Here is a 57671-nt window from a genome sequence, read left to right on the forward strand (position 1 = left end):
CATCGAATCGCTGCTGGGCACGCGGGTGTTTCTGGAGCTGTTCGTGAAGGTGCAGGAGGACTGGCGGTCCAAGCCCGGGTTCATCGAGGATCTGGACTGGCGGCGTCAGCTCGAACAGCTTGCCGAAAAGCAGGCGAACGAGGAAGAGTAGTGGCGAGGAAAGGTCAGATGGAGCAACACTGCGTCCAAGCTTTTATTCAGCGGATCGACGCACTGTTTATGGCTACGCTTAGGGGTGGCCATGATGACGATGCTCCGTGGAAGGCGATCTGCAGCCTTCGCTTATCGGGAAGCGCTTTTGTCTTCCATAAAGCGAAGACGTGGTGCAACTCGATAAATCCTCTCAAACGTGCGAGAGCCGCAAGTATCCTGGGGCAGCTCCAGATTACCCACAGACATCCTTGGAAGAGCGAAAAGGTATTTGTCGCGGAGAGCTTTGCGATTCTTTCTGCGTTGATCCCCAAAGAGACAGACGTCTACGCGCTGAACTCTGAGCTGTCTGCGTTAGGAACCTTGGACGACCCAAATGCGCTGCCGATTCTGACCTCCTTCGCGCAACATTCCGATTCAACCACCCGATACGCGGTTGCGGTCGCACTTGGCAGCTTTGCCGATGACCCGGGTTCTGTGAAGGCTCTGTTAGAGCTTATGGAAGATCGGGACCACGAAGTGCGCGACTGGGCTATCTTCGGCCTGGGAACACTGGGGCACGCTGACTCAGAGGAGATTCGTCAGGCCTTCTTTGCACACCTGAAAGATCCATTCATCAATGCACGAGAGGAGGCTACAGTTGCGCTTGCCCACAGGCGTGACCAGCGAGTAATTCGCCCCCTTATCAATCTTCTCAAGAGGGATCACGACCGGCTACTGCTGCTTGAGGCCGCGCGCATCTTTCTTGACATGGAGGATGACCCGCCGGATTGGTTCGAGGCGGAATATATAGCCGCTCTTGAAGCTAAGTTTTCGGAGACGCTGACCGTCTCAGCGTAGCTAAGCGTCTTGCTTCTTGCGCCTCGTCCTTCATCCGGAGCTTTTGGGCTTGTTCACAGATCGGCTTCGTCAAATCGATCCTTGAATCGATGTCCAGCGGCGGTAGGCCGGTTGGAGGAAATGGATCGGAGCCTTTCACGATCAGAATCCGTCTCAGCTTCTTTGTCGGTTTTTCGTTGCTCGCGACAGGCATGGGTCCACTCCTGCACAAAACTGTAAGACAATAACGAATGACGAAGCGTTATTAACCCCCCGGATTCCGCCTTTCTCCTCCCCCACCCGGCAAAAATCCCCCATCGCCCCGGCAGAAATCTCCCGATTCCGCTCGGCCATAATTAACGTTGCGAGGCGAACGCGGCCAACGCTGCGGGCTGCCGTCGAGCCAGCCAAACGGCGCCTCGCTTGCATTCACCTGGAAAGACTTACCGGTTTTTAGAACCAGATCGGAACCCGCCATGCATCTGTGGAGCGACTACGAAGGCAAGACCATCGCCGAGGCCTACCCGCTGGGCCAGCTCATCCGTCCCGAGGGCCGCACCGCCTTCTTCGCCACCGCGAACGGCACCGGCACGCCCGCCGTCATCCGCCTCACCGAGTCGCTGAACGACGAGCACGAGATGCTTTCGCGCTGGCAGCAGGTCGCGGACCTGGGCGAGGAGCATCTCGTCACCATCAAGAAGTTCGGCCAGACCAGCTTCGACGGCACGCCGCTCGCCTACGCCCTGCTGGAGCTGACCGACGCCAGCCTCGCCGACATTCTGCGCGAGCGCCCGCTCACCCCCGCCGAGACGGTCGAGGTCGGCCACAGCCTCGTCGCCGCGCTGAAGGCGCTGCATGCGAAGGATCTCGTCCATGAGCACCTGACGCCCGAGAGCGTGCTGGCCGTCGGCGAGGTCATCAAGCTGCGCAGCGACTGCGTCCGCGAGGCGACCAACGATCTCGACCACACGCCCGAGGCGCTGAAGCAGCGCGACGTCCACGCCCTCGCCGAACTGCTGCTGCGTTGCCTGACCCTCGACGCGAATCTGACTCCCGCGACGCGGCTGGCGGCGCCCTTCGACCGCATCGTTCCGCGCGGGCTGGACGGCGCCTGGGGGCTCGACGAGATCGACGCCGCGCTAACCCCGCCGCCCACGCCGGAGGTGAAGCCGCTCGTGCCCGAAGGCGTCATCGCCGCCGCGCACGCCGCCGCCGAGACGCACCGGCTGGAACTGGCCGATGCGGCCCAGGCCGAGCCCTACGAGCCCGTGCAGGCGGAGCTGCCGCTTCAATCCGCGCGGGTCTCGCGTATTTATAGCCCGGTGAAAGCTGCGCCGAAGCCGCCGCTCTTCTGGGGCGGAGTCGCGGCGGCAGCTCTGCTGGCGCTCTTCGTCGTCTGGCATCTCGTTCAAGGCAGGCCGGTTACCAGCGCGACAGCAACCGCTCCGGCGGCGCCCGCAACCGTCGCTCCGTCGCCGATCAAGACGATCGACGACGCGCCCAACCCGCCCGCAGCGAAGGCCGGCGTCGCGACCGTGGCGACGCAGCCCGGCTGGCACGTCGTCGCCTACACCTATAACCATGAAGATCAGGCGTGGCAGAAGGTCGCAAGCCTGCGCGCCGAGCATTCGTCGCTGCGCCCGGAGGTCTTCTCGCCTTCGGGCCGCGCGCCGTTCCTCGTGACGCTGGGCGGCGGCATGAGCCGCGCGGAGGCCGAGGCGCTGCGCCGGCAGGCTCGCAAAGACGGTCTGCCGCGCGATGTCTTCACCCGCGACTATCGCGCCCGGTAACTCGACACTCCACAAATCTGTCATCCTGAGCGAAGCGAAGGATCTGCATTTTTTCGGGCGGATATGTTGCTCCGGACAAGAGCAGATCCTTCACTCCGTTCAGGATGACAAGTTTTCGGCTGTCTGAATTTGGCCGTCTGAAGTGAAAAGCTGGCCGGTCGCAACCTGTATCCACGCAACCTAGCTACACTGGCTGCATGACTTGGCTGGCGCGCCTCGAACGCTTCTCCCGTACGCTGCACTGGCGGCGAGGCGTGCGAGCAGGCCTGGCAGTGGGGTCGGCGATGATCACCTGCCGGATGCTGGGGCAGCCCATGGGCTGGGCGGCGCTCGGCGGCTTCGAGGCTGTGCTGGTCGATAACGGCGGGCCTTATCGCACGCGCCTGGTCACCATGTTGACGGTGCTGGCCGGCGGCGCGCTGGGCGTCTTCGTCGGCGCAGCCGCGCCCGGGTGGGGAAGCGGCGCGGCGCTCGCGGCAACGATGCTTCTTACCGCCGCCTTCTGCTTCGCGGTCACCTTCGCGCGCGTCGTGGCGCAGCCGATCGCATCCACCTCGGTCGTCATCCTTGTTATCTACTTCGCCGGCCTCGGCAGCGAAGATCACAGCCTGCACGGCGCGTCGCTCGCGGCGGGCATGCTCTGCGCGGGCGGCCTGTGGGCGGCGGCGCTCAGTCTGGTGCTCTGGCCGGTCGACCCGTTTCGTCCCGCGCGCCTCGGCGTCGCCGGCTGCTACCTCGCGCTCAGCGAAGAGACGGCGCGGCTGGGCTGGGGGCCGGGCGAACGCGTCGACCGGCGTCCGCCGCACGTATGGCACCGCGAACTGCGGGTAAAGCTGGAGGCCGCACGCGCCGCGCTGGCCGCCACCCCGGCCCGAGCGCCCGCACGCACCGTGACGGCGCGCAGTCTGTCGGTCCTGCTCGAGACCGCGGACATGCTCTTCGCACGCACGCTGCGTCTGGCCGAGATGATCGACGTCACACCGGCGGGCGAGTTGCGCGAGTCGCTGGCCGAGGTCACCGCCTGGCTGGCCGGCGCCGAGCGCGTCATCGCGGAACAACTGGAGCAGCGCCCGATGGACGGCGGCGCCTCCTTCGCCCCGCATGGCTCGCACCGCTGGCAGCACGTGGAGCGACGGTTGGGGATGCTGGCGGCGGACGAAGCCATATCGCCGCATCGCGACATCGAGCGCTCGCCGATGTCGCCCGTCCCGCATACGCTGCGCGATCATCTGGAGCAGGAGGAGCGGCAGGCCGCGCAGGAGATCGAGATCGGCTTCGAGGCCACGCACGCGCTCTGGACCGGCATGGATTCGAGCCGGCTGCGCGGCGCGCGGCATGGGACGCCGGAGTTCCCCGAAGCAGACGCCGGCACGGACTCCGATGCCGAACCCGATTCGAACGCCTGGCTCGACGCCCTTCGCTCGGACTTCACGCTCGACTCCGTCATGATGCGGCACGCCATCCGCATGGCCGTGGTGGGCGCGGCGGATGTGGCGTTGATGCGCATCGTCCACGTCAGCCACGGCTTCTGGCTGGCGATGACCTCGATCATCGTGCTGCAGCCCTACGGCTCGGCGACGCTGCGACGCAGCGCCCAGCGCGTTGGCGGCACGATCGCCGGCGGCGTGCTGGCGGCGGTGCTCGCGGTCGGCATCCGCTCGCCGGTCGGAATGATGCTGACGATCGCGCTCTTCGCGACGCTCACACTTGCGACCTACGCGGTGGATTACGGGCTGTACAGCTTCTTCCTGACCCCGACCTTCGTGCTGATGAGTCTGCCGCATCCGCGCGACTGGGCCTACGCGGGCGTCCGTATGGGCACGACCGTGCTCGGCGCGGCCACGGCCATCATCGCCATGCGGCTGATCTGGCCGGAGAAGCCGGGCATCGAGCTGGGCCGCAAACTCGCGCGCTGCGCCGCCGCCGACGCCGCCTACCTGCGCGTCATCCTCATCTTCTGGACCCTGCCCGACCGCCGCCGGGCCGAGCGCAACGTGCTCGCGCCCGCGCGGCGCGCCTGCGGTCTGGCCAGCAACGACGCCGAGGAGGCAGTCGACCGCATGATGCAGGAGCCGGGCTTCGGCGCGCTGGGCCTGGCCGCCGAGGACGTCGAAAAGGAGCAAGCCCTCACCTTCACCACCTACACCCGCCGCCTGACCCAGACCGTGACCACGCTGGCCGCCACCGGCCGCGCGACCACCAGCTCGATCGACCGGATCGAAGGGCTGGCTTGCCGTCTGGAGCGGCTCTCCGCGCGGCTGGCCGCCGGATCCTGTGCCGCGCACGAGCTCTGGCCGCCCGAGACCGGCCGCATCGCGCTCGTCAGCGTCGCCGAAGAGCAGATGCAGCGCATGGAGCGGCAGCTCGCGGTGCTCGAACGAACGGCCGAACTGCTGGGCGATGGCCTGAAGGCGGCGCCATGATATTCTCGCGCCAGAGATGCCGATAAACACGCCTTCCCGCCTGCTGACCCTCGCCGCAACGTTGCTCGCAACCCCGGTCTTTGCCCAGAATGCGCCGAAGGTTCTCGCCACAAACCCGGCCGAAACGGCCATCGTCAAGTCGGTCGAGGCGGAGAATCCCGTCGCCGTGGCGCTGCTCGAAAAGCTGGTGAACATCAACAGCGGCACCATGAATCTGCCCGGCGTGCTGAAAGTAAAGGACATCCTGCAGCCGGAGATCGAGGCGCTGGGCTTCAAAACCCGCTGGAACCCCATGGACCGGGAGGTCGGCCGCGCGGGCGATCTGGTCGCCGAGCACCCGTGTCCCAAGGGAACCGGCAAGTGCGGCAAGCGCATCCTGCTGATCGGCCACATGGACACGGTCTTCGAACCAAGCTCCACCTTCCAGCGCTACGCCATCGTGCCCGACACCGGCGGCAAGGTCGCCACCGGCCCCGGCGTCGCCGACATGAAGGGCGGCCTCGTCATCATGCTCAGCGCGCTGAAGGCCATGAAGGCCGCCGGCGTGCTCGACCGCAGCGAGATCACCATCGTTCTGGCGGGCGACGAGGAGCGCTTCGGCAAGCCCAGCAGCATCAGCCGCAAAGACCTGATCGACGCCGGCAAGCGCAGCGACGTCGCGCTGGAGTTCGAAAATAGTGGCCGCGACGGCGGACTGGACGGCGTCGACACCGTCCGCATCGGCCGGCGCAGCTCGATCGCCTGGCATCTGGAGACGACCGGCAGAACCGGCCACTCGTCGCAGGTCTGCAACGAGACCATGGGCTGCGGCGCGATCTACGAGCTGGTCCGCATCCTCGACCAGTTCCGCACCGAGCTGCCCGAGAACGGCCTGACCTTCAACGTCGGCCTCGTCCTCGGCGGCGCAACCGCGAAGCTGAACGCTGAAAACACCGGCGGCGTCGCGACCGGCAAGGTGAACGTCGTTGCCCCGGCCGCCCTCGCCAACGGAGACATCCGTACCCTGAACGAGGAACAGACCGTCCGCGTGAAGAAGAAGATGGAGGCCATCGTGCGCGACCACCTGGCAAAGACCGGCGCGACGCTCGACTTCGAGGACGGCTACCCCGCCATGGGCGCGACACCCGCCTCCGAGGCTCTGCTGGCCAAGCTGCAGGCCGTCAACGACACCCTCGGCTTCCCGAGAATGAACGTCACCGACCCGATCCAGGGCGGCGCGGGCGACATCGCCTTCGTCGCGCCGTACGTCGCGGGGCTGGTCGGGACAGGCGCCTTTGGAGCCGGCGCGCACGCCGAGGGCGAGACGATCTACCTCGACTCGCTGGAGACGCAGGCCAAGCGGTATGCGGTGCTGATGTACCGGCTGGGGCTGGAAAAGTAGCTGTTTTTGCGACTCTCCGTCCCACCCCAACCGTTTGGGGTAGCTTTACCAGACCCAAACCCACCTGTAAACCACCCAGCACACCGCACACAGCATCATCAGCCATGCCCCCAGCGGGCCCGTCTTCTTCTTCCGCCAATCCACCAGCACACGGCCAGCAACGATCGCAACCAGCAGAATCCCCGCTACATGATGTTTCATCACAGTGTTTTTGTTGAGGGTGAACTCGAAGCACAATAACATCGCCATCGTGAGAGCCCATTCACCCGAAGCAGGCTTCTTGCGTGCAATCACGGCTTTGGCAGGCAACCGTTCCACACCCAGCGCCTTGATCTCCGCGATACAATCCCGATAACCGTCGAGGCTGCGCGGAATCACCATCCGTTGCTGGCCGGAGTGGTCGACGAGGTCGACGCCGCCGCTCCGCCGAACGATCATTCCGGCGATCTCTGCGCGCGGCAGAAAGTTCTCGCGCCCCGGCTCCAGGATGCGGCGGACGCCAGTCTCCGAAACCTCCACATCGCCGCGCTCCTCGCGCGACATCCCGATCGATCCGTAGGCTGCAAACGCCATCAGCGCCGCGAAGCCGCCGCCGACCCACTGCGCCATGAATGCGACCATCTGGTCCGACGCCGGCAGATTCGCCGCCAGATACCCATGCGTGAACACATAGCCCGCGAGAGCCGCCGCCCCGGCGACCGCGCCCGCGAACGCGAACCACCGGCCAGTCGAATGCCAGCCCGCGTAGCTATCCCCGTCCGAGAGGTAGAGGCTCATGCGCACCAGTCTAGCGCGGCTGCTTCGGCTTTTCTACTGAAAGCTGAGCGTACGCGCCATCCTCCGCCAAAGATAAATCAGCGTCAGGCCCGAGACGATGAGGCTGGCGCACAGCCCCAGCCACAGGCCCGGCGCGCCCATCCGCCGCGTGAAGCACAGGTACAGCCCGATCGGCATGCCGAAGAGCCAGTAGCTGCACAGGTGCGTGATCAGGCCGGAGTGCGTGTTGCCCGCGCCACGCAGCGCGCCAATCGCCGTCACCTGCAGGCCGTCGCAGAACTGGAAGATCGACGCGATGTACAGCAGCGGCACGGTCGCAGCGATGACTGTGGCGCTGGTCGTGAAGGCTCCGGCGAGCGCATACGGGATTGTGACGTACAGCACCGACACGGCCAGCATGAACGCCGCGCCCAGCAGAATCGCCGCCCATCCGGCTGCGCGTGCGCCGGCCGCATCGCGACGCCCAACCGCCTGCCCCACCCGGATGCTCGCCGCGGCCGAGATGCCGAGCGGCACCATGAACGTGAAGCTGATGCAGTTCAGCGCGATCTCGTGCCCCGAGAGCGGCGCCGGACCCAGCGTCGAGATGATCGCCGTGACCGCCGCGAAGATCGCGATCTCGACCAGAATCGTCGCGCCCGAGGGCACGCCCAGCGCCAGCAGCCGCCTGAGCGACGCCCAGTGCGGCCGCCACGAGGTCTTCAGCAGCCCATAGCCATGCCTGCGATTGACATACAGGATCGACGCGATCATGAAGACCGCCTGGTACGTCCGCGCCAGGCTGGTCGCGATGCCCGACCCGACGACCCCTCCCGCCGGAATCGCAAGCACGTGCCCGCCAACGGTCCAACGATGGCCGTAGATCAGCAGCCAGTCGAAGAGCAGGTTGATGAGGTTCGACGAGACCAGCGCCGCGGCCACCAGACGCACATGGTTGAAGGCCTGCAGATACCGCCGCAGCGTGAAGTAGAGCATCAGCGGCAGCGTGCCGAGGCTGAGCGCGCCCAGCGTCCCGACCGCACCCGCGACCACCACCGGATCGGTCGGCAGACGGTGAAAACCAATCGGCGCAAGCGCGTAGCAGGTCATCAACAGCGCCGAGATGCCCGCGGCGAGGATGACTCCCTGCACCAGCCAGCGATTCGCCGCCGGCACATCGCCCGCGCCATGCGCCTGCGCGATGGTCGTGTCGAGCCCCAGCAGAATGCCGCCGATCCCGAAGGCCAGCGTGTTGTAGATCACCTGCGCCAGCGCCGCGGAGCCGATCGCGGTCGCGGCGTTCGGCAGATGGCCGACCATGATCGTGTCGACGACGCCCATCGACATCCAACCGATCTCGGCAAGGACGAGCGGCAGGGCGATGTGCAGCATGGGCCGGATTTCAAGACGGATGGACACGGTCTGTTTAGGTTACACGCGCTGACGTCGCCTTCTGGTCATTGCGTGAGGCGGGTCTGTCGCGACCTCGGCATTAAGGACTACCAGGTCAGTTGCCGTTCGTCTTCGAAGACAAGCCCGGTCGGCCCGTCTCGGTCCACCTGCGCCAGCCGGATCGCCACCTCTGCCCCCTGTTCCGGCGTGCGTGTGCCGCGAAAGGCATTGAAGCCCGTAGCGACATGGCCCGGCGCGGCGCCGTTTACCTTGATGTTCGTTGTCGCAAGACTGCGAGCATAGTGAACCGTGATTGCGTTCAGTGCGGTCTTCGAGCTGGAGTACGTCATATTTGGCCGGCCTACCCACGCGCCCTCTTCTCCGATCGATCCTCTCTTGCTGGTCACATTGACGATGCGGCCCGCATCGGAAAGGAGAAGCAAAGGGATGAAAGCATTGGTGACCGTAACGACGGCAAAGACATTCGTCTCATAAACGGCGCGCATGTTTTCAGCAATCTCGTCGATAGGGTCCTTGAACCTCGAGCCCGGCGCAGCGCCGATGCCAGCGTTGTTCACCAGCACATCCAGACGGCCTGTCTCCGATTCGATCGCCTGCCGCGCGGCCAGCACGGAGGCCGCACTGGTAACCTCCAGCGGGACGAAACGCACATCTCCCTCGGCCTGAAGCTCCGCGGCGGCGATTCTTCCCTTCTCAGGGTCACGAGCGCCAAGGAAGACGGTAAATCCGCTCCGCGCCAGCCCGCTGACGATGGCTCTGCCGATTCCTCTGTTGGCGCCGGTGACGAGCGCGACTTTTTGAACTGCTTTGGTTGTCATGTCAACCACAGTACGCCCCTGCTGGTTGTCGCGTCAACCCAAAACTGTTAATCTTTTCTTCATGCCTACCGAACCACTCACCCCGCAAGAGTTTCGCATCTGGCACGCCTTCAAAGTGATGGGAGACGACGTGCTGGAGAGGGTGGGGCGCGACATCGCCCTGTCCACCGGCCTTTCCGGGCCGGACTTTGGCGTTTTGTCTCGTCTGGCCGATTTGGGCAACGGAGAGATGCGTCAGCAGGCGCTGGCCGAATCTCTGGGGTGGGACAAGAGCCGTCTCTCGCATCACTTGACGCGCATGCAGAAGAAGCGACTGGTCAAACGTCGCGAGGCGGATCAGCGAGTCGTCCTGGTGGTGTTGACCGAGGAAGGCAGAGCGAAACTCGATGCTGCGCGACCCGTCCATGCGGAATCGGTGCGCCGCAACCTGCTTTCCAGACTCAGCAATCAGCAGATTGAGACCATCGTGCGCGTCAGCAATCTGCTCGGGGAAGAGGTCTAAAGACTCCGGCTCACCCAAAGGCTAAACCGGAACGCCTCCGACTGTCGTCGACAAGCCGTCCGGTCTACCTCCTCACGAATCGATTCCGATCGCCAGCCAACCTACCCTAGACCGGCGTGATAATCCCACCCACCGGCATGCTCGTCGGCAGCGACCCCGGCCGCCGCAGGTGCATCGCCTCGGCGATCATGTCGGTATATTTCAGACCCGCGCCGGTGTTGAAGAGAACAACCTTGTCCGTCGGCTTCAGCTCTCCGCTGGCGATCAGTTCGTCATAGGCGGCAGTCGCGGCAGCGCCTTCAGGCGAGAGCAGCAGACCCTCATTCTTTGCCCAGTCGAGAATGCTCGCCAGAATTGCCTCGTCGGTCGAGCCGATGGCGCGGCCGCCGGACTCGCGCAGAATGTCGAGGATGATCTGGTCGCCGTACGGCTTCGGCACACGCAGCCCGGCGGCGAAGGTCGCGGCGTGCTGGTAGAACTCGCTCACCTGCTTGCCCTCGTCGTACGCCTTCACGATCGGCGCGCAGCCGCTGGCCTGCAGCGCGTACATCTTCGGGCGCTTGCTTCCCTTCTCGATCCAGCCCAGCTCCTCCATCTCGTCGAAGGCCTTCCACATGCCGATCAGGCCCACGCCGCCGCCGGTCGGGTAGAAGACCGCGTCGGGATACGTCCAGCCAAGCTGCTCGACGAGCTCGTAACCCATGGTCTTCTTGCCCTCGACGCGGAACGGCTCCTTGAGCGTCGAGATGTCGAACCAGACCTCCTCGGCGGGCAGGCCGGCGGCCTTCTGGGCCTTGATCTCCTCGCCGACCAGCCGTGCGCAGTCGGAGATCAGCCCGTCAACCATATGCACGTCCGCGCCGTAGACAATGCCTTCGAGATAGTTCGCAAACGGCACATCCTTCGGCATATACAGGTGCGCGGTGATGCCCGCCGCAGCCGCGTACGCCGCCAGCGCCCCGGCGGCGTTGCCCGCGCTTGGCACCGCTAAGTGCTTCAAACCATAGTGCTTCGCCATGGACACGGCAAGGCCCAGGCCGCGCGCCTTGAAGGCGCCGGTCGGGTTCGCGCCCTCTTCCTTGATGTAGAGGCCGGGATAGCGCTTCGACTGCAGCATCGGCGTCCAGCCCTCACCCAGTGTCACGGGCGTCACATCCGGCAACACGCAGGCATAGCGCCACATGCCCAGGCTCGTCACCGAGGCCGCTGCGGCCTTCGCCGGCAGGTCGCGCGTCGCCGTCTTCTTCAGCTCGTCCATGTCGTAGCGGACGTAGAGCGACTCCGCCGTCGCGGGGTCGAGCGTCTGAGGAACATCGGCGGAGAGGCGATTGTGCGTGCGCACGGATTCGAGGTAGGCGATCTTCGGCATGAATCCATTTTACCGGAGCAGCCTACTCCTCATCGTGGTCGTCGCTAAGGCTGTGGCCTGAGCCAGCGCCGGGCGCTGAAGTCCAGCAGGATGCTGCCCGCCAGCAGCGCCAGGCTGATGCCCAGCGCGCCGGCTACCCAGCTCATGTCCATGCGATCCTTCACGATCAGCCGGTCGAGCAGAGCGAAGACGAGCACCAGAACGGCGGCCTCCGCCAGCAGCGAGCTGACCTTCTTCGACGAGATGCGCATGAGTTCGAAGAGGGCGGATTCCCGTTCGACGGAGGGCTGAGGAGGGCCGCCGCCAGCCGGAACGAGTGTAAGTCTTGCCTGGTTTGAGGGGTTGAAGTCGTTTGCTGCGTTGGCGTTACCGCTCCGAAGGGAGGTCACTGCATTTTTGTGAAACATAAACAAGCCTTTGTGGTGCCTGTAACGATGGTCGCCCGAGGCCGCGCCGAAGTCCAGTGAATTTCCCGTAAATTACAGATTTAGAAACACTTATGAATAAACATGCAGTGGAATGAGAAAATATACGGATGAACTCCCTCTCCACTGTAAAGATGATCGCGACCGATATGGACGGCACCCTGCTGGGCAACGACGGGCAGGTCAGCGTCCGCAACCTGGCCGCGCTGAAGGCTGCCGAAGAGGCCGGGATCGAGGTCGTCGTCGCGACCGGCCGCCGCCACAGCTACGCCATGCGCGTGCTGCGCGGGTTGGGTCTGCGCGACCTGAATGCGCTCGTCAGCTCGAACGGCGCCGTCACCCGGACGCTCGGCGCGGACGCCCGCCTGCTGAACCGTACGCTGCTGCCGAACGAGATCGCGCGCGACCTCTTCGCGCACCTCGGTGAGTTTCGCAACGCGCTGGTCGTCACCTTCGACAAGGTCGCGGCCAACGGCGACGACGTGCGCGGCGCGCTGGTGGTCGAAGAGCTCGACGACCTGCACGCCTCGATCGACAAGTGGATGACTGCGAACGAACCCTACATCGCGCACGTGAAGCCGATCGAAGACTGCCTATCGAATGATCCTTCACATGCACAGGATGCTCCGATCCAGATGATGCTGTGCGGCCGGGTCGAACGGATGCGCCGCGCCGAAGCCCGCCTGCTGACCATGCCGGGCGTCTCCGCCGTCGGCGCAGCCACGCCCGGCACACGCGTCACGCTGCACCGGACGGAGTATCCGGGCCGCGACCTGAGCATCGTCGACATCCTGCCCGGCGGCTGCTCGAAGGGCGTCGCGCTGCTCCGGCTGGCCGCCACGCTGGGCATCCGCGCCGAAGAGATCATGGCCATCGGCGACAACTGGAACGACCTGCCGATGCTCAAGATCGCCGGCTACCCCATCCTGATGGGCAACGCGCCCGAGGATCTGAAGCTGCTCGCCCGCGAGCGCGGCTGGCCGATCACGGGAGAACATCACCTGGACGGCATGGCCGAGGCGATCGAGGCCGTGCTACCGGTTGGGACGCTGGTTGAGTCCAAAGGTTGATCCTGTGTGGTAAGGTTCGATCTGAAGATGCGCGCTCGTTTCAAACGACGTCTGATCGCCGGAGCGATGCTGCTGACTGCGGCTCCGCTGGTCCGTGCCGCCGAGCACGTCACGCTTGCGAACGGGTTCGAGCTGGATTGCGTCCGCCGCGAGGTCGAAGGCGACCACGTCCGCCTGTACCTCTCCGCCGCATCCGATTCGAATTACATCGAGGTCAAGACCAGCGCGGTGCTGCGCGTCGAGACGCTGCCCGACCCGCCCGCGCCGCCGCCCGCAGCGGCTGCCCTGACTCCGGCGGCCAATCTGACGCCCACGAAGTCCGAACTGCAGGAGATGCTCGCACGCGCGGGTGAGGCGCACCGCATCGACGCGGACCTGCTGGCCTCGGTCGTGCATGCCGAGAGCGGCGGGCAGGTTCGCGCGGTCTCCCGCACCGGCGCGCGTGGACTGATGCAGTTGATGCCCGGCACCGCGGCCGTCCTCGGCGTGAACGACTCCTTCGTGCCCGAACAGAACATCGCCGGCGGCGCCAAGTACCTCGACCAGTTGCTGACCCGCTACAAGGACAACATTGCGCTCGCGCTGGCCGCCTACAACGCCGGGCCCGGCGCGGTCGATAGATACCACGGCGTTCCGCCCTACCGCGAGACCCGCGCCTACGTCGCACGCGTCATCCGCGAGTTCAACCGGCGCAAGACCATGGTCGCCGACGTGGCCTCGCGCTAGCCAATGTCGAAACGTAACCGCCTCGTTGCAATCTTCGCGCTGCTCCTGGCCGCCGTGGCGTTGTATGTCTTCCGCGACCGCATCCGCTTCGACTGGGCCGTCTTCTTCCATCAGCTTCGCTTCGTCGACCCGTGGCATCTGCTGCTGGGCGTCGCGATCATTCACGCGCACTTCTGGCTGCGCGCCTGGCGCTGGAAGATCTTCCTCTACCCGGCGCGCGACGTGAAGGCGAGCCGCCTGGTTGGGCCGATGTTCGTCGGCTTTACGGCCGCCTCGCTCTTCGGCCGCCTCGCCGACCTCACTCGGCCGTACCTGCTGGCGAAGCGCGTCGACCTGCCCGTCAGCACGCAGGTCGCGGTCTATACGGTCGAGCGGATGTTCGACCTCGGCGCGGCAGCCATCGTCTTTTCGAGCGCGCTGGCGCTTGCGCCAGCCGGACTGCCGCACCGCGAGCGCTATGTCCACGTCGGCGTCCTCAGCTTGGCGGCGACGCTCGCCATTGCGCTCTTCGCCGTCTTTCTACGCATCGCCGGAGCCAGGGTTGCGGGCGTCGCGGGCGGGCTTGCCGGAAAGATCTCCGTACGGGCCGGAGCGGCGGTCGAGGAGAAGATTCTCGGCTTTCGCGACGGGTTGAACGCCATCGCGAGTGTGCGGGAGTTCGTCGCCGTGCTGGCGATCTCGGTCGCGATCTGGACCATGATCGCCGCGACCTACGTACAGGTCGTCCATGCCTTTACCCATACGCCGGAGCTGGCTGGGCTCAGCTTCGCGCGGACGATGCTGCTCTTCGCCGCCAGCCTGGGCGGATCGCTGCTGCAACTGCCCATCGTCGGCTGGTTCACCCAGATCGCGGTGACCGCGGCGTCGATGCGCGAGTTCTACGGCGCGCCGGTCGAGGCCGCGACCGCCTGCGGCGCGCTGCTGTTCCTCGTCACGACGCTCAGCATCGTTCCAACGGGATTCGTCTTCGCTCGGCTGGAGTCGGTGAGCGTGCGCGGCGCGGTGGACGAGTCGGGCGGGAAGGCCAGCTAGCGCACTGAAGGCTTTGCTTAAGGGCACGGCTTCAGCCGTGCCACTGGCGACGTATGTGCGTGACCGGCTTTAGCCGCGGAGGTACTTCTTCTTACGATCCGCCTCGAGCGCCCGAGGAAACCCACAAGCAAACCGTACCCCAGCGGCTGAAGCCGCATTGCTTCCCCGGCTTTTCGGCACGGCTGAAGCCGTGCCCTTAACGAACAAGCCTACTTGCTCGCCAGCCTTGCCGGCTCGAACTCATCGCCCTTGTTCCACGTAATCGGCGTCTTCTCGTGGATCACCTGCCAACCGAGGTCCATCCCGAAGCGGCAGTAGAGCGCGAGTCCGGAGAAGTCCCACTCCGGCCGGTAGTTGTCGGTGAAGTTGTGGTAATCGTTGTCCTCGAAGGCCTGGAACTTCGCCTCGCCCCAGGCGCGGTCGTGGCCCTCGTAGAGGCGGCCCGCGTCGACCGAGAACGCCGGAATGCCCACGCGCGACAGGCTGAAGTGGTCCGAGCGGTAGTAGCTGCCAGCCTCGGGCCTCGGGTCCGGCACCAGCGCCAGGTGGAAGGCCTTCGCCGTCCGCTCGACCGCCGGATAGAAGCTCGTGCGCTGGGCGCCGTTCACATTCGCCTCCTGCGGGATGCCCAGTGGGAGGATCATGTCGTAGTTGATGTCGAGTGCGATCTGGCTGGCCGGGATCGGCGGATTCTGGCCCAGATACTGCGAGCCGAGCAGACCCTGCTCCTCCGCCGTGACGGCCGAGAAGATCACCGAATGCGGCAACGGTTCCTTGATCGTGGCCCAGGCGCGCGCCAGCTCCAGCAGCATCCCGACGCCGGTGCCGTTATCCGCCGCGCCGTTGTAGATGTTGTCGCCCGGCATGCCGGACTTTACGCCCAGGTGGTCGTAGTGCGCGGTGTAGAGCATCGCCTGATCCGGTCCGGAGAGCTTCGCCGCGGGCACCATCCCCACCACGTTCGGCGACTGGAACTGCCGCACCGTGCTCTCCACGTGGGCCTTCAGGTGGACCGGCAGTTCGACCGCCTTGAAGCCCGGCTTGCCGGCCGCGGCGAACTCCTGGTTCAGGTCCAGCCCGGCCGCGTTGAAGAGCTTCACCGCAGCTTCCAACTGAATCCACGACGCGGCCTGCAGGCGCGCGTTCTTGTCGTCGCGCAGGTAGGTCTTCTCGCTGGTGTTCGAGTTCTTGACGACGTCCCAGCCGTAGCTCGCGAGATCCGTCCGGTGGATGATGAGCGCGCCGACCGCGCCCATGCGCGCCGCCTGCTCGAACTTGTACGTCCAGCGGCCGTAGTAGGTCATGGCCTTGCCGCCGAAGAAGTTGGGGTCGTCGGATGGCGGATCGCCCACGATGCAGAGGATGACCTTGCCCTTCACGTCGACGCCGGCGTAGTCGTCCCATTTGAACTCGGGTGCGGTGACGCCGTAGCCGACGAAGACGATCGGTGCGTCGATGTCGGCGGTGGGGGTCAGGGTCTGGTTCGAGACCGTGAAGTCGTCGCCATAGGCCAGCGGAGTTGGCGTGCCGGAGTTCGGCGCGAAGAGCATCGTGGTCGTGCCCGGCTGCGCCTTCATGCCGACGAAGTCGATGTTCTGGTAATACGTCCCGTTATCGCCCGCGGGCTTCAGCCCATCGAGCGCGAACTGCGTCGCGATATACGCCGCCGCGAGGCTGCCGCCGCGCAGGCCCGGATAGCGGCCCTCCAGCAGGTCGTCCGAGAGGAACTTTACATGCGCGCGAATCTTCTCCGGATCGATGCTCGCCTCGGCCTGCTGGATCGGCGTCGCTGACGCCGGTTTCTGCTGCGCGAAGACGGGCAAGGTGCAGACAAAGAGGACAGCGCCGGCAAGACGTGTATGGCTCATGAGGGGACTCCCGGCTTTCAGTATAACGACCACGCATATTCGGGCGTCCCACCCTTTCGATAAAGCCGAAAGGATGGGGCGCCCATGCTTCTGTCGTTCAGATTAGGAGTCAGATGCCGATGGCGGTGCGCAGAGCGTCGGCGATGGCGTCCGCGTGCTGGCGCATCAGCGGCTCGGACTCGGCCTCGATCATCACCCGCGCCAACGCCTCCGTACCGCTGTACCGGATGACCACGCGGCCAGAGCCGGCAAGCGCCGCCTCCGCCTCCGCAATCGCCGCGACGACCGTGGGAATCTCCGCCATCGGCCTCTTCTCGCGCACCTTCACGTTGACAATCACCTGGGGGAAGGTCTTCAGGTCGGCGGTCAGCTCCGCAAGCGATTTACCCGCGCGATGGAGGATGTCGAGCAGCAGCAGCGCGGTCAGGATGCCGTCGCCCGTGGTGCTCTTGCCCGAAAAGATGATGTGGCCGGACTGCTCGCCGCCCAGCGACGCGCCGGTGGCCAGCATCTGTTCGAGCACGTACTTGTCGCCGACGGGAGCGCGCAGCATTCGGATGCCGGAACGGCCGAGCGCGGCTTCGAGACCCATGTTCGACATGGTCGTGGCGACGACGGTTGCGTTCGCCAGCAGGCCCCGCGCATGCAGGTCGCGCGCGGCCAGCAGCAGCACGGCGTCGCCGTTCACCACGCGGCCATGCTCGTCGGCGAAGAGCGCGCGGTCGGCGTCGCCGTCGAAGGTGATGCCCATCGAGGCGCCGGTCGCGACAACCTCTTTGGCGACGATCTCCGGGTGCAAGGCGCCGCACTTTTCGTTGATATTGCGACCGTCGGGGCTGGCATGGGTGATGACAATCTCGCCGCCCAGCCCGGCGAAGAGCTGTGGCGCCACCGCGCTGGCCGCGCCGTTCGCGCAGTCGACGACGATGCGCCGGTTGTCGAGCGACAGACCCGGAACCGACGCCAGCAGGAAGCGCGTGTACTCGGCGCGATCGGCGTCGTTCACGGGCGGCGCGACATAGTCGGTCGCTTCCGCGACGTGCTGCTTCGCGATCTGCCGGAAGATCTCGTCTTCGATCTCCAGCTCGGTCGCGTCCGGCAGCTTGTAGCCGTCCGGCCCGAAGAGCTTAATGCCGTTATCGACCCACGGATTGTGCGAGGCGGAGATGACGACGCCCGCCGCAAACCCATGCGCGTGCGTAAGATGCGCGACCGCCGGCGTGGTGATCACGCCCGCGTTTTCAACCGAGGCGCCGCCCGCGACGAGTCCGTCGGTCAGGGTCGCGGCGATCCACTCGCTGGACTCGCGTGTGTCCATGCCGAGGAGAACCTTGGGCGAGCCAGACTGCTTGCGCAGAGTTTCGGCCAAGGCCAGGCCAATGGCGTGAACGGTCGTAACGTCGAGCGGCGGCTGGCCCGCGACGGCGCGAATGCCGTCGGTGCCGAAGAGCTTCTTCATGTGTTCTGGATCTCCGTGATGGTGGCGCGGACGCTGCCCTGGGCAAGCCGCGCGCGGATGGTTTGACCGGTTGCTGCCCCGGCGGCGGAACGCAACAGCGCTCCGTCTTCAGCATAAACAAGTGCATAGCCGCGGCTGAGTACGGCCAGCGGCGAAAGCGCGTGCAGCCGCCCTTCTAACCTTGCGAGACGCGCGTGGCGGATGACCGTCATGTGGGTTGAGATGCGCTGCAGCGCCTCCCCGGCACGCGCCAGACGCCGCTGCGCATCGGCCAGACGCAGCGTCGGGTCCTGCCGGCGCAGGCGCGCTTCGAGCGCGTTCAGCCGCTGGGCGCGGTTGCGCAGCAGCCGGTCGGACGCCGCCGCGAGCCGGAAACGCAGTTCGTCGATCCTCTGTTCGCGACGTTCGATGCCGTCGCGCACCCGGCGCAGCACCATGTCCGCCGAGAGCCGCGCCAGCCGCTGCCGCGCGTGCATCAGGTGATACTGTCCGGCGCGATGGACGCGGGCCGAAAGCGCCTGGACCCGCTCCTCGATGCGATGCTGCGCCGCCGTGACCAGCTCTGCCGCGGCCGAGGGCGTCGGCGCGCGCAGGTCGGCGACGAAGTCCGCGATGGTGAAGTCCACCTCGTGCCCGATGGCCGAGACGATGGGCAGCTCCGACGCCGCGATCACGCGCGCCAGTTGCTCGTCGTTGAAGCCTGCCAGATCCTCGATCGACCCACCGCCGCGCGCGATCACGATCACGTCGACACGGCCCGCATTGGCATTGAACCAGCGTATGCCGCGAGCGACCGTCCGCGCGCACTGCGGCCCCTGCACCACTGCGGGGTAGACGAGCAGGTTCAAACGCGCGTGCCGTCGGCGGACGACGTGGATGATGTCCTGCAACGCCGCGCCGGTCGCCGAGGTGACGATGCCGACGCACTGCGGAAACGGCGGCAGCGGCTTCTTCGGTAGATCGAACAGGCCCTCGGCCCGCAGCTTCGCCTTCAACTGTTCGAAGGCCCGCTGCATCGCGCCCGCGCCCAGCTCCTCCAACGTCTCCGCGATCAACTGGAGCTGGCCGCGCGACTCGTAGATCGAGATCTTGCCCCGCACCTTGACCTGCACGCCGTCCTTCGGGCGGAAGCGCAGAAGCTGCGCCTGCCGGCGGAAGAGCACGATGGGAAGCTGCGCCTCGCCATCCTTCAACGTGAAGTAAAGATGTCCGGAGGGCGCTGGCCGGAGGTTCGAGATCTCGCCCTCGACCCACAGATCGGTATAGCCGCGCTCGACCTGCTGGCGAATGTTCGCGACCAGAGACCGCACGCTCCACACGCGGCCCTCGGCGGGCGCCAGCACCGCGGGCTTCGGGGCTGCGATCGGCTCCTGCAGGACGATCGGCGCAAAGCGAACCTCGGGCGGCTTCTTCGCCGGAGGGACCGGAAACTCGAAGCCCAACTGCGGCAGAGACGGCTTTGGCGCGGGCTTCTGCCGGCGGCCACGCGCCCTGCTCTGCAACATGCCGGCGAGTGTATTCGGGTTGTCGCCGTTTTCGGCCATCGGCCTGAGTCTACACCGGGCGGCGTCCGTCCAAAATCCCACTTCGAAAAGTGTGGCGGCGACAGAAGACTTAGCTGGCCTTCAACATCGCACCGGCCTCGCGCAGCAGATCCAGCGGCTCGCACGGCTTCGTCAATACCCCCACGGGCCGGGGCATGGTAAGGGCGCGCTCATGGACACGCTTGAGCGAGCCGTAAAATCCCGTCAGCACAAGAATTCTGCAGGCTGGCAGAGCCTCCCCGATGTCGCCCATCAGCTCGATGCCATCGCGTCCGGGCATGTCGATATCGCAGAGCATCAGTTGGGGTTCGAACTCACGTGCGGAAGAGAGTGCGTCCGTGGCCGAGTAGGCCGTCCGCACGTCGAATCCATTCTTCCGAAAGATCAGCCCCAGGGTATCCGCGACCAGCCGATTGTCGTCTACAACCAGTATTCTCTGCATGGTTCATCTCACAAAAAGTTCAGTGTTTCAGTAGGAGAAATCACCAGGGTTCAGGAATACGTGCAGGCGGTTCAATGGTGCGCGGCGTCGAAAAACCGCCTGATTCCACTATGAGGCATGGGCGACGCCATTGTCGACGAATATTCTTTAATCTTCTGCCGTCGGGGAGACGGAATGGGAATAGTTTGAATCAAAGCCGGTGCAACGGAGCGTCCAAAGGCCTGATAGCTTCGAGAGAGCCTGACCATTCGACGTTGCGCCCGCACAAACGACTCGCGCCACGCTCCAAAATCACGCGACGCGCTCCATCAAAGGACCAGCAATGCACGTACTCGCCCTTATCGCCGGCCTCTTCTTCGGCTTTGGCGTCACGCTCGACGCCTTCCAGACCATCATTCTGCCGCGACGTCCAGCGGGCCGGCTGCGCATCACGCGCCTGTTCTACATCCTCACGTGGACGCCCTGGGTCGCGGTCGCCGAACGCGTCCAGAACCGCAAGATGCGCGAGCAGATCTACAGCATCTACGGCCCGCTCTCGCTGCTGATGCTGCTGGTGCTGTGGGCGCTGCTGCTGATCTCGGGCTTCGCGCTGGTCTACTTCGCCATGGGCTCGCCCTTCGTCGACCACATGAATATGACCGGTCGCTATCTGGCCGATCTGCGCACGGACCTGTATGTCAGCTCCACGACGCTCTTCACCCTCGGGCTGGGCGACGTGACCCCCACGACGCACCTGGCGCGCGCGCTGATCGCTCTCGAATCCGGCACCGGCCTGGGCTTCGTCGCGCTGGTGATCGGTTACGTTCCGGTGCTCTACCAGTCGTTTTCCCGGCGCGAGGTCAGCGTAGCCATGCTGGACGCGCGCGCCGGTTCGCCCCCCACGGCCACCGAACTGCTCCATCGCCACGGCTTCGACGGCGGCGAAGAGGCCCTGATCGTCCTGCTGGGAGAGTGGGAGCGCTGGGCCGCCGAGATTCTCGAATCGCACATCTCGTATCCGCTTCTCTGCTACTACCGCTCGCAGCACGATAACCAGAGCTGGCTCTCGGCGCTCACCTGCATCCTGGACGCATGCGCCTTGCTGATCACCACCATCGAAGGCGTCACGACGCGGCAGGCGCAGCTCACCTTCGCCATGGCCCGGCATGCGCTCATCGACCTGGGACACGTCTTCCACGTCGAGCGCAGAGCCGCCGTTCACATGGAGCTGGCCACCGAGCATCGCGAAGACCGCCTGCCGCCCGAGGTCTTCAACCGCCTGTGCGAGGCGCTCGGCCAGATGGAGATGCACCTGTGCGGCGACCCGGCGGCGATGGCGCGGCTAACCAAGATCCGCAAACTCTACGAACCGCACGCCCAGGCGCTGGCCGAATACCTGCGCATGCCGCTGCCGCTGTGGGTCGCGCCGCCGCGCCCGGACGCCAAACCCGACCAGTGGAAGACCGTCGCCGACCTGCGCCGGTCCGTCGCCGGCGTGCTCGCCCAGGCCGAGCTGCGCGCCATCCACATCAGCGACCGGTCGACTGCGGCGAACCTGCACGATGAGGAGCATGGGTTTTGAGAGCAGCGCCTGCGAATCAGGAGATGAAGCCTGGGTGCCCCGTCCTTCGCGCTTTTGCGAAGGGTGGGATGTAAGACGCCCGGACCGAGAGTTCTACATCCCACCCTTCGCGATACATCCGCGAAGGATGGGGCACCCGGGCTCTTGAGGTTGGCGGACAAACAAAAGAGCACCGCCCGCAGGCGATGCTCTTCCCTTCCAGCGAACAGAAAGCGACTTACTGCAGACCCTGAGCCCCACCCGCTGGCGCTGGGTTCAGCTTCGCAGCAGCCACCGTGCCCGCGGCGCCTTTGGCGTCGGTGTCCTTCAGGTGTGCGTAGATCTTCTTCGCCAGGTCCGTCTTGCCCTCGGCGTTGTACAGCTCCGCGAGCTGCAACTGAGCGAGGCCAGCCGGAACGGTCGATGTGGGCTTGTCCGTCAACTGGTTGTAGAGGTCGATCGCCTGCGCGTCGCGGCCGGTCGTGCGGTAGAGCTGCGCGAGCGCCAGCTTGGCCAGCGCGCCGAGGCTCTTGTCCATGCCGTCTGCCACCTTCTTCAACGTGTCCTCGGCGGACTTGTTCTCACCCGCCTCCATATAGGTCAAGCCGGCGAAGTAGAGCGACACCTTGCCGTCGGGCATCATGCTGTACTTGTTCGCCGTGTCCATGAACATCGCGTTCGCGTTCTTGGCGCGCTCTTCGGGCGAGCTATAGGTCTTCACGCCGACGGGAATCGGCTGTCCGGGCTGCGCGATCGGCGTCTGGTAGGCCTGCATCGCCGCGCCAAAGGCCTCGGACGCCGCCTCCGAACGCTTGTTGTAGACCACGAAGCTGACGATGGCGGCGACGATCAGCACCAGCAGAGCCGCGCTGCCGGCAATTACAGTCTTGCGATTCTGACTCACCCAGTCCAGACCGGTCTCGGTCGTTGCCAACAGATTGTCCTGCTTCAGGGCTGCTTTGATTTGCTGATCCACGTTATCCGGTTCCTCGAAAAAACTTTGACGCCGCGCCTCGCGCTGGGCGCGGAGAAGCGTGCGGGGCTTGCCGCCCAAGACATCAGTGTATCAGGGCAGCGGAAGTTCAGAAGCGGAACATGATTGCACAAAATACTGTGCAAACTCATTAACTCCCGCATTAATCCCCCAAATATGTCATTGTTCGACGCTCTTTGCGCGGGTTATCGTGAGACTCCGCTTTCACTCAGAGCTTGAAGCGCAGCAGGCACAGATCATGGCAATACCCAATCTCAGGAGACGGCTCGGGGACGACAGGCCAAAGCCCCGGCTGGTGGTGGCGGAGCGTCCGCGCGAGACCACCATCTCCCTCTCCGAGATCATCTCGGCCATGAGCTTCGCCCTCGACCTGACCGAGGACGCCATGCAGGGGCACGCCCTGCGCTGCTGCCTGATGGGGATGCGCATCGCGGACGAGATCGGCCTGCCCGAGAGCGAGCGCACCAGCCTCTACTACGCGCTGCTGCTCAAAGACATCGGCTGCAGCTCGAACGCCGCGCGCATGTGCTCGATCGTCGGCGGCAACGACCGCGCGCTGAAGGCCGGCGCGAAGCTCGAAGACTGGACCAAGCCGCACCGCCCCACCGCCTCGGCCGTCAAGCTGCTCTGGCGCGAGGCCGTGCCGGGCAAGGGCGTTTTTCGCAAGGCCGCGCGGGTGCTGAAGATCGGTCTGACCCAACACCGCAACAATCGAGAGATGATCCAGCTTCGCTGCGACCGCGGCGCGGAGATCATGCGCAAGCTCGGCATGGGCGACGTCGCCGCCGAGGCCGTTCGCGGACTGGACGAGCACTGGGACGGCGCCGGCTACCCCGAAGGCCGCAAAGGCGTGGACATTCCGCTCATCTCGCGCATCTGCGCCGTCGCCCAGCATCTCGACGTCTTCTGCAGCGAGCGCGGCGCGCCGGCGGCGATGGAGACCCTGCGCGAACGCAGCGGACGCTGGTTCGACCCCGACCTGGTCGAGGCCGCAGAGACGCTCTATCGAGAGCGCACGCTGTTTCTCGACTGCTCCCCGCGCGACGACCAGGAGATCACCCGGCGCGCCGTGCTGCAGCTCGATCCGGGCGACCATCACGAGCTGCCCGCAAGCCGCATCGACCTGATCTGCGAGGCCTTCGCCGATGTCGTCGACGCCAAGAGTCCCTTCACCTTCCGCCACTCCATGGGCGTGGCGCAGGTGGCGGTGGATATCGCACGCTGCCTGAAGCTGCCGGATGCGCGCGTCACCCTCATCCGCCGCGCGGCGCTGCTGCACGACATCGGCAAGCTGAGCATCTCGAACGCGATTCTGGACAAGATGGGCCACCTGACCCGCGACGAGTGGACCGCGATCCGAGAACACCCCGGCCTGACGCACGAGATTCTAAGCCGCATCCCGGCGTTTGAAGAGGTCGCGCTGATCGCCGGCCAGCACCACGAGAAGCTCGACGGCAGCGGCTATCCGCTGCACCTCGAAGCGGCGGACCTGTCGCTGGAGTCGCGCGTGATCACGCTTGCCGACGTCTATAGCGCGATGACCGAGGGCCGTCCCTATCGCATCGGCCTGGAGCCGGCGGCGGCGCTGCAACTGCTTGCACGCGACGTTCCCACGCAGTTGGATAAGCGCTGCTTCGATGCGCTGGTGCTCAGCGTGACGGGCGATGTGGCGCATAACTTCACTTCGGTCGTCCACTAACCAAATCTCATCGCAACAGAGCTGTCATCCTGAGCGAAGCGAAGTATGCTGTTGTTTTTGTCTGTCCTTACCCTGGTCTTTGCTTTTCTTGCTTTGTCATCCTCGAAGAGGATCTGCTTCTGTACTTGTCTATGTCGTTGTCCGTTGCCTTGTTTGTCATCCATAGGTTGATGGAGAACAGCACGAGCAAATGCCAAAGCAGATCCTTCACTACATGCAGGATGACAGACTATACCGGTGCGGCAGGGCAGGAAGCACTTACTTAATATCCCGCCAGTTATCCCCGATTCCTACATCCGCCACGATCGGAATCGAAAACTGCGCGACATTTTCCATCTCCCGTTTGACTAACTCCTCCATCTCCGCAGCCTCGTCCGGCGCCACGTCGAAGAGCAGTTCGTCATGCACCTGCAAGGTCATGCGCGACTTCAGACCGCGCCGGGTGATTTCCGCATCGAGCTTGATCATGGCGAGCTTGATCAGGTCCGCCGCAGTCCCCTGCAGAGGCGTATTGATGGCCGTGCGCTCGGCGAATCCGCGCATGTTCGGGTTGCGCGACTGAATGTCCGGGATGGGCCGCGAGCGTCCGAAGGCGGTGCGCACCGCCTGCTCTTTCCGCACCGTTTCGAGCGTCTCCTCGATGAACCGTTTGATGCCGACATAGCGCTCGTAGTAGGTGTCGATGTACGTCTTCGCGACCTTCTGATCGATGCCAAGCTGCGCCGCCAGACCGAACGGGCTGATGCCATAGACGATGCCGAAGTTCACCGCCTTGGCCCGCGCGCGCGTCTCCTTGTCCATCGTCGCCGCATCCACGCCGAAGACCTCGGACGCCGTCAGTGTGTGGATGTCGATGCCGGTGCGATAGGCGTTCAAGAGCAGCGGGTCCTGCGAGAAGTGCGCCATCAACCGTAACTCGATCTGCGAGTAATCGGCGGACATAAGTAAGTTACCCGGAGCGGCGATAAATGCGGCGCGTATCTCGCGTCCGATCGCCGTGCGCGTGGGAATATTCTGTAAGTTGGGATTTGTGCTGCTCAGCCGTCCCGTAGCCGTGCCTACCTGGTTGAAGGTTGTATGAATGCGGCCATCGGAGTCGGCCAGCGAGGGTAACTGGTCGAGGTAAGTCGACTTCAATTTCTGTAACTGGCGATGCTCGATCACCGAAGCTGCGATGGGATAGTTCTCGGCTAACTCCTCCAGCACATCCTGCGCGGTCGAGACGACCTTACCCTTGCCGTACTTCATCGGCTTGGGCAGGTCCATCTTGTTGAAGAGCACATCGCCAAGCTGCTTGGGCGAGTTGATATTGAAGCGATGGCCGGAGTCGGCGTAGATCTTCTCGGCGAGGTTGTCGATCTCGACCGCCAGCCGCGTGCTCATGCTGTTCAGCACCGCCGGATCGATCCGCACACCGACCTGCTCCATACGCAGCAGCACGGGGACGAGCGGCAAATCGATCGTCTCGTAGACCTCCAGCAGGGTGTTCTCCGTAGGATCGCCCGTGACCACGGGCGCCTTGGACTGCGCGGTATCGGCGAAGAGCATATCGGTCGTGACCGCTCCGCCCAACTCTGGCTGATCCTGCGGGATGTGATGCTCCTTCGGGCCTGCCTCCGCCAGTTGCGCCCCGAGCGCCTCGTTCAGCCGCATGATCGCCGCTGCCGCCTCCGGCAACCGCAGCGGGTCGTTCGGATTGTCCTTCGCCGGCTGATGCACCAGCGCGCGGCTGGTCGTGCGCGCCGCGATATCCGGCAGCGTATGCGAGCCGTGCGTCGGGTTCACCAGATAGCTCAGCAGCATCACGTCCACGATCTGATCCTCAATCGGGCCGTCTACCAATTGGATGCCGTGCGGCTCCAACGCCCGCAGCACGGCCTTCAGATCGTGGACCACCTTGGGCAGGTCGCGGTCTTCGAGCGCCTCGCGCACGCCCGGCGTGTCGAGCGACACCTTGATGGCGGCATTCGGCGAGCTGGCCAGCCCCAGCACGCAAGCCGGATCATCCACAACCGCAGGCGCGACGGCGGCCGCGGGCTCCGGCGCGCCAAAGAGCGACATGGTCTCGGCCGGCGGCGGCTCCGGCTCGTCCGCAGGCTCGGCCGCGGTCTCTTCGGCCAGAGCCCGCGCATCGGCGGAGAGCGCGATCGCCAGGCCATTACCGCTGGCGCGCGCCTCCGCCAGAACGGCGGCGACCTCCTCCGGCGTCGGCTTCGGGTTCAGCGCGATGACGGTGTTATCGACCGACGGCGCAAGCTCCTTCAGCAGCGTCGTAAACTCCAGCTCCGTGAAGAGTTCGCGGCAGGCGGCGTTGTCGACCGGCTGGGTGCGCATCGCGTCCAGCGTGTACTCGATCGGCACGGTCGTGTGGATCGTGACGAGTTCCTTCGAGAGCAGGATGTTCTCGCGGTTGTTCTGCAGCGACTCGCGATAGGTCTTCTTCTTCACCTCGTCCGCGCGGTCGAGCGCCGCCTCCACCGTGCCGAAGGTCTGGATCAGCTCGACCGACCCCTTGTCGCCGATGCCCGGCGCGCCGGGAATGTTGTCGACCGAATCGCCCCGCAGCGCCATCACGTCGATCACCCGCTCCGGCGGCACGCCCAGCACCTCGGTCACCTTCGCCGGATCGAGCACGAGGTTGTCCTTGGTGGGGTTCAGGATCGACACGTCCGCAGTCACGAGCTGCATCATGTCCTTGTCCGGACTGACGACGTACACGTGGTGCCCGAGCGCTGAAAGCTGACGGCTCAGCGTGCCGATCACGTCGTCGGCCTCGAAGCCCTCGTAGTAGAGGATGGGGATGCGGAAGGCCTCGAGCGCGCGGCGGATGTAGGGCTGCTGCTGGATCAGGTCGGGCGGCGTCTCGGCGCGGTTGGCCTTGTAGCCGCCGTACTCGGTCGTCTCGAAGGCCTGGGTCTTGATGTTGAACTTCTGCACGTCCTTCAACTGCCCGGCAAGCTCGTTGCGATGCACCGGCGCGCCCACGTCGTAGACCGCCGCGAGGTACTGTGGCTGGAAGTCCTTGCGCAGCTTGTTGATCATGTTCACGAAGACGTAGGTCGCCGCCGTGGGTATGCCGGTGCGCGTGGACATGGGCCGCTGCCGCTGCATCGCGTGATAGGCCCGGAAGATGAAGGCCATGGAGTCGAGCAGGTAGATGGGCGGCTTGGCGGCGGGCTTGTTCGCTTCGGACATGATGCTTAGATGTTACTCGGCTACGCTGGGATTAGCGTAGACCTCCACGCACCGCCCGCGCTCGAATCACTCCAACACTTCATATTCAAAATCTCGACAGTAGAGGGAAATGGAACTATGTTCTTCTTCTACGACACGATATGTGATGTCTTCGAGTTGCCGATCGGCAACATCCCGAATGCTCATGAAAAGCGCAAATAGCGCATTTAGATCGCCAATTCGGATATCAGCCGCCTTGATAAACTTCAAACGCAGGCGCGGGCTCTCTGGCAATGTATCCTCAGCCAATAACAGTTCGACATCGCAAGTGAACCTACCTGGCTGAAAGTCCTTTTCGATCACGAGGTTCTTGAGATAACAAAACCTGGTGATGGGGAGCGAGGAGAATCCTTCGAGTTTACGAGTCCTGTCGTCAATACTCATCTTGGTCCCCTTTCAACGTCCTCGACCAGATACACTCGCGGGAGACGCGTTCTATAGCAGCAGCATGCAGTCGCCGTAGCTGAAGAATCGATACCGCTGGGCGACCGCATGCGCATACGCGGCGAGCACAGCCTCGCGCCCCGCGAACGCGCTCACCAGCATCACCAGCGTCGACTGCGGCAGGTGGAAGTTTGTCAGCAGCCCCGAAACCACGCGAAACTCATGCCCCGGCTGGATAAAGATACTCGTCTGCCCGGAGTGCGGCGCCAGCTCAGCCCCCAGCGTCGCGCAATGCTCCAAAGTCCGCGTCGTCGTCGTGCCCGCCGCGATAATTCTCCGCCCGTCCGCCCGCGCCAGATTGATCGCCGAAGCCGTCGCCGCAGGCAGGGTGTAGTGCTCGGTGTGCAGGCGGATGTCTTCGAGCCGCTCCGCGCGCACCGGCTGAAAGGTCCCCAGACCGACGTGCAGGGTCACGGTCTCCACCTGGACGCCGCGCTCGCGAATCGCGGCCAGAATCTCCGGCGTGAAGTGCAGCCCCGCCGTGGGCGCCGCTGCCGAGCCGGGCTGGTGCGCGTAGACGGTCTGGTAGCGGGCCTTGTCTTCGTCGGTGTCGGGCGCGTCCTTATCTCGATGAATGTAGGGCGGCAAAGGCATGTGGCCGATGCGGTCGAGAATCTGCAGGAAACGGGGATCGGGCGCGAAACGCAGCGTCCGCTCGCCGAACTCGCCCGCGGCGACGACCTCGGCCGTCAGCACCGGCGCGCCCGCCGGGTCGGCGAAGGAGAGCGTCTCGCCCGGTTGGACCTTCTTGCCGGGACGGACGAGCGCCGTCCAAAGCTCAGGGCCAAGTTGCTGCGTCAAAAGGACTTCGATACGCCCCGAAGGCTCCGGCGACTTGACCTGCGTGCGCAGGCCGCCGCGCGTGGCGTAGAGCCGCGCCGGCAGCACGCGGGAGTCGTTCAGAACCAGCAGGTCGCCCGCGCGCAGATACTCCGGCAGATTGACGAAGCGGTCGTCGGTCACGGCGCCGGTGCGGCGATCCATCGCCAGCATCCGGCTGGCCCCGCGCACGGCGGGCGGCGCCTGGGCGATCAGCTCTTCGGGCAGTTCGTAGTTGAAGTCGGAGACAAGCACTCTCTCTATTTTACCGGCGCCTCGGCCATGCCGACCGCGCGGTCCAACGCACCCTGCACCGCCTCCAGCTCCGGCGCGACCAGCCCAGGCCAATAGATGCGGACGGTCGAAAACGGCTTGGGGATCAGGAACCGGTCCCAGCTCTTCAGCACCCAGGCCTTGTCCGGCAGCGCGTAGAACGCTCCCACGCTCTCCGCGCCGACAAGCTGCGCGAGCTGCGAGGCGCCGGGCTTGGCGACCTGCGCCGGACCGCGAGGCCCATCGGCCGTGATCGCGCAGTAGTGGCCCGCGCCGTAGGCCTCCGCCATCTGCCGCAGCGCCACCGCGCCGCCACGCGACGACGAACCGCGAATCGCCGTGAATCCCAGCAGCTCCACCGTCCGGGCGATCAGTTCGCCATCGAAGCTGCGCGAGATGAGAATCGCGATCTTCCAGCCGCGAAACCGGTACGCCGCCACCAGCAGCGACCGGTGCCAGAAGGCATACACTCCCGGGCCGCCGCCGCGCTCCGCCGCCGCCGCGCCCGGCGCGACGACATCCTCAAATCGCAGCGTGCAGCAGAGCAGCCGAATGAGCAGGCTCGCCAGACGCGGCACGACGGCGAGAATGATGCGTTGCTTCGTGGTGTAAATGAAAGGCACAGGTGATTCAACCTGCGATCGCCACATCAAACAATGTGGGAGAGGACGATAGTTTGGAAAGATCGATGCCAGATTCTCCGTCCCGCAGCCGCTGGTAGAGCTCCAGCCTTTTAGTATCAGGCAGCTCCTCTGGCAGAAATCTGAACACGGAGGCTGCCACATAGTTCTTATCCAGTTCGAACGAAAGCCACCTCCGCGCTCCTTGCTCCGCCACCCACCCTGTAGTATTCGATCCTGCGAAGATGTCAACGACGACATCACCGGGGTCCGTCAGCATATCGATGAAAAATGCGGGAATCTTCGCTGGAAAACGAGCTGGATGCATCGTCGTTCCCGCCAACCTGCACCCTGCGGTATACTGACCGTTGGACTCAGTATTGGGCACATTCAGCAGATTTGAAGGAATGGCGCCACCATTATCTTTTGAAAAAGCTGCTCCAATGTCATGGCCACTCGGACGCAGCTTCGGCTTATAGAAAGCTGCCGGATCGGCAAGCAGTTTTTTCATCCGGTCGCTGTAGGGTGTCAACACCTTAGAAACATCCGCCTTTGGCCACGCGGTCTTCGAAAGCCACCAAATCGTATTGACCGAGTCCTTCGCACGCATCTTCCGCTTATTGACCCATTCAATGGGACTCGGCAACTTGGACGGATTGAACCAATAAAAATCTTCCGCCAGATGGAAGCCCAATTCGTCGACAAATCGAATCAACAACCGGAAGTTATATAGGCTGCGAGATGGGATTCCCTTTTGATAGGCTCCGCCGAGATCGATGACGAAGCTCCCATCGTCCCGAAGTTTGCGCTTCACGACCTCCGCAAATTTCATAATCCAATCAAGATAGGAATCTTGATCGAGATTGCCGTATTCTTTTTGCCGCTGCAAAGCGAAGGGCGGACTGGTCATCACAAGACTGACACTTCTATCCGCAAGCTGCTCAAGCAGCATCAGAGAATCGCCGCAAAGCGCCTTTCCGTGGACCGTCTTGTACGCGAAGGATGTAATGGTGCGATCTCCAATTTGCTACGTTAAGTCTGTAGACGTAAAGTCATCTTAATCGCCACTGTGGATGAATGGCAAGCTCATCTTCTTTCAGAGCAATTCTCGCACGCAATCTTCAATCCATTCGACGTCGGCAGAAGCTGTCTCAAGAGCGGCTGGCCGAGCTATCGGGGCTACACCGAACCTATGTAGGCTCCGTCGAACGCGGAGAGCGTAATATTTCACTCGATAACATCGAGCATCTGGCAAAGGCGCTGTCTGTCAGCCCGGCTGATTTGCTGACGCCAACCCAAGCCGAGGACGACATTGACGACCGTCTTCTTCTTGAAACCATGTTTCCCGCGATTCGCAGATACCAGCAACTGGCAACCAAACATGGAATAGGAGATATCTTTCAGGATAACGGCGGCAAGCTGTTACAGATGCTTCTCATCACAGGGTTGGAGGTGGTGAAAGGCAGGGAGGGCAACGACGCGGTCGATATAAGGGGTCGCGAGTACGAACTGAAATCCGTCAACCGCAGCTTGACCTCCAGCTTTTCGACACATCACCACCTAAATCCTGCGATTATCCAAAAGTATCGATCTGTCGGTTGGTACTTTGCAATCTATGAAGGGATCGAACTGATCGAGATGTACTTCGTCGAACCGGAGAGGCTGGAGCCTTATTTCGTCAAATGGGCAGAAAAATGGAATGCCGAAGGCAATAAAGACATCAACAACCCAAAAATTTCTCTCAAGTTCGTCCGCCAAGTCGGCACATTGATCTATGAGACAAGAGACCAAATCATTCCAGCTAGAAGCAAGGGACTTGCTGAGTCAATTCATGACGTTGAAAAGCCGGAAGACTAGCTGTACCGCAGCCACCGCAGCATCTCGCCCACGCTGGGTTTCTTGCCATACATCAAAATCCCCACGCGGTAGATGCGGCTCGCGACATACAGGATCGCCACGATGCTGAGGCTCATCAGCACGAAGCTCGTCACGATCTCCCACGGCTGCGGGTGGCCCAGCGAGATGCGGAAGTTCATCAGCAGCGGGCTGCAGAACGGAATTAGCGAGACCACCTTCGCCAGCGTCGAATCCGGCGCGTTGATAATCGAAAAGATCATGACCACGCAGAACGCCAGCGGCATCACCAGGAACATGTTCAACTGCTGCAGCTCCTGCTCGGAGTTCGTCATCGCGCCTAGCGCCACCGCGATCGACGAGTAGAGCAGGAAGGCGAAGATGAAGTACGCAACGAAAAAGAAGATCTGTACCGGCGTAATCAGCAGGTGGACCCCGCCGCCCAGCGCCGCCGCGAAGGGCGTATAGCTCAGCAGGCCGGCCGCCGTCATCCAGATGCCGATCTGCGTCAGACCGACGGCGCCGACGCCGAAGAGCTTGCCCGCAAGCATCTGGTCCGGAGTAATCGTCGACAGCATCACCTCGAAGACGCGGCTCGTCTTCTCCTCGATGATCGACCGCGCGGTGTTCATGCCGTATAGCATGATGACCATATACATCAGAAAGAAAAGGAGATACGCCGCCCCGAAGGCGGTCTTGCTGGAGCCCGTCGCGCTCGTATCCACGTCGACCGGCAACAGCAGCGCGTCGATCTCGGCGAGGCTCATACCCTGCCGGGTCAGGCGTTCGCGGGTCAGCACTACCTTGATCGCGTCTTTCAAGTTCTGCTCGGTCGCGATGTCGCCGGCGGAACGCGGCTTGTACCGGAAGACCGGTCTGGCCTCGGCTGCGGCTGGCGGGGTGACCCAGAGATAGCCGACAAGGTCGTTCTCGTTGTCGCGCAACGCGGCGTTCAGAGCGGCTTCGGTCTGGGGCGTCGGCGGTGGTGTGTCCACGCGCATGTGGGCGCCTTTGCCGTCCTCCAGCTCCCGCTTCACGCCATCGGCGAAGGCGGCGTCCGCGGCGACAACCGCCACGTGCGAGGTCGACCTCGTGCTGAAGGCCAGGTATCCGCCGCCGAAGACGAGCCCGCCCATCAGCACCGGTATCAGCACGGTCATGATAATAAAGGCCTTCGTCCGAATCCGTTCGAGGTACTCGCGCTTGGCGATCAGCCAGATGTTACGCATCGACATTGCTCCCTATCGTCTCGATAAAGATCTCCTCCAGCGTCGGTTCGACGACCTGGAAGCTGGTGATGCGTGCTCCGCCGGCGAGCGCCGCAGCCAGCAGCGCCTGGGCGTCGGCGCCGTCGTTCAGCCGAATCTCCGCCTGTCCGGGGTAGTTCTTCACCGACTGAATGGCCGGATGCCGCAGGAAGCCGCCGTCGCCTGCATACGAGATATGCACCCGGTTGGCCGGATAGCGCGACTTGATAGCCTGCATGCCGCCTTCGAGCACCAGCCGTCCTTTATAGATGATGGCGATCTCATCGCACAGCTTCTCTACCTGATCCATGCGGTGCGTGCTGAAAAGAATGGCTTTACCGTCTTCGCGCAGGCTCACCAGCGTATCCATCAGCAAGGCGGCGTTCACCGGGTCGAGGCCGCTGAAGGGTTCGTCCATGATGATCAGCTCCGGCTCGTGCAGCAGCGAGGCGATGAACTGAATCTTCTGCTGCATGCCCTTCGAGAGCGCCTCGGTTCTCTTATCGACCGCATCCGAGATGAGTAATCGCTCGCACCACGCATGCGCCCGCGCACTCGCAACCGCCGGGCTGAGCCCGCGAAGCTGGCCGAGGAAGATGAGCTGCTCCATCACCTTCATCTTCTTATAGAGCCCGCGTTCTTCCGGCAGATAGCCCACGCGGCGCAGCGCCTCGCGCGTGAACGGCTGGCCGAAGAGCGATACCGTACCCGAATCCGGCGCCGTGATGCCGATCATCATGCGGATGGAGCTGGTCTTGCCCGAGCCGTTCGGCCCCAGCAGCCCGAACATCGTTCCCGCCTCGATACGCAGCGAGAGTCCCTCGACGGCGACCTTGGAATCATAGACTTTGCGGATGTTACGGAGATCGACGATAGGGTTCATGGGCCTGCTTTTGCGTTGAGTGAAAGTCTAGCAGGGACGACAAAGCCCCGGACTGTCTCCGGGGCTTCGCGTCACAGCAAACGATCTAGCGGCGACCTTCGAAGTGGTGGTCGCCATGATCCTCATGGTCCCAGTGGCCTTCGTGCATCTGCCAGCCCTGCTGGTAGTGGTCGTAGTGCGGATGATTCCAGTAGGCGCCCTCGTAAGGCTGGCGATCCCACCGGCCGCCTACCCAGCGGTAGTTGCCGTTGTAGGGCTGCCAGTAACCGTCGATCCAGCCGTAGCCCGGTCCGGGCATGGCCGGACGAACCTCGTAGCGCAACGGTGGCGGCGTGCGTCCGATGTAGATGCCTACCTGGGCCTGCGCCGGGGTTGCCAGGGTGAAAGCGGCGAGTGCCGCTGCAAGCGATGCCGGTACCCAGTACAGCGATTTTCTATTTGCAATCTTCATCGTTCTCCGATCACGCGGCCGTTTCAGATGCCCCGTCTAAAAGGTAGATACACAAAACAGGACACTTAGTTGTCCGTCCAGCGCCGATTCACGAATCGCGCCCAAATCGGGCAACCTCTTGCGCCCGGCGCTGCGAAAGCCCAGCCCGCATGAGATACTTGAACCTGACATGTACAAGCGAGTTCTCCTCAAGCTCTCCGGTGAAGCCCTGGCTGCAGGTAAGGGTTTCGGCATCGACGCCATCTTCATCCACAAGATTGCCGAAGAGATCGCAGCCGTTCATGCGCTGGGCTGTGAGATCGGCATCGTCGTCGGCGGCGGAAACTTCTTCCGCGGCGTCGCCCAGCAGGCCATCGATATGGACCGCGTCGCGGCCGATCACATGGGCATGCTCTCGACCGTCATCAACGCCATTGCGCTGCAGGACGCGATCGAAAAGCGGGGCCTCTTCTGCCGCGTCATGTCGGCCATCGAGATGCACCAGGTCGCCGAACCCTACATCCGCCGCAAGGCCGTTCGGCACCTTGAAAAGAATCGCGTCGTGATCTTCGCCGCAGGCACCGGCAACCCCTACTTTTCGACCGATACCGCCGCCAGCCTGCGCGCGATGGAGATCAAGGCCGACATCCTGCTGAAGGCGACCTCCGTCGACGGCATCTACACCGCCGACCCCAAGAAGGACCCCGCCGCCACCAAGTTCGACACCATCACCTACGACGAAATTCTGCGCCGCAACCTCAAGGTGATGGATACCAGCGCCGTTTCGCTCTGCCGGGACAACAATATGCCGATGATGGTGTTCAGCATGAGAGAGCAGGGCAATATCACCCGGGTCGTCGCCGGGGAACAGCTCGGCTCGTTGGTCGTACCCTAATTTTTGGCCGTCCCCGCGATTGTTGGCCGTTCCCACGGGGAATCTGTTCTCGTCTTTTTTGTTTGTTGTCCTCGTATTTGTCGTCCTCGTAGAGGATCTGCTTCTGTTCTTGCCTTTTGCAAGCGCCCTCCGCCCGCACCATCTCCCCATGAACGGCGGCGGGGCGCCTGCCCATCGAGCCTTTGAAGACTGCCGTCGAGATCGAGCACGCCCCCACCCCGGAGGCCGTGACCACCCGCAAGCCTGCGCTGCCGGCTCTGACCGGTCTGCGCACGCTGCTGGCGCTGAATATCGTTCTCTTCCACTTCACGCCGTCGCATCTGCACTATCTTTACCCGGTCATCGACAACGCCTACGTCTTCGTCGGCTTCTTCTTCCTGATCTCGGGCTTCATCCTCAGCTACAACTACTCCGACCGGGCCCTGACGCTGTCGCCGCGCCAGTTTTACCTTGCGCGTTTCTCCCGCATCTACCCCACCTACGCGCTGGCGCTCACGCTGTCGATCCCGCTGATGCTCGGCGAGTACAAGGCCCGTTCGCACCGTGAGTTCTGGGAAGGCCTCTTCCTCACCCCGCTAACCATGCAGGGTTGGAGCGCGTCGCTCGCGACCTACTGGAATACGGTCGGCTGGACGATCTCGGCCGAGGTTGCACTCTACCTCGCGTTTCCGTTCCTGCTGCGCCAGTTCGCCACGCGCGGCGCGCGGCTGAATACGCCCGCCAAACTGATTGCCGCGATGCTCGTCCTGTGGGTGATCGGCATCACACCACACCTCTTTTACCTGTTCACGAACCCGGACCACATCGTCGGGCATATCGACCGCTTCAGCAGCGGATACTGGCTTCGGACGCTGAAATACACCCCCCCGCCCTATCTCTGCACCTTCCTGAACGGCATGCTGCTTTCGCGCCTGCACGCGACGCTCAATCTCTCGCGGCGTCAGCGCTTCCTCGTCGCGGCGGCTGCTCTCTTTGGCCTGTGGCTGTTCTTCGAGACCATCGTCCGCCAGATGCCCTACGTGCTGATGCACGGCTCGCTGATGATGCCGTTCTTCGCCGCGCTGATCCTGGGCCTGAGCGGGCCGAACTCGATCGCCTCGGCCTTTTCCTGGCGCCCGCTGGTGCTCTTGGGAGAGACGACGTTTGCGCTCTATCTGTTACATTTCAATGGATTTGTACTGATCCACCTGTACCACATCCCGGAGCGGCTCCATGTCGCGGCCTACGATCCGTGGATCTCCTATGCCGCCCTCATCGCCATGGCCTTCGCGACGCTCCACTGGATCGAGCGCCCCGCGCATCGCTACCTGCGCGGTCGCCTGCTGCCCAGGCCCAAGCCTGCCGCGTAGCAATTCGGTAGCGGTCCAGATGCATGTCGTCAGGACGGCTTCCAGAGTCCCACGGTATTTCCCTCCACATCCGCAAACCACGCGAAGGTGCCGGTCGGGATCGGAACCGGCGGCACAAGCGTCTTCCCACCCAGCGACTCAACCTTCTTCAGCGTCTCCGCGACATCGTCCACCTGCACATAGAAGTGAGTGAACTGGTGCGGCTCGTGGCCCAGGGCGGCAATATGCCCCTGTATCCCATCGGAGGAGCCGGTCTGAATCATCCCCATCGGACCGGGATCGATCGTCCAGCCGAAGGCCTCGGCATAGAACTGCGATGTCTTCGCCTTATCCTTGCACCCAATCTCGAAATGAACCACCGGCTGCCCCATCGTTGTCTCCCTTCGCGTTTTAGGTTCGGGGGAAGTCTACTATAAGCCGCATCGAGCTTTGGTCCGGAGACGCCAAAGGCCCCTCGAGGATCGAGGGGCCTTTGGCGCGTGCAGGGGTGACTTACCGTTTACTGGACCGTCAACTGGGTGGCGTGCGAACCGTTGGCGATCGCCACGGCGCAGGTCGGCAGGTGCGAAGCGCTGAACTGCGTTCCCTGAATCCCGGTCATCGAACCCGTGTGCGCGTCGTAACGCTCACCCGAGACCGAGTCGTCGAGTTGGTTCGAGGTGTAGAGGTATGCGCCGAGAGCGTTTTCCATGGCGACACAGGTCGGGCCCGTGGCAACTGCGGCCGTTCCAACCGCCGTCAGCGAGCCGTTCGTCGTGCTGATCGTATAACCGCTCACCGTGTTCGAGTTGTAGTTCGCGACATACAGGAACTGGCCGCGCGGATCGATGTTCAAGCCCAGCGGAAACTGGCCCGTGGAGGTGGGCGAACCGTTCTTCAACGGCGCCAGCACACCGGCGATCATCGTGTTGGTGTAGATCTGGTTCGTCGACTTGTCCGTCACGTAGACGAAGCCCGCCGAAGGATCGACCGCGATGCCGCCCGGCGAAGTACCCGCCGCGAAGCCGGTGCCGGTCGGATCCTGCGTCGAAGCCGTGCCTGGAATTGCGGTCAGCGTCGCCGTCGGATTGCCGCTGGAATCCTTGCCCTGCTGAAAGACCCGGATGATGCCGAAGGGCGTGCCGCCGGAGGTCGTCTCCTGGTCAGCCACCAGCACATAGGCCGAGGTCTGGCGGATGCCGATCTTGCTGACAGTGATGCCGATCGGGCTGTTGCCCAGATTGGCGCCGCCAAGATTCACTGTCGTCGCCGTGCCGAGCGTAACCGTATTCGGGTTGGTCGCCTCGTTGATCGGGAAGATCGTGATTCCGCCGGTTCCGCTCGTCGCCGTACCCTGGTAGGTAGTGGTCGCGTAGAGGAACTTGCCGCCGCCGTCGACAGCGAGCGCCGTGGGGAAGCTGCCGAGAGTGTTATAGGTGGCGCCCTGATACAGCTTGCCGTCCGTGCCGATGTTGTAGACCTCGATGGTCGAGTCGTCGTGGTTGGCGACGAAGAGCGCGGTGCCATCCGGCATCGTCGTCAAGGCGACGGGATTCTTACCCGTGGGGATCGGCGAGTCGGCCAGCGGCAGCAGCGAGCCGGTCTGGTAATCGATCGCGTACGCGTTGATCAAGCCGGTCGTGGCCGAGGTCTTCGCGGTCACATAGAGGTAGGCCAGCGTGTAGTCGCGGCTGCACGCCGTCACACCAAGGATCAACGCCAGAGACACTGCCAGGGCCTTCGCGCCGCGGCCCATATTATTCAACTTCATGCGTTTCCCTTACTCCCGGGCTGTCGAATTCCGCCCGTGACATCTTGTCCAAAACCTCGGGATCGCTTGCGCATCCCGCCTGAGAAATCCGCCCGGCAACCGGCTAGATGTTGCCGCTGATGACCATGCACGACGGCTTGCCCGTGGTCGGGAAGACCGAGCCGCGCGATAGATCGGAGAGGATACCCGTGTTCGCATTGGCGATCTTACCCGTCACCGTGCTGTCCGTGTTGTTCGACGTGTAGAGATACTGGTTCGTCGGATCGGTCGCAACACACACTGGACCGGCGCCGATGGCGTATGGATTCGCCGAGTCCGCCAGCGGAGCCAGCGCGCCGTTCGAGTCGATCGTGAACGCCGAGATCGTGCTGTTGGCCGGCGTCAGCGGGTTTGCTGTCGACGACTGATTGACCACATACAGGAACTTGCCGTTCGAGCTGGTGATCGACTGCACCGGGTGCGAGGTCAGCGCGAGGTTGCTGACGATGCCGGGGCTTACCGTTGAAAGCGAGCAGGCCGTGGAGTTGCTGGTCAGCGGATAGATCGTATTGTTGGTCGAGTCCGTGACGTACACATACGAGCCGGTCGTGTTGATCGAAGAGAGGTTCGCGGCGCCCGAGAGCGTGATCGTGCCGGTGGTCGGCACCGTAAGCTGACCGGTCGAGGAGTTCACCGAGAGCGGATAGAGCGAGGTCTGCGAAAGCGCGTACATGCAGCCGGCGGAGGAGATCTTCACCATCGTCGGCGCAGCGCCTACCTCAAAGTAGGTCAACTGCTGGTTGTAGTTCGGCGCCGTGGCGATCACCGAGCCAACCTTCTGCTGCAGATTGGTGACCAGCGTGAGGCGGCCGGTGTCCGCGGCGATCGAGAAGGCGGTGATCGAGCCGTTCAGGTCGCTCGGAATCGTCAGGCCAGCGGAGGTGCAGCCCGCGATGGTGCAGAAGTTCGGCGAGTTGGTCGGCGTGACCGTGCAGCTCGCCGCCCCGCAGTACGCGGGCGAGTACTTGTCCATCACGTACAGGAAGCTGCCGGTCGAATCGATGACCGCCCAGACCGGGGTCGTGCCCTGGCTGGAGAAGTTCTGCTGGAAGGTAAGGACTCCGTCGCCACCGACGCTGAACTCCGAGATGTTGCCCTGGGTCGAAGTCGTGGGCAGGCCAGCAGACCCGGTCGCGGTCGAGACCGTCGCGGCCACGCCGGTGTTGATGACATACACGAAGCGTCCGCCCGCCTTCAGCACGATGCTCTGGGGGTTCGTGCCGCCGGAGCTGAAGGGAGAGTGCGGCGACTGCGTCAGGTTACCCGTGTAGTCGTCGATCTTGAAGGCGGTGATCTGGTTGTACTGTGTACCCAGCACCCACATGTAGCCGATGGTGCCGCCACCACACGCCGTCATACCCAAACCCAGTGCTGCCGATGCTACGAGGGCCATCAGAATCCGGCCAATCTTGCTCAACGTCATGCGCTTCCTTCATCCTCGCGGAGAGCCTCTCAAGGCCGTCCTGTGTTGCGAGCAAACTCTCTAGGGGATCAGTTCCTCTATTTATTGTAGAAGCAAGCGAGAGTTTGTGCCACTTTACGAAGCTCTCCCTACTTCCCGGTGTGGCTATTCGACGTAACCGGGCGAAAAAGTGAAGCAGCGACCGGGCGAAGATTTTCGCCGAAGTCGCTGCCCACACCCATTCCCGCCTGTCCGGCTTACCAGACGCGGCAGCTCTTCTCCGGCATCATCGGCTGGCCGACCTTGCAACCGAAGGCCTTGCCGAACTGGTCGAAGTTCTGGACCGTGCCGCGCACGCGCCACTCGGCGGTGGAGTGCGGATCGGTCTTGGCCTGCACCCGCGCCGCCGCTTCACGCTGATTTTCGCACCACACCTGGCCGAAGCCGATGAAGAACCGCTGCTGCGCGGTGTAGCCATCCACCTTCGGCGCGGCGTCGATGCCGCCCTTGTCGGCCAGCGTCGCCAACAGCGCCTGGTACGCGATGCGAATGCCGCCGTTGTCGGCCGTGTTCTCGCCCAGCGTCAGCCGGCCGTTCAGCTTCTGTCCCGGCGCCGCCTCGAAGCCCGAATACTCGTCCGCGATGCAGGAGGTCCGCTCGTTGAAGTTCGCCAGATCGTCCTTGGTGAACCAGTCCCGCCGATTGCCCTTGCCGTCGAACTTCGCGCCCTGGTCGTCGAAGCCATGCGTCATCTCGTGCCCGATGACCGCGCCGATCGCGCCGAAGTTCACCGCCGGATCGAGCTTGTTGTCGAAGAACGGAGGCTGCAGAATGCCGGCCGGGAAGTTGATGTCGTTCTGGCTCGGGTTGTAGTACGCGTTCACGGTCGGCGGAGTCATGCTCCACTCCTTCTCGTCCGGCGCCTTGCCCAGCTTGGCCATGTTGCGCTTGTGATCGAACGCGGCCGTGCGCTCGGCGTTGCCGATGACGTCGTCGCGCCTCACCAGCAGCGTGCTGTAGTCGCGCCAGCTCTCCGGGTAGCCGATCTTCTGCCGGATCGCGTCCAGCTTGGCCTTGGCCTCGGCTCTGGTCTCCGGCCCCATCCACGGGAGTGTCTTCAGGTCCTCGTCGAGCGAGCGCTCAAGCGCGGCGACCAGCTTCTCCATATTGGCCTTCGCGTCCGGCGGGAAGTTCTGCTTCACCCAGTCCTGCCCGACAGCCTCGCCCAGCGCCGCATCGGTCGCGCGGGTGCAGCGCTGCCAGCGCGGAGTCTGCTGCTTCTGCCCGTTCAGGATCGCGGCGAAGAAGTCGAAGTTCTCCTTCACGAACGGCTCGGAGAGCTGCGCGGCGGCGCCATGCAGCTCGCGCCAGCGGAAGTAGCTCTTCAGCGCGTTCAGGTTTTCGGCCTTCAACACCGCGCTCATCCCGCTCACATACTGCGGCGACGTCACGTCCACCGTCGCAACCGAAGCCACGCCTTCGCCCGCCAGCAGCTTCTTCCAGTCGTAGTTCGGGCTGAGCGCCTGCAGCTCGGCCACGGCCAGGATGTGATAACGCTTGTCCGGGTCGCGCATCTCCACCCGCGACATCTGCGCCTTCGCGAGGGCGGTCTCGATCCGCAGGACGTCCGCGGCCTCGGCGGCTGCCTTCTCCGGGCTGTCGCCCAGCAGGGTGAACATCTTCTCCACGTGCGCGACGTACTGCTCGCGAATCTTCTTCGAGCGGTCGTCGTCGTTCAAATAGTAGTCGCGATCCGGCAGCGAGAGCACGCCCTGTCCGGTCGCAAGAATCTGCTTCGTCGAATCCTTCTGATCCTGCGTGACCGCGACGCCGAAGACCATCGCGTGGCCGAAGCGGTGCAGCATCGCCACGTCGAAGGTCGCGAGATCGTCCTTATCCTTCAGCGCGGCGATAGCCTCCAGGTTCGGCGCAATGGGCTTCGCACCCAGCGTGTCGGCCAGCTTCGTGTCCATGCACGCGGCGAAGTAGTCGCCGTACTTCTTCTGGAGCGGCGTCTTCGGCGCGGTCGCGGCGGCCTGCAGATCCTGATAGAGCAGATACACGTTGCGCTGCGCCAGCTCGTCGAAGGCGCCCCAGCGCACCTTGGTGTCGGGAATCGGATTGTTCTTCAGCCAGTTGCCGCAGGCGAACTTGTAGAAGTCGTTGCAGGGATCGACCGTCTTGTCGATCGCCGACAGGTCGAAGCTGATCGGCTTCGTGGGAATCTCGGTGGGCAGATCGGACGGCGAACCCACTTGCCCGGCGGCGGCAGAGGCCATCGCGGCAGAGAGGAAGAAGGCACCAACGGATGAAAGACGCATGAAACTCCTCGAAATAAAGCTATGGGCCCGGTTTCAATCAGAGAAGTCTGATCTGCGGAAAGCGGCGATGAAGTGAGTTTACAGCGTCCGGATCGATCCGAGTTCCGGGCAGGGCTTGTTCAAGGGCACGGCTTCACAGGCCTCTGGATCAGGCATTCTGCTTGTAAAGCCGTCCTGCTTAAGGGCACGGCTTCAGCCGTGCCATAAAGGCTGCACTTTGCTTTGCGGCTTCAGCCGCTGAGGTACGCTCTTGCTGCCGCAAATCCGCGAGACAAAAGCACCCGCCGCCGACACGCAAAAAAGGAACACCTCAGCGGCTAAAGCCGCGCTTGACTGTCGGCGAGGTGGCACGGCTGAAGCCGTGCCCATAACAAAACGCCGTTCGTCGGAACGATTGGGTTAGCCGTTGGAGCTAAAAAATCTTCACGTGGATCGTCAGATACTTCTTCGGATCCTGCCGGATCGTCGTCATCAGCCCGCTGGTCTCGGTCAGCAGGTGGTTCAGGTTCACGTACGCCTGATCGTCGGTCGCGAGCTTGCCCAGCGTTCCCTTGCCTGTGCGGACGCCGGCCAGCAGCAGGTGCGTCTCGTCGACCGTATCCTTCAACTTCTGCGCGAAGACCGGGTCGTTGATCAGCATGCCGACCGCGCCCTGCCCCTTTTCGACCTGGGTCATCAGGGTATTGGCGTGAGTCAGCGTGGTGTTCAGGTTGTTGTAAAGCGTCTCATCCTTCAACAACTTACCCGCCGAGCCGTTGCCCTTGTCGAGCGAGACGGCGATATTGTCCATCCGGGTCGCCGCGTCGTTCAGCTTGTTGTAGACCGAGTCGTCGGTCAGGAACTTGCCCACCGAGCCGCGACCGTTGTTCAGGTTCTTCTCGAGCATGTTCAACTGGTCGACCGTCGCCGTGAGCTTGTTGTAGAGCTCCGGGTTCGAGATAAGCTGGCCGACCGTGCCCTTGCCCTTCTGCAGATCGTCGACGGTGGCGTTCAGCTTGGCGAGAATCACGTTCAGACTCTCGACCGTGCCCTGGCTCGCCTTCACCACGTCCGAGATGCTCGGATTCTGCGAGGTGTGCAGCTCGTCGCCATCGCGCAGCGGCGCGCCGATCGCCGTCTGGCTGTTGATGTCGATCACCGTATCGCCCAGCACGCCGACCGTGGTCAGCGACGCCTTCGAATCCTGCCGCAGGTCCGGCGAGTAGCGGCCGTCGATCTTCAGCACTACGCGCACCGGCGTCAGCTTCCGCGCCGGGTCGGAGACGATGGCGACGCTCTTGACCGAACCGATCGTGACGCCCTGAAGATTCACCCCGCCGCCCTCCTTCAGGCCGCCTGCGTTCTCAAAGTAGACCATCACGGTCAGCTTCTTTGAGAACAGCCCCAGGCCCGAGGCGGAGGTCATCAAAAACAGCAGCGAGACCAGGATCACGGCCGAGACCATCACGATCACCCCGACCTTCAGTTGCGACCACCGTACCTCCTGCTGGCTGGGCATAGATCTCCTTGGCGCCGCGCTGAACGGCTTTGGTCCCGACTCTCTGACGCTCGATACCTCTGAGAATACAACACGCCCGTCCGCGTTTCGTGTGTTGAAACTCAAGGGGCTTCCACAGGAATGGATGCGCCGCGGAGGCGAACGGTTTCAGCCGCCGGACTCCATCACGACCACCGCCATCGCCAGCTCGCGGCTGTGCGTCAGGCTGAGCGAGATGTTCGTCACGCCCATCTTCGCCGCCCGCTCGGCCGCGCGTCCGCTCAGATGCAGCGTCGGACGCTGCCCCGGCAGGCGGCGCACCTCGATCTCCTGCCACGAGACGCCGCGCGCGATGCCCGTACCCAGCGCCTTCGCCCCGGCCTCCTTGGCCGCGAATCGCGCCGCGAAGCTCTCCGCCGAGCCCTTCTTCCGCTGGCAGTACTCGATCTCCCCGGCGGTGAAGATGCGTTGGAGAAAGCGTTCCCCAAAGCGCTCCAGGCTTTTCTCGATGCGGGTGATCTCGGTCAGATCCGTACCGATGCCGACAACCATGCTGTTCCCTCCACTGTCCCGTTTTACGTCTTTACCTCACGATATGCCGTTCCACCGAAAACGTGCACCAAGGTCACATGACAACCGGTTTCGGACACCATGCCGGCATCGCAACCCTATACCGATGAAGAGTTTGACGGCAGAAACCAACAAGCCGATGCGGAGCGGACCAACATGAATACACACGATCTCCACGGATATAGCTACGAAGACCGGCAGGGCGTTCTGCCTATCCTTACCAAGGCGTTCACGCACTGCGGCGGCTGGGTGCTCGACCGCAAGACGACCTCGGCCAGCACGATGGAGTTCAAGCTGGAGATTCAACTGCGCAGCATCATGGAGCTCTACAGCTCGCTGGTCGCCTCCGGCATCGAACTGACGCGCATCGCGCACGCCACCCTGACCGACCTCTGCACCTGCCGCCAGCACGTCGACCGCGCCGGCGAACCGAACCAGGTCGTGTGCATCCGGCTGGAGCTGAACTTCCTCGAGGATGTCACGCTGCACTCGCTGCTGATGACCGGATCGGGGATGGCGTGATGCATACCTGCAAGAACGTCTGCTCCGCCAAAAAAGCCGCGCTGCCTTATCCGTCAGGCCCAGTTGGCCGCGCTTCGAACTGACAGGGAGGCTGTCGCTCCTATGGAACCAGCCCCCGAGTCCACTCGCCAGCCAGCTCGTCGTCATCGGAAACCGCATCGGCCTTTCAGGTGGAAGCATGTGGCTTCAGCCCTGGGCACTCCGCCGATGCGGAAGAAGAGCCGGGGCTGAAGCCCCATGCTTCCACCTGCCGTGCCGCGAGCCTAAGCGGAACCTTTCCTCACCGCCGCCCGTAAATACAGGTGTAAGCTGTCGTTGAAACAGCGCGCGGAGGAAGTTCATGCAAAGCCGGATTCTCGGAACCACGATGCCCGTCCTCGAAGTACTGCTGCAGCCGAACGAAGCCGTCATCTCCGAGGCCGGCGAGCTGAGCTGGATGACCAGCTCCATCCAGATGACGACCCACACCCAGATGGGCGGGGGCGGCGGGCTGCTCGGCATCATCAAACGCGTCGCCGGCGGCGGCACCCTCTTCATGACCGAGTACCGCGCCTACGGCCAGGTCGGCGAGATCGCCTTCGCAACCAAGGTGCCCGGCCATATCGTCCCCATCGAGCTGGGCGGCATGGACTATATGATCCATCGCCACGGCTTCCTGTGCGCGACCGAAAACGTGCAGCTCGGCGTCGGCTTCCAGCAGTCGCTGGGCGCTGGCATCTTCGGCGGCGACGGTTTCCTGCTGCAGAAGGTCTCGGGCCACGGCACGGCTTGGCTCGAACTCTCGGGCGAGGTGATCGTCAAGGATCTACGTCCTGGCGAGCAGCTTCGCGTGCATCCCGGCCATGTCGGCGCGTTTCAGGGCTGCGTCTCGTTCCAGATCACGACCGTTCCGGGCATCAAGAACATGATCTTCGGCGGCGACGGCATCTTCCTCGCCGTGCTGACCGGACCGGGCCGCGTGTGGCTCCAGACCCTGCCGATCTCGCGCCTCGCCCACCAGATCCTCGAATACGCACCCAGCGAACGCCGCAGGGAAAATGTTACGACAGGCGTGGTTGGCGGGATCATCGGCTCGCTGATCGACTCCAACCGGGGCTGAAGAACCTCTACCGTTGGGGCGCCCCATTCTTCGCTCGCACTGTGAGCGAAGGGTGGGACGTAGACCGATCGAACCACGACTTCTACTGGCCCAAACTTTGGTCGATACAACCGAGGTGTTGCCGCCGCCCGCCCGGACCGCGTAGACTCGCAGGCATGAACCGCATCCAGCGCATCTTCTCCGCCCTGACCGTCCTTGCCGTGCTCGCCGTCTCCGCCGCACCCGCCCGCGCGCAGGACTGGGCGAAGGCCGCGCTTGAGAAAAGCTCGCGCCACCACGAGTATGTGCCGGTCAAGGTCGACGGTCGCACCATCTCCACCTTCGTCGTCTACCCCGAGGTCAAGGGCAAGGCGCCGGTGATCGTGCTCATCCACGAAATCTTCGGGCTCTCCGACTGGGCCAAGCTGATGGCCGACGAGATCGCCGCCAAGGGCTACATTGTCGTCGCGCCGGACCTGCTCTCGGGCATCGGCCCGAACGGCGGCGGCACGGACGCGTTCGCCGGACAGGACGCCGTCACCAAGGCCGTCTCCGCGCTGGACAAGGATGTCGTCAACGCCGACCTGAACGCGGTCGCCGACTACGGCAAGGCGCTGCCCTCGTCGAACGGCAAGCTGATGTCGGTCGGCTTCTGCTGGGGCGGCGGCAAGAGCTTCCTCTTCGCGACCCAGCGGCCGGACCTGACGACTGCCTTCGTCTTCTACGGCCCGCCGCCGCCGGTCGAAAAGATGAAGTCGATCAACGCCTCGGTCTACGGCTTCTACGCGGGCAACGACGCGCGCATCGGCGCGACCGTGCCCCAGACCGTCCTCGACATGAAGGCCGCGGGCAAGACCTACGAGCCGGTGAGCTACGAGGGCGCGGGCCACGGCTTCATGCGCGCCGGACAGGCGCCGCTCGCCGTCGACGCGACGCCCGAAAGCAAAGCAATGTGGCAGGCGAACAAGAAGGCCTTCGACGAGGGCTTCGCCCGTATGTTGATGCTGGCAAGCAGGTAGCGATCGCGCAAGACGCGGAAGGGGAGGCTTCGGCCTCCCTTTCGTGCGCTTGTTACCAAAGTGAGTGGTAAGAATTTTCGGTTGCTGGTAATCTTTCCGCATCGATCCGCTTTTTAGGTGTAGCAAGGGGACCCTGGGCCAATGTTCAATCATCCTGAGCAGGCGTTCGGCGGCAGCGCGCGCATGCTCGGCCTCATCGACACCATTTATGAGGCGGTAGAAAAACCCGAGCTGTGGGGATACGTCATGGGTCAGTTCGCCGAACTCATCGGCGGCGAGTCCATCGCGATGTACGCCGGCTCGCCCGGTGCGCAGGTACCCGACCTCGTCGCGCTCCAGAACACCTCAGACGACGTATGGGCCGTCTACGCCGACTACTACGCCAGCATCAACCCCATCTACGCGGCCGGCGCGAGGATCTACACCGGCGACGACGTCTGGTACAGCGAACACTCGATGCCGATGGCGGAGTTCGAGCGGACCGAGTTCTACAACGACTTCTTTCGTCCCAACAAGATGCATTACAGCCTCGGCCTGCAGGTCGATCTGCCGGGCGCGCCGGCGGCCGTCATCAGTTGCCAGCGCGCGAAGGTGCATGGGTCTTTCACCCCCGAAGCGGATGTGGTGGCCCGCACCCTGCGACCGCATCTGCAACGCGCCATCACGCTCTATCACCGGCTGGCGATGACGGAGTCCGCAAAGCTGGGTCTGGAGTCCGCGCTTGAAGCGCACGAACACGCCGTCCTGGGCGTCGATTCCGCGGCCCGGATCATCCTCTGCAACCGGCAGGCCCACGCGCTGCTGCAGGCGGGCGACGGACTCCTGGCCACGCACGGCCGGCTCTCCTGCACCCGTACGGAGGATCACCACGCGCTGCACGGTCTGCTTGCCGACGTGCTGGCGCCGATACCCTCCGCCGGCGGCTCGGTGGCAATCCACCGTAGCGGCGGGAAGCCTCCGCTCGCGGTCACCATCTCCCCCTTCGCCGGCACGCTGCCCGGCCAGTCCGCAAAACTGGGCGCGCTGCTCTTTGTCGGCGACCCGGTGCGCGAGACCCAGCCACGCACCGCGCTGATGCGTCTGCTCTACCGTCTGACCCCGTCCGAGGCCCGCGTCGCCGACCTGCTGCTCGAAGGCCTGGACGTGCGCGAGGCCTCCCTGCGTCTGGGCCTGACGCTCGACAGTACACGCTTCCACGTGAAGCGTATCCTCGCCAAGACCGGCGCGCGCCGGCAGAGCGAGCTGATCCGCATCATGCTCGCCCTGCCGGTGACCGGCGCGGCGAATGCGGTGTTGCAGCGGTAGCCGTAAACGATGGCGCCTGGTCTCAAGCAACAACAGACAACGACAAGAGCCAAAGCAGGTCCTTCGCTTCGCTCAGGATGACAACGTCGCGATGGAAACTCAAAGACTTCGCCCGAATGCCTGTCGTCGACACTGCCCACAATGCCTGTCATCCTGAGCGGAGCGAAGGACCTGCTTTTTTCTTCATGTTGGCGGCGATCCTCGTTCCACCGGCAAACAAAAGGGCGAGCCGCATTGGCTCGCCCTTTTGCTTTGGACAGGGTTGAGTTACTTGGCTGCGACGAGCTCCGGCGCGCCGGCCTTCAGGGCTGCGGCCTTGTCGGTCGCCTCCCACGTGAAGGCCTCGCCCGAGCGGCCGAAGTGGCCGTAGGCGGCGGTCTGCTTGAAGATCGGACGGCGCAGGTCCAGGCTCTCGATGATGCCCTTGGGCGTCAGCTTGAAGTTTGCGCGGACCAGCTCCGTAAGCTGACCTTCCGGCAGCGTGCCCGTGCCGAAGGTGTCGACGCGGACCGAGACCGGCTCGACCACGCCGATCGCGTAGGCAAGCTGCACCTCGCAGCGGTCGGCCAGACCCGCGGCGACGATGTTCTTCGCGATGTAGCGCGCCATGTACGCCGCCGAACGGTCGACCTTGGTCGCATCCTTGCCCGAGAACGCTCCGCCGCCGTGACGGCCCATGCCGCCATAGGTGTCGACGATGATCTTGCGGCCGGTCAGGCCGGAGTCGCCCATCGGTCCGCCGATGACGAAGCGGCCGGTCGGGTTGATGTGGTACTTGGTGTTCTCGTCCAGCAGCTGCGCCGGAATGACGGCCTGGATGACGTTCTTCAGGATGTCGGCGTGCAACTGTTCGTTGGTCAGGGTGCTGTTCTTGTCGCGGTCGGCGAACTCGGCGTGCTGGGTCGAGATGACGATGGCGTCGACGCGGACCGGCTTGTGGTTCTCGTCGTACTCGACCGTCACCTGGCTCTTGCCGTCGGGACGCAGATACGGCATCAGGCCGGACTTGCGAACCTCCGACAGGCGGAACGACAGCTTGTGCGCGAGCGAGATCGGCGTCGGCATGAGCTCGGGCGTCTCGTTGGTCGCGTAGCCGAACATCATGCCCTGGTCGCCGGCGCCGCCGGTGTCCACACCCTGCGCGATGTCGGGCGACTGGCTGTTGATGCTCGAGATCACCGCGCAGGTGGTCGAGTCGAAGCCCTTCAGGGCGTCGTCGTAACCGATCTCTTTGACCGTGTTGCGGACGATGGTCTGGAAGTCGACGTAGGCCTTGGTGGTGATCTCGCCGGCGACGACGACGAGGCCGGTGCAGGTCAGGGTCTCGCAGGCGACACGGCTAAAAGGGTCCTGCGCCAGGCAGGCGTCGAGAATCGAATCGGAGATCTGATCGGCAATCTTGTCGGGATGCCCTTCGGTAACAGACTCACTCGTAAACAGAAAACGGTCGCGTTTCGCCAAAAGAATCTCCTCTAATCCGTGCCCAGCCGAAATGCGGCGGACAACCTTCATATTTTACGCATGTGTGAGCGGGGTGCAAAGTTTCGTCCGCTGGAAGACGCTGGGATTTGTCGCCGCTCCGGGCGAACAGCAGATCCTTCGGCTGCGCTACGCTTCGCTCAGGATGACAAGGTTGTGGGGCGGGTCTGGTCAAACCGCCCCTAGAGCCTGTCATCCTGAGCGAAGCGAAGGACCTGCATTTTCTATGACTTCGCGACAGCCCGGAAGGCTTAGAAATGAACGCGCGCATGCAGCACATACTTCCAGGCCGCCCACGCTCCGCCGCCGACCAGCGCCAGCAGGAGGGCAACGCCCAGCCAGCGCATACCCATGCCGCGTTCGGTCGTGCCGCGGCTGCGCTTCACGTTCTGGGCGAACTGGGTCAGGTCGCCCTCGGTCTCGGTGCCGATGCCCTGGCTGCGCAGGTTGGCCTCGAAGCGCTCGATCCAAGGGCCCTCTTCGAGCCCCAGCGCATGGATATAGTTGCGTGCGATGCCTTTGCGGAAGACGCCTCCTGGAAGCTGTCCGTACTGGTCGGCCTCGAGGTTTTCGAGGTGGCGCATGGCGACGCGGGTGGTGGCGCAGATCTCCTCCAGCGTCACTCCACGCTGCTCCCGCTCGCTGCGTAACGCTTCGCCGAATCGTTCCATCGCTGTTGATCCGGGCCTCCGAGGGGAGGTTCCGGTCCGCTCCGTGCCCAAGGGGGTCTCATGCGGCCGGCGGGAATCGACTCTGGATACTGCCCGCAGACCGTTCATTGCGGAGCATAGCTCCCGGCGCCGGTCAAGTCAACGCGACGCCGGCCCGCGGGGTTCACTCCACCCTGGAATCCAAGTCTGGCTGGATCAGCCGGGTCATGGCGACCGTGACCGTGAGCGGCATCAGGGTCAGCGCGTAGGGAAGAAAGATGCGTACCTCATCGAAGCGTCCGACCGTCATCCACATGCAGAAGAAGAGCAGCGAACCTGCCAGTGCGCTCAGTGCGGGGCCTTCCGGGCGGAACCGTCCCCGTAAGACCGTGAAGGTGGTCCAGAACCAGGGGAACAGGGCGAGTGCGGGTACGACCCACGGGAGCGGCCCCCGAAGATTGCTGAACAGCATCAAGACCGGCGAACTGCCGTAAGTCGCATGCGGGTATCGGACGTGCATCATGTAGTACTGGCACGCGCAGGCGACGAGCAACGACAGCGCGCTCGCGCCGAACTGAAGCCAGCGCGGCAGAGCGAAGCCGCGTCCAGGGCCAAGCAGGCAAATCAGACAGACGCCCGCATGCAGGGTAGCCTGCAGGTCTGCCCGGACGATGCCCGCCACGGCCGAGAGTCCAATCATTCCGGCGATGCCGAGCGAACGTGAGAGGACGGCTCCGCCGGGCATGGGGATGGAGAGCAGCAGCAGAGTCAGGGAGAGCAATGCGGCGCTCGTGAGCGTCTCGGGCCGGACGTACCAGGTAAGCCAAAGCAGATAATTCAGCGTCAGCAGGCAGAAGACCGCTCCGCCGAACCACTGTGCGACCCGCTCCGCTCGCCGATAGACGGGCGAACGAAACAGGAGCGTGGTCAAAGCCCCTGTCATGGCAAGCGCCGAGCAGAAGTCGATCAGCACGAGCGTGTGGTGTATCGCCTGATGGGTGTGCCGCGCCAGCCAGTCGGCGGCAAAGACGACCCCAATGCGATATTGGGCCGGCGCATCGGCAATCCCCTGCAGTATGTCCAGAAAGAAACGCGGATTCTGATGCAGTTGAAGGCTGTATACCCAGAACTCAAGAAAGATCACCGCCGCGATAAGAATCACGACGACGACCCGGATAGAAGGCTCGGGTCTTGCAATCGGCTGGACTGGGGGGGCAGATCTGGGCGAGCGATCTGGCATGGACTGAGGCGCTCCTGGAGAACGAAGAATCACAAAGACGACGAAGCATACAAGCCACGACGATGGACGAACGAGTCATGGAAGAGCGCTTGAGCAGCCCAAGGTAGAATAAAGCCACTCCATGCGGCTTCCTTTCCCAGAACGAATTCCACTCAAGATCGCGGCCATTTACGCTGCAATTCTCTTCGTGCTGGAGCAGATGCAGGGAACCGAAACCTATTACAGCATATGCGTCTTTTCTTTCATAGTGATCGCGACGCTGACCTTCAATATGGCTGGCGGTTTTACCCGCCCTACCGGGGGATACGTCTTCGCCTACGCCATGCTGGGCTGCATTCTGGGCTGGACCTGGAAGGCGTGGCTCGGTGAGGCGGCGGACACCAACCTTCGCAGCCCGCATGTCACGGTTGGCGTCTTTCTCGGCGGCATTGTCTCGATGTTTGTCGCCGTTTATTTCAGCACGAAGTTACGACCGCGCAAGGCTCTGCTGGAAGGCCTGCTGCCGGAGAGGCATACCTCCGCCGTGGTCGCGATATGCGTCGTATTCGGCATGGCGATCACACTCCTGACCTATATCGTTCCACATACGGACGGCAGCCTGATCAGCTCGCTGCAGCAGGCGAACAACTGGATACCGCTGGCAATCATCCTGGGGGTGAGGCATGAGATCGAGAGGTCTGGCGGACAGCGCAGCGTCAACGCGCCGGTCCTGATCGCCGGGGGGTTCTACTTCGTCTTCGGCCTCATCAATTTCTCGAAGGAAGGCATCTTCACGCCGTTCCTCTGTTATCTCGTGGCAGCCTGTTCCATGCGTCTTCGTGTCAGCCTTGGGCAGATTGCCGGGGCGGCGGTCGTCGTCTATCTGATGGCGACATACCTGACGCCATACTCCCAGTACGGCCGTGGATTCAAGAGCCTCGAAACGAACGTCAGTCTCAGCCAGTTCGAATACAACGCCGGGCAAGCTGTGACGCTGCTCTCCGACCTGGGCCGCGTGCGACAGCAGAATGAGGCCATCGAACAGTTTTCAAGACAGTTCGAATCGACCAGCTATTTCAACTCCAACCAGGGTCTCATCGAACGCCTGCAGATGATCAGCGCGGACGATCTGCTGATCGACGCCACGGAACGAGGCAAAAGCAGCTATGGCCTGCTGCCCATCTGGACCACGCTTGCGGGCGCCATCCCGCACATTTTCTGGCCGAACAGACCCGAGTTTTACTGGGGCAACCTCTATGCGCATGAGATCGGCGGCATGATCGACGACCGGGATGCGACGACCGGCGTCTCGTTCACGCCCTCGTCGGAGGCTTACCACATGGCTGGCTGGCTGGGCGTCTTTCTGGTGGCGCCCGCCGTGTGGCTCTTCGACTTCCTCTTCTGCGATCTGGTTTGCGGCGATGTTCGCCGTTCGCCGTGGGGCCTTTTTATCATCCTGCTCTTTGCTCACGTCGCTCCGGAAGGGATGCTGACCGGCTCCATGATGGTCGTGGAGCGAAACGGACCCGCCCTGATCGGCGCGGCTTACCTCTGCGCCTATGCGATTCCATTCCTGGTATCTCTCTTCCTGCGTGCCCGGTCTGGCGCTGCCCCGGCCGTACGTGCAACGCCGCAGGAGGGATAATCCCGCAGCCCTCACCCTGGCCCCGCTCCGTGCCCCTGGATAAGCCCTTGCCCAACCCGCTCGTCCGCGCCCTCCAGACGCTCCTGCTGCTGGCGGCGGCGGTTTTTTTTGCACTCCACTACGTCCATCCGACGGCTGACTTTCCGAACAACTCGCCGTGGATGGACTGGTCGAAGTACACCGACGAGGGATGGTACGGAGACGCCGCGATCCGGCACTTTCAGCTTGGACACTGGTATGTCGCGGGCGACTTCAACCCGGCGGCGGCGCTGCCGGTCTGGCCGTTTCTGGAGGGCCTGCTCTTTCACTTCACCGGCGTCAGCCTGACGGCGGCGCGCGCTCTGACGGTGACGGTCTTCGGCGGCATCCTCGTGGTCTCCTGGCTGCTGCTGCGCCGCTGGAGCTCGCCGCAGGCTCTGGCGCCTGCGGTCGCGGTGCTGCTGCTCGCCGTCAGCCCGTTCTGCTACGTCTTCACGCGGCTGGCGATCCTCGAGCCACTGCTGATTCTGCTGGGGTTACTGACGCTGCTAGCAGCCGGCGCGGCCTCGCCGGCGATCGAGGGCCGGCGGCTCTGGCTGGTCGTCGCGGCGCTCGGCCTGCTGGCGCCGGCGATGATTCTGACCAAGACGACCGCCGTCTTCCTGATGCCGTCGATCGCCTGGCTGCTCTTCGCCGCCGTGGGATATGGCTGGCGCCCGTTTCTGCGCGTGGCCTTGCCGGCTGCGGCGGTGGCCGGGGCGATCTGGGGCGCGTACTTTCTGCTGCTGGTGAGACCGCACTACCTGCTGGACTACCGCTATCTCTTCTCCGCGAATGCCTACACCGGCATTACGCGGGAGAACGCCGCGTCCGTACTGCGCGACACCGTGCGCGACGGCATGTGGATGGGCAAGCTGCTGTTTCCACTGGCTTTGCTCTCGGTCGCGGTAGCGGCGGCGAGCTTCAAACGGATGCGCGAACTGCCGCTGATTCCGACGCTGATGCTTTGGGCGGCCGGGTATGTGGCGTTTCTCGCCTACCACGACAACCTGCAGCCACGGTACTACCTGGTGGTCGCCGTGCCGCTGATCCTGCTGGTTCCTTATGTGCTGGAGCAGGCAGCGCTGCCCCGGTTCCGCCGTCCATGGCCGCTGGCCGCGGTCTGCGGGGTATGCCTCGCAACCGTCGCGCTGACGGATGCCCGGGCGACGCTCGGCTATATCCGCCGGCCGGAGTATACGCTGGTGCAGGCCGCGGAGGGTATACGCGGCTATATCGATCAGGACCGCAGGAAGGACCCGCAACACAATCCGCTGGTGCTCTCCATCAGCGGCTCGGACATCTCGCTGATGACCGGCCTGCACAGCATCTGCGACGACTTCGGCACGCTGCAACTGGTCGACCGGGTGAAGCTCTTTCGGCCCGGCTGGTACGTCGCCTGGAACCAGATCGACGACGACAAGATGGACGCGCTGACGCCTCTCTACCACGTCGAGCGCGTCGCGGTCTTTCCGGCAATGGACGACCCGGAGCGCAACCTCTTGATTCTCTACCGGTTGGAGGACTCCATCCATACCAAGCCGGATCTGCGCCACCGCAAGACGATTCCAAAACAGTTGCGCACGAAGGTCGGGCAGCAGCCGAGCCCTTCGCAACTCGAGCATTAGGAAAGCAGGCGCCCCTTGAGCGCGCGCGCATAACCGCCTCGAACGCTCCACGCGCGATACCACTGGGAGCGCTTCAGGTAGCCGGCGCGGTGCTGAATCGTGGTGCTCTCCAGCGATTGAAAGTAGAACCCGGCCGCCGTATGGATAACACGGCCCCCGAGATCCCAGGGCTTCGGACTGCCGACGAAGTGGTAGATGCCGGGCGTCTGCTCGATCTGCGGGACAGGATTGCTGGGGTAGAGCGCGATGTTGAACTCCGGGGGCAGGCGCTGGAACTTCCCCGCGAAGGTCGCGGTCATGGCGGTCTGGTCGGCGGCGGAGAGGTCGTTCGGGTAGGTGCGGCAGAACGCGAGGATCCGGTTCGTCCAGCCTTCGGCGCGCCAGGTGTCGAGATTGAAGAGCATCACCCCGGCGTTGAAGGCAGGGGTGTCGGGAGCCAGGCCGACGCGGGCGTAGAAGGCCTTCTCCGGGTAGTCGCTGACGACGCCGCCTTCGACAAAGCCGGCCGGATTGCCGTCCGGCGGCAGCGCCAGCAGCGCGGAGACATCGATGCTGGTCGCCGTGTCGGCGTCGATGTACAGCAGACGGCTGGCGTCGACGAGATCGGGCAACGCGAGCCGGTAATACGTCGTCATGTTGCCGTGGAAGGGGCGCAGGCCGGCGAACATCGCCGCAGGCGGCTCTGGCAGGAAGCGCACCTCGTACGGCTTGCCGATGTGGTCGAACGTGCGGAGAACGTGGTCCCGCTGGGCCTGCGAAAAGCCGGTGAGCAGCAGGTGAAAGCGCACGGTGCAGCCTTCGGCTACATGGCGCAGCACGGACGAGGCGGCCACATGCAGGGGAGCCTCCATCTGGCTGTCCGCGCAGAAGGCTACGTCGATCGTCTTCGGTTCAGGCACGGGTCCGTCTTTCGGCTGCTGAGCTGGTTTCAGCTTGAATCTATCCGAATTCCTGCGGAGTGGCTAGGGGTGCGGCGGCGGCACGAAGTCGAAGCCCTGATTGAGGATCACGCCCGCCGGAACCGGCTTCTGATCCTTGACCGCGGGTTTGAAGCGCCACTGCTTCACGGCCTCGACCGTGCGCTCGTCCAGCCCATAGCCGATGGGCAGGAATACGGCCACATGCTTCGGCGCGCCCTGTTCATCGACCACCATGCGGACCTGCATCGTGCCCTTCACATGGTCGCGCTCGGACTCGTTCGTCGGCCTGGGCTCGACCTTCTTCTCGGGCGAGGCCGGCGTAGCGCTCGCTGGGAGCGGGGCGGCGGCGGTGTTGTAGATGGGCTTGCCGGTCAGCTCGTCCTGCGGCCACGGCGCGGCGGGGGTGAAGTAGTGGACCCAGAAGTCGGGCATCGAACGCTGCAGCGCTGGGTCGATGCCGGTCGAAAAGATCTTCGCGAGCGCCGCGTCGAAGGCCTTCGGCTGGTTGGAGTCGGCGACCTGCACGGTGAGCTTGTCGTCCTTCTGCGGATGCCGCTCGAAGATGTGCTGATCCTGGTTATAGCGGATGGCGACGCGGACGCCTTCGAGCTCGATGCGCCCCGGCGCGCGCCGCTCGGCCTTGAGGACGTCCATGCCGGAGAGCGTCCAGTCGGTGGTCTTCGGCGTCCCGGCGACCTTGCCTTCGGCGTCGAAGGTAAGCTCGTTCGCGGCGTAGAAGTTCCGGAGGAAGAGCGCTCGGCCGATGAGCGATTGGGCGTGTTCGAGATCGACGTCGTCAACAGCCGCCGGGGGCGAGGTAGGCGGCGTGGGCTTTGCCTGCTGGGCGTTCGCCGAAGCGAACATTGCGGCGCAGATGACTGAGGATACGGTCCAACGGTGCATCGATCGATTCACGGCAGCCTCCGTGGGTACGCATGGCGTACGAAGCCATTTCATCAGATGCCGCTGACTTCTGTCGAAGATATCGGAGAATTCGTTGACTTTCCCCGCCGCTCTGGCTATTCTTGAGACTCGCGCAGTCTCGCGTCTGCACGTCCTGGGTTTCGTGTGCCTCTCACTTCGGCGGCCAGGGCAGTCAGAGCAGCGGGATACCGATTGCCGCTTTGGATCGGTTGCTGATTGTGGATACACCCGGGGCGGGCTTGTTTTGGCGAGCCACACCCCTCGAAGCACCCACTCTCCCGCCTTACCGGCAAATGCGCAGATCCAGGTTGTTCGGCATCGTTGTGCGCGAGTGGGGTTTCGCTCGTTCGCCATGCCCTCCGCCAGGCAACAACTCGCGTCCTGCGTACGGTTTATCCACCGTTCGCCCTGTACCTTTTGCGCTTGATCAAGTGTTGAACCTTCTTCATGCACCACGCCGAACACTGAAGACGGCAGAACCAGGGAGTAAACGAAGTGAATCTGAATAACACCACCACCATTCCGAGCGGCAAAGATATCCAGCGCAAGTGGTTCGTCATCGACGCCACCGGCAAGACGCTGGGCCGCATCTCGACCGTCGCCGCCTCCGTTCTGGCCGGCAAGCTGAATCCGCTCTACACGCCATACATCGATATGGGCGATCACATCATCGTGATCAATGCCGAGAAGATCGTCCTGACCGGCATGAAGAGCGACCAGAAGCTCTATCGCCGCTACACCGGCTTCCCCGGCGGTCTGCGCGAAGAGTCCTTCATCAAGCTGCTTGCACGCCGTCCCGAGGCCATCGTCGAGCAGTCCATCAAGGGCATGCTGCCGAAGTCCAAGCTCGGCCGCCAGATGGCCACCAAGCTGAAGGTCTACAAGGGCGGACAGCATCCGCACCTCGCCCAGCAGCCCGTGCCGCTCGAGATCCACGCGAGCAACGCGCCCAAGGCAGCGAAGGCTTAGTTCCGCTTTTGGATAGGTCAGGGCTTCAGCCCTGACTCGACGGAGCCAACAAATTCGGGCTTTAGCCCCTGGGGTACGATCATCACCCCGGCCACCAAGATCGAAGGAGCATCATGGCAGACCTTATTCAGTATTACGGCACCGGCCGCCGCAAGTCGTCCATCGCGCGCGTCTTCCTGCGCCCGGGCAGCGGCAACTTCACCGTCAACAAGAAGGACGTCGACGTCTACTTCGTCACCCCGCAGCAGCGCGTTGCAGCCAAGCGCTCGCTCGGCATCGCCGGCATCGAAGAGACCTTCGACGTGCTGACGACCGTCAAGGGCGGCGGCATCATGGGCCAGGCCGACGCGGTGAAGCTCGGCATCGCACGCGCGCTCATGGAATTCAACCCTGAGCTGCGCAAGGCGCTGAAGGCGGAAGGCCTCACGACCCGCGATTCGCGCGGCAAGGAGCGCAAGAAGTACGGTC

General features: G+C 63.8%; 51 protein-coding genes (2 of these 51 running past the window's edge). 22 read left to right on the forward strand and 29 right to left on the reverse strand.

The genetic code is table 11. The features are described from left to right. From era to CHB87_RS16020, 5 genes are all read left to right on the forward strand, one after another. A protein-coding gene (gene era / locus CHB87_RS16000; protein WP_089409447.1) for a GTPase Era crosses the window boundary here: on the forward strand, nt 1-151 show its 3' end. 923 nt of this gene lie to the left of the window's left edge; 151 of the gene's 1074 nt are visible here — the last part of the coding sequence; the start codon falls outside the window, past its left edge; the stop codon is at nt 149-151. Between the two features lie 17 nt (nt 152-168). Beyond that, nucleotides 169-990, forward strand: coding sequence for a HEAT repeat domain-containing protein (locus CHB87_RS16005; RefSeq protein ID WP_089409448.1), 822 nt, complete (start codon nt 169-171; stop codon nt 988-990). Between the two features lie 455 nt (nt 991-1445). Continuing rightward, a complete protein-coding gene (locus CHB87_RS16010; protein WP_089409449.1) occupies nt 1446-2759 on the forward strand; it encodes a hypothetical protein in 1314 nt (437 codons plus the stop codon). A gap of 197 nt (nt 2760-2956) precedes the next feature. Continuing rightward, nucleotides 2957-5182 carry an FUSC family protein gene (locus tag CHB87_RS16015; RefSeq protein ID WP_089409450.1) on the forward strand — a complete coding sequence of 742 codons (2226 nt, stop codon included), beginning with the start codon at nt 2957-2959 and terminating at the stop codon, nt 5180-5182. Nucleotides 5183-5198: 16 nt separating this feature from the next. Continuing rightward, nucleotides 5199-6563 (forward strand): M20/M25/M40 family metallo-hydrolase, encoded by a 1365-nt coding sequence (locus CHB87_RS16020; protein WP_089409451.1) that lies wholly within the window; start codon nt 5199-5201, stop codon nt 6561-6563. A gap of 45 nt (nt 6564-6608) precedes the next feature. Here CHB87_RS16020 and CHB87_RS16025 read toward each other — a convergent pair whose 3' ends face one another. The 3 genes from CHB87_RS16025 to CHB87_RS16035 all read right to left on the reverse strand — a co-directional run bounded on the left by CHB87_RS16025 (nt 6609) and on the right by CHB87_RS16035 (nt 9550). Beyond that, the gene (locus CHB87_RS16025) at nt 6609-7340 is read right to left on the reverse strand and encodes a hypothetical protein (protein ID WP_089409452.1); all 732 of its coding nucleotides are present in this window, start codon (nt 7338-7340) and stop codon (nt 6609-6611) included. Between the two features lie 33 nt (nt 7341-7373). Next, nucleotides 7374-8711 (reverse strand): MATE family efflux transporter, encoded by a 1338-nt coding sequence (locus tag CHB87_RS16030; RefSeq protein ID WP_245818037.1) that lies wholly within the window; start codon nt 8709-8711, stop codon nt 7374-7376. A 107-nt stretch (nt 8712-8818) separates the two neighbouring features. After that, nucleotides 8819-9550 (reverse strand): SDR family oxidoreductase, encoded by a 732-nt coding sequence (locus tag CHB87_RS16035; protein ID WP_089409454.1) that lies wholly within the window; start codon nt 9548-9550, stop codon nt 8819-8821. A gap of 61 nt (nt 9551-9611) precedes the next feature. On the opposite strand from CHB87_RS16035, the gene CHB87_RS16040 reads away from it, so the two are divergent. After that, nucleotides 9612-10052: a MarR family winged helix-turn-helix transcriptional regulator gene (locus CHB87_RS16040; RefSeq protein ID WP_245818038.1), complete on the forward strand. Its 441-nt coding sequence runs from the start codon at nt 9612-9614 to the stop codon at nt 10050-10052. A 106-nt stretch (nt 10053-10158) separates the two neighbouring features. On the opposite strand, the gene CHB87_RS16045 is transcribed toward CHB87_RS16040, so the two are convergent. Next, a complete protein-coding gene (locus tag CHB87_RS16045) occupies nt 10159-11421 on the reverse strand; it encodes a threonine synthase (protein ID WP_089409455.1) in 1263 nt (420 codons plus the stop codon). Nucleotides 11422-11465: 44 nt separating this feature from the next. Then, complete coding sequence (locus CHB87_RS16050; RefSeq protein WP_245818039.1) at nt 11466-11810, reverse strand: hypothetical protein; 345 nt, start codon at nt 11808-11810, stop codon at nt 11466-11468. Between the two features lie 146 nt (nt 11811-11956). Here CHB87_RS16050 and CHB87_RS16055 point away from each other — a divergent pair, with 146 nt between their 5' ends. The 3 genes from CHB87_RS16055 to CHB87_RS16065 are packed head-to-tail and all read left to right on the forward strand — an operon-like array spanning nt 11957 to nt 14674. Beyond that, nucleotides 11957-12916 (forward strand): HAD-IIB family hydrolase, encoded by a 960-nt coding sequence (locus CHB87_RS16055; protein WP_089409457.1) that lies wholly within the window; start codon nt 11957-11959, stop codon nt 12914-12916. 27 nt (nt 12917-12943) lie between these two features. Then, the gene (locus CHB87_RS16060) at nt 12944-13642 is read left to right on the forward strand and encodes a lytic transglycosylase domain-containing protein (RefSeq protein WP_089409625.1); all 699 of its coding nucleotides are present in this window, start codon (nt 12944-12946) and stop codon (nt 13640-13642) included. A 3-nt stretch (nt 13643-13645) separates the two neighbouring features. Then, the gene (locus CHB87_RS16065; RefSeq protein ID WP_089409458.1) at nt 13646-14674 is read left to right on the forward strand and encodes a lysylphosphatidylglycerol synthase transmembrane domain-containing protein; all 1029 of its coding nucleotides are present in this window, start codon (nt 13646-13648) and stop codon (nt 14672-14674) included. A 209-nt stretch (nt 14675-14883) separates the two neighbouring features. Here CHB87_RS16065 and CHB87_RS16070 read toward each other — a convergent pair whose 3' ends face one another. The 4 genes from CHB87_RS16070 to CHB87_RS16085 form a co-directional block, all read right to left on the reverse strand. Next, a complete protein-coding gene (locus CHB87_RS16070) occupies nt 14884-16542 on the reverse strand; it encodes a M28 family peptidase (RefSeq protein WP_089409459.1) in 1659 nt (552 codons plus the stop codon). A 109-nt stretch (nt 16543-16651) separates the two neighbouring features. Beyond that, a complete protein-coding gene (glmM, locus tag CHB87_RS16075; RefSeq protein WP_089409460.1) occupies nt 16652-18001 on the reverse strand; it encodes a phosphoglucosamine mutase in 1350 nt (449 codons plus the stop codon). Beyond that, a complete protein-coding gene (gene xseA, locus CHB87_RS16080; protein WP_089409461.1) occupies nt 17998-19545 on the reverse strand; it encodes an exodeoxyribonuclease VII large subunit in 1548 nt (515 codons plus the stop codon). The genes glmM and xseA overlap by 4 nt, the downstream gene beginning before the upstream one ends. A gap of 70 nt (nt 19546-19615) precedes the next feature. Then, on the reverse strand, nt 19616-19987 hold the full coding sequence (locus CHB87_RS16085; protein ID WP_089409462.1) for a response regulator: 372 nt from the start codon (nt 19985-19987) through the stop codon (nt 19616-19618). A gap of 322 nt (nt 19988-20309) precedes the next feature. Here CHB87_RS16085 and CHB87_RS16090 point away from each other — a divergent pair, with 322 nt between their 5' ends. Continuing rightward, on the forward strand, nt 20310-21548 hold the full coding sequence (locus tag CHB87_RS16090) for a potassium channel family protein (RefSeq protein WP_089409463.1): 1239 nt from the start codon (nt 20310-20312) through the stop codon (nt 21546-21548). Between the two features lie 217 nt (nt 21549-21765). Here CHB87_RS16090 and CHB87_RS16095 read toward each other — a convergent pair whose 3' ends face one another. Then, nucleotides 21766-22503 carry a tetratricopeptide repeat protein gene (locus tag CHB87_RS16095; protein ID WP_089409626.1) on the reverse strand — a complete coding sequence of 246 codons (738 nt, stop codon included), beginning with the start codon at nt 22501-22503 and terminating at the stop codon, nt 21766-21768. 256 nt (nt 22504-22759) lie between these two features. On the opposite strand from CHB87_RS16095, the gene CHB87_RS16100 reads away from it, so the two are divergent. Beyond that, nucleotides 22760-24220: an HD-GYP domain-containing protein gene (locus tag CHB87_RS16100; RefSeq protein ID WP_089409464.1), complete on the forward strand. Its 1461-nt coding sequence runs from the start codon at nt 22760-22762 to the stop codon at nt 24218-24220. Nucleotides 24221-24478: 258 nt separating this feature from the next. Here the strand turns inward: CHB87_RS16100 and polA are convergent, their stop codons facing one another. From polA to CHB87_RS16125, 5 genes are all read right to left on the reverse strand, one after another. Then, nucleotides 24479-27415 (reverse strand): DNA polymerase I, encoded by a 2937-nt coding sequence (polA, locus tag CHB87_RS16105; protein ID WP_089409465.1) that lies wholly within the window; start codon nt 27413-27415, stop codon nt 24479-24481. 66 nt (nt 27416-27481) lie between these two features. After that, the gene (locus CHB87_RS16110; RefSeq protein ID WP_089409466.1) at nt 27482-27838 is read right to left on the reverse strand and encodes a hypothetical protein; all 357 of its coding nucleotides are present in this window, start codon (nt 27836-27838) and stop codon (nt 27482-27484) included. Nucleotides 27839-27889: 51 nt separating this feature from the next. After that, a complete protein-coding gene (gene queA, locus CHB87_RS16115; protein ID WP_089409467.1) occupies nt 27890-28972 on the reverse strand; it encodes a tRNA preQ1(34) S-adenosylmethionine ribosyltransferase-isomerase QueA in 1083 nt (360 codons plus the stop codon). A 5-nt stretch (nt 28973-28977) separates the two neighbouring features. After that, complete coding sequence (locus CHB87_RS16120) at nt 28978-29613, reverse strand: lysophospholipid acyltransferase family protein (protein WP_245818040.1); 636 nt, start codon at nt 29611-29613, stop codon at nt 28978-28980. Between the two features lie 7 nt (nt 29614-29620). Continuing rightward, entirely contained in the window at nt 29621-30562 is a 942-nt protein-coding gene (locus tag CHB87_RS16125; protein WP_089409469.1) for a DNA-methyltransferase, read from the reverse strand. A gap of 125 nt (nt 30563-30687) precedes the next feature. On the opposite strand from CHB87_RS16125, the gene CHB87_RS16130 reads away from it, so the two are divergent. Further along, nucleotides 30688-31467, forward strand: a complete 780-nt coding sequence (locus CHB87_RS16130; RefSeq protein ID WP_089409470.1) for a helix-turn-helix domain-containing protein — start codon at nt 30688-30690, stop codon at nt 31465-31467. Here the strand turns inward: CHB87_RS16130 and CHB87_RS16135 are convergent. The 3 genes from CHB87_RS16135 to CHB87_RS16145 form a co-directional block, all read right to left on the reverse strand. Continuing rightward, the gene (locus CHB87_RS16135; protein ID WP_089409627.1) at nt 31464-32693 is read right to left on the reverse strand and encodes an ABC transporter permease; all 1230 of its coding nucleotides are present in this window, start codon (nt 32691-32693) and stop codon (nt 31464-31466) included. The genes CHB87_RS16130 and CHB87_RS16135 overlap by 4 nt on opposite strands. Beyond that, the gene (locus CHB87_RS16140; RefSeq protein ID WP_089409471.1) at nt 32686-33594 is read right to left on the reverse strand and encodes an ABC transporter ATP-binding protein; all 909 of its coding nucleotides are present in this window, start codon (nt 33592-33594) and stop codon (nt 32686-32688) included. The genes CHB87_RS16135 and CHB87_RS16140 overlap by 8 nt, the downstream gene beginning before the upstream one ends. An 85-nt stretch (nt 33595-33679) precedes the next feature. Beyond that, the gene (locus tag CHB87_RS16145; protein WP_089409472.1) at nt 33680-34045 is read right to left on the reverse strand and encodes a hypothetical protein; all 366 of its coding nucleotides are present in this window, start codon (nt 34043-34045) and stop codon (nt 33680-33682) included. 169 nt (nt 34046-34214) lie between these two features. Between CHB87_RS16145 and pyrH the strand changes: the two genes are divergently transcribed. Further along, the gene (pyrH, locus tag CHB87_RS16150; protein ID WP_089409473.1) at nt 34215-34919 is read left to right on the forward strand and encodes a UMP kinase; all 705 of its coding nucleotides are present in this window, start codon (nt 34215-34217) and stop codon (nt 34917-34919) included. A gap of 182 nt (nt 34920-35101) precedes the next feature. After that, on the forward strand, nt 35102-36268 hold the full coding sequence (locus CHB87_RS16155; RefSeq protein ID WP_245818041.1) for an acyltransferase family protein: 1167 nt from the start codon (nt 35102-35104) through the stop codon (nt 36266-36268). Between the two features lie 29 nt (nt 36269-36297). Here CHB87_RS16155 and CHB87_RS16160 read toward each other — a convergent pair whose 3' ends face one another. From CHB87_RS16160 to acpS, 6 genes are all read right to left on the reverse strand, one after another. Then, nucleotides 36298-36639: a VOC family protein gene (locus CHB87_RS16160; RefSeq protein WP_089409475.1), complete on the reverse strand. Its 342-nt coding sequence runs from the start codon at nt 36637-36639 to the stop codon at nt 36298-36300. Nucleotides 36640-36767: 128 nt separating this feature from the next. After that, entirely contained in the window at nt 36768-38018 is a 1251-nt protein-coding gene (locus tag CHB87_RS16165) for a lactonase family protein (RefSeq protein ID WP_089409476.1), read from the reverse strand. 103 nt (nt 38019-38121) lie between these two features. Beyond that, the gene (locus tag CHB87_RS16170; protein WP_089409477.1) at nt 38122-39480 is read right to left on the reverse strand and encodes a lactonase family protein; all 1359 of its coding nucleotides are present in this window, start codon (nt 39478-39480) and stop codon (nt 38122-38124) included. A 236-nt stretch (nt 39481-39716) separates the two neighbouring features. After that, nucleotides 39717-41780 carry a M13 family metallopeptidase gene (locus CHB87_RS16175; protein ID WP_089409478.1) on the reverse strand — a complete coding sequence of 688 codons (2064 nt, stop codon included), beginning with the start codon at nt 41778-41780 and terminating at the stop codon, nt 39717-39719. A 412-nt stretch (nt 41781-42192) separates the two neighbouring features. Beyond that, nucleotides 42193-43278, reverse strand: a complete 1086-nt coding sequence (locus tag CHB87_RS16180; protein WP_089409479.1) for an MlaD family protein — start codon at nt 43276-43278, stop codon at nt 42193-42195. 147 nt (nt 43279-43425) lie between these two features. Next, the gene (acpS, locus tag CHB87_RS16185) at nt 43426-43809 is read right to left on the reverse strand and encodes a holo-ACP synthase (RefSeq protein ID WP_089409480.1); all 384 of its coding nucleotides are present in this window, start codon (nt 43807-43809) and stop codon (nt 43426-43428) included. Nucleotides 43810-43983: 174 nt separating this feature from the next. Here acpS and CHB87_RS16190 point away from each other — a divergent pair, with 174 nt between their 5' ends. The 4 genes from CHB87_RS16190 (at nt 43984) to CHB87_RS16205 (ending at nt 47751) form a co-directional block, all read left to right on the forward strand. Then, nucleotides 43984-44349, forward strand: coding sequence for a hypothetical protein (locus CHB87_RS16190; protein WP_089409628.1), 366 nt, complete (start codon nt 43984-43986; stop codon nt 44347-44349). A gap of 340 nt (nt 44350-44689) precedes the next feature. After that, complete coding sequence (locus CHB87_RS16195; RefSeq protein WP_089409481.1) at nt 44690-45448, forward strand: TIGR00266 family protein; 759 nt, start codon at nt 44690-44692, stop codon at nt 45446-45448. Between the two features lie 155 nt (nt 45449-45603). Next, complete coding sequence (locus CHB87_RS16200; RefSeq protein ID WP_089409482.1) at nt 45604-46446, forward strand: dienelactone hydrolase family protein; 843 nt, start codon at nt 45604-45606, stop codon at nt 46444-46446. A 141-nt stretch (nt 46447-46587) separates the two neighbouring features. Continuing rightward, on the forward strand, nt 46588-47751 hold the full coding sequence (locus CHB87_RS16205; RefSeq protein ID WP_089409483.1) for a helix-turn-helix transcriptional regulator: 1164 nt from the start codon (nt 46588-46590) through the stop codon (nt 47749-47751). A 267-nt stretch (nt 47752-48018) separates the two neighbouring features. Here CHB87_RS16205 and metK read toward each other — a convergent pair whose 3' ends face one another. The 3 genes from metK to CHB87_RS16220 all read right to left on the reverse strand — a co-directional run bounded on the left by metK (nt 48019) and on the right by CHB87_RS16220 (nt 51042). Then, nucleotides 48019-49212 carry a methionine adenosyltransferase gene (gene metK / locus CHB87_RS16210; protein WP_089409484.1) on the reverse strand — a complete coding sequence of 398 codons (1194 nt, stop codon included), beginning with the start codon at nt 49210-49212 and terminating at the stop codon, nt 48019-48021. 269 nt (nt 49213-49481) lie between these two features. Beyond that, nucleotides 49482-49901: a helix-turn-helix domain-containing protein gene (locus CHB87_RS16215; RefSeq protein WP_176441808.1), complete on the reverse strand. Its 420-nt coding sequence runs from the start codon at nt 49899-49901 to the stop codon at nt 49482-49484. Nucleotides 49902-50064: 163 nt separating this feature from the next. Continuing rightward, nucleotides 50065-51042, reverse strand: a complete 978-nt coding sequence (locus CHB87_RS16220) for a hypothetical protein (RefSeq protein ID WP_089409486.1) — start codon at nt 51040-51042, stop codon at nt 50065-50067. A gap of 199 nt (nt 51043-51241) precedes the next feature. Here CHB87_RS16220 and CHB87_RS16225 point away from each other — a divergent pair, with 199 nt between their 5' ends. Beyond that, a complete protein-coding gene (locus CHB87_RS16225) occupies nt 51242-52744 on the forward strand; it encodes a hypothetical protein (RefSeq protein WP_089409487.1) in 1503 nt (500 codons plus the stop codon). A 47-nt stretch (nt 52745-52791) separates the two neighbouring features. Beyond that, nucleotides 52792-54390 (forward strand): hypothetical protein, encoded by a 1599-nt coding sequence (locus tag CHB87_RS16230; protein ID WP_089409488.1) that lies wholly within the window; start codon nt 52792-52794, stop codon nt 54388-54390. Here the strand turns inward: CHB87_RS16230 and CHB87_RS16235 are convergent. Together CHB87_RS16235 and CHB87_RS16240 are read right to left on the reverse strand one after the other, a co-directional pair. Next, nucleotides 54387-55289: a glycosyltransferase family 8 protein gene (locus CHB87_RS16235; RefSeq protein ID WP_089409489.1), complete on the reverse strand. Its 903-nt coding sequence runs from the start codon at nt 55287-55289 to the stop codon at nt 54387-54389. The two genes, CHB87_RS16230 and CHB87_RS16235, sit on opposite strands and share 4 nt — an antisense overlap. A gap of 63 nt (nt 55290-55352) precedes the next feature. Further along, nucleotides 55353-56225 (reverse strand): energy transducer TonB, encoded by an 873-nt coding sequence (locus tag CHB87_RS16240; protein ID WP_176441809.1) that lies wholly within the window; start codon nt 56223-56225, stop codon nt 55353-55355. A 504-nt stretch (nt 56226-56729) separates the two neighbouring features. Between CHB87_RS16240 and rplM the strand changes: the two genes are divergently transcribed. Both rplM and rpsI read left to right on the forward strand, forming a co-directional pair. Beyond that, nucleotides 56730-57203, forward strand: coding sequence for a 50S ribosomal protein L13 (gene rplM, locus CHB87_RS16245; RefSeq protein ID WP_245818042.1), 474 nt, complete (start codon nt 56730-56732; stop codon nt 57201-57203). Between the two features lie 113 nt (nt 57204-57316). Next, on the forward strand, nt 57317-57671 hold the 5' portion of the coding sequence (rpsI, locus tag CHB87_RS16250; protein WP_089409491.1) for a 30S ribosomal protein S9. It continues 41 nt past the right edge of the window; 355 of the gene's 396 nt are visible here — the first part of the coding sequence; it begins with the start codon at nt 57317-57319; its stop codon lies off the right edge, out of view.

The organism is Granulicella rosea (genome assembly GCF_900188085.1).
Lineage (GTDB): Bacteria > Acidobacteriota > Terriglobia > Terriglobales > Acidobacteriaceae > Edaphobacter > Edaphobacter rosea.

Bases quoted from the DNA above. Each gene is read 5' to 3' on its own strand.
- CHB87_RS16005 (WP_089409448.1), top strand. From the start codon at position 169: ATGGAGCAACACTGCGTCCAAGCTTTTATTCAGCGGATCGACGCACTG.
- CHB87_RS16010 (WP_089409449.1), top strand. From the start codon at position 1,446: ATGCATCTGTGGAGCGACTACGAAGGCAAGACCATCGCCGAGGCCTAC.
- CHB87_RS16015 (WP_089409450.1), top strand. From the start codon at position 2,957: ATGACTTGGCTGGCGCGCCTCGAACGCTTCTCCCGTACGCTGCACTGG.
- CHB87_RS16020 (WP_089409451.1), top strand. From the start codon at position 5,199: ATGCCGATAAACACGCCTTCCCGCCTGCTGACCCTCGCCGCAACGTTG.
- CHB87_RS16025 (WP_089409452.1), bottom strand. From the start codon at position 7,340: ATGAGCCTCTACCTCTCGGACGGGGATAGCTACGCGGGCTGGCATTCG.
- CHB87_RS16030 (WP_245818037.1), bottom strand. From the start codon at position 8,711: ATGCTGCACATCGCCCTGCCGCTCGTCCTTGCCGAGATCGGTTGGATG.
- CHB87_RS16035 (WP_089409454.1), bottom strand. From the start codon at position 9,550: ATGACAACCAAAGCAGTTCAAAAAGTCGCGCTCGTCACCGGCGCCAAC.
- CHB87_RS16040 (WP_245818038.1), top strand. From the start codon at position 9,612: ATGCCTACCGAACCACTCACCCCGCAAGAGTTTCGCATCTGGCACGCC.
- CHB87_RS16045 (WP_089409455.1), bottom strand. From the start codon at position 11,421: ATGCCGAAGATCGCCTACCTCGAATCCGTGCGCACGCACAATCGCCTC.
- CHB87_RS16055 (WP_089409457.1), top strand. From the start codon at position 11,957: ATGAACTCCCTCTCCACTGTAAAGATGATCGCGACCGATATGGACGGC.
- CHB87_RS16060 (WP_089409625.1), top strand. From the start codon at position 12,944: ATGCGCGCTCGTTTCAAACGACGTCTGATCGCCGGAGCGATGCTGCTG.
- CHB87_RS16065 (WP_089409458.1), top strand. From the start codon at position 13,646: ATGTCGAAACGTAACCGCCTCGTTGCAATCTTCGCGCTGCTCCTGGCC.
- CHB87_RS16070 (WP_089409459.1), bottom strand. From the start codon at position 16,542: ATGAGCCATACACGTCTTGCCGGCGCTGTCCTCTTTGTCTGCACCTTG.
- glmM (WP_089409460.1), bottom strand. From the start codon at position 18,001: ATGAAGAAGCTCTTCGGCACCGACGGCATTCGCGCCGTCGCGGGCCAG.
- xseA (WP_089409461.1), bottom strand. From the start codon at position 19,545: ATGGCCGAAAACGGCGACAACCCGAATACACTCGCCGGCATGTTGCAG.
- CHB87_RS16085 (WP_089409462.1), bottom strand. From the start codon at position 19,987: ATGCAGAGAATACTGGTTGTAGACGACAATCGGCTGGTCGCGGATACC.
- CHB87_RS16090 (WP_089409463.1), top strand. From the start codon at position 20,310: ATGCACGTACTCGCCCTTATCGCCGGCCTCTTCTTCGGCTTTGGCGTC.
- CHB87_RS16100 (WP_089409464.1), top strand. From the start codon at position 22,760: ATGGCAATACCCAATCTCAGGAGACGGCTCGGGGACGACAGGCCAAAG.
- polA (WP_089409465.1), bottom strand. From the start codon at position 27,415: ATGTCCGAAGCGAACAAGCCCGCCGCCAAGCCGCCCATCTACCTGCTC.
- CHB87_RS16110 (WP_089409466.1), bottom strand. From the start codon at position 27,838: ATGAGTATTGACGACAGGACTCGTAAACTCGAAGGATTCTCCTCGCTC.
- CHB87_RS16125 (WP_089409469.1), bottom strand. From the start codon at position 30,562: ATGCTGCTTGAGCAGCTTGCGGATAGAAGTGTCAGTCTTGTGATGACC.
- CHB87_RS16130 (WP_089409470.1), top strand. From the start codon at position 30,688: ATGGCAAGCTCATCTTCTTTCAGAGCAATTCTCGCACGCAATCTTCAA.
- CHB87_RS16135 (WP_089409627.1), bottom strand. From the start codon at position 32,693: ATGCGTAACATCTGGCTGATCGCCAAGCGCGAGTACCTCGAACGGATT.
- CHB87_RS16140 (WP_089409471.1), bottom strand. From the start codon at position 33,594: ATGAACCCTATCGTCGATCTCCGTAACATCCGCAAAGTCTATGATTCC.
- CHB87_RS16145 (WP_089409472.1), bottom strand. From the start codon at position 34,045: ATGAAGATTGCAAATAGAAAATCGCTGTACTGGGTACCGGCATCGCTT.
- pyrH (WP_089409473.1), top strand. From the start codon at position 34,215: ATGTACAAGCGAGTTCTCCTCAAGCTCTCCGGTGAAGCCCTGGCTGCA.
- CHB87_RS16160 (WP_089409475.1), bottom strand. From the start codon at position 36,639: ATGGGGCAGCCGGTGGTTCATTTCGAGATTGGGTGCAAGGATAAGGCG.
- CHB87_RS16165 (WP_089409476.1), bottom strand. From the start codon at position 38,018: ATGAAGTTGAATAATATGGGCCGCGGCGCGAAGGCCCTGGCAGTGTCT.
- CHB87_RS16170 (WP_089409477.1), bottom strand. From the start codon at position 39,480: ATGACGTTGAGCAAGATTGGCCGGATTCTGATGGCCCTCGTAGCATCG.
- CHB87_RS16175 (WP_089409478.1), bottom strand. From the start codon at position 41,780: ATGCGTCTTTCATCCGTTGGTGCCTTCTTCCTCTCTGCCGCGATGGCC.
- CHB87_RS16180 (WP_089409479.1), bottom strand. From the start codon at position 43,278: ATGCCCAGCCAGCAGGAGGTACGGTGGTCGCAACTGAAGGTCGGGGTG.
- acpS (WP_089409480.1), bottom strand. From the start codon at position 43,809: ATGGTTGTCGGCATCGGTACGGATCTGACCGAGATCACCCGCATCGAG.
- CHB87_RS16190 (WP_089409628.1), top strand. From the start codon at position 43,984: ATGAATACACACGATCTCCACGGATATAGCTACGAAGACCGGCAGGGC.
- CHB87_RS16195 (WP_089409481.1), top strand. From the start codon at position 44,690: ATGCAAAGCCGGATTCTCGGAACCACGATGCCCGTCCTCGAAGTACTG.
- CHB87_RS16200 (WP_089409482.1), top strand. From the start codon at position 45,604: ATGAACCGCATCCAGCGCATCTTCTCCGCCCTGACCGTCCTTGCCGTG.
- CHB87_RS16205 (WP_089409483.1), top strand. From the start codon at position 46,588: ATGTTCAATCATCCTGAGCAGGCGTTCGGCGGCAGCGCGCGCATGCTC.
- CHB87_RS16215 (WP_176441808.1), bottom strand. From the start codon at position 49,901: ATGGAACGATTCGGCGAAGCGTTACGCAGCGAGCGGGAGCAGCGTGGA.
- CHB87_RS16225 (WP_089409487.1), top strand. From the start codon at position 51,242: ATGCGGCTTCCTTTCCCAGAACGAATTCCACTCAAGATCGCGGCCATT.